Genomic DNA, 57,671 nt, shown 5'->3' with positions numbered 1-57,671 from the left:
TCACTTTCTGGATAGCTTTCAGGTGCATGTGCTTTAGTGCAGTTGTCGCATGCCCAAACAGGATTGGCTTGCCACAACACTTGATTATGTTCATCCAGCACTTTAGCAATAAAGTGAGGGTTTACTAAGTAGCCGCCGTTAGCAATAACTGACATACCACGAACCACTTCAAGCGGTGTATGAGAGCTAGACCCTAAGGATACGGTTTCGTCTAATGGAATATCGTCTGGATCAAAACCAAAGCGAGTCAGATAGTCTGCCGCTTTGCGAAGCCCAACTCCCCGCAATAGACGAACTGACACTACGTTCTTCGATTTACCCAATGCTTTACGCATACGAATAGGGCCATCGTACTCTGCCGGTGAGTTTTGAGGACGCCACGCCACACCGGTCGCCGCATTCCATTGATTGATAGGGGCATCATTAATAATTGAAGCAAGAGTATAGCCACTGTCTATCGCCGCAGAATAAATAAAGGGCTTAATATTAGAGCCTACTTGTCGTTTTGCTTGCGTGGCACGATTAAACTGGCTTTGATAAAAACTGTATCCGCCGACTACCGCTTCAACCGCACCATTTTTTGGGTTAAGCGCGATAAACGCCCCGCTCACTTCAGGCAATTGCGCTATACGCCATGCATCATCTTGCTCGCGAATATAAATAACTGCGCCAGGCTGGGTAACATCCGATGCCGTTTCAGGCTCGCTGCCTTGTCTAAAGTCAGTGATATAACGTCTTGCCCAGTCTAGGCCTTCCCACGTAATCGTGCGCTTGTCGCCGTTTACATCAAGCACATCAATCGATTGTTGGGCAACTGAAAGCACAACTGCAGGCACAAGAGGCTTTATGTACGCCACTTGTGACAGCGCAGAAAGCATCTCGCGCTCACTCCAATCACTGGCAAGCAACTTGTCACTGATATCGGTATTTAAAGATAGCTGAGGCACTGGCTCATCTTGGCTGTCAGGCGAAGGGGCGTCCCATAAATAGCCAAGTGGTCCTTTGTAACCATGGCGCTCATCATAATCGTGTAGATTTCTTACCACCGCGCGCTGAGCAGCAAGTTGCAAGTCAGAACCTGCGGTTGCATAAACTTGATATCCACCAGTTTCCGCTTCATCTTTACCGTAAATATCGACCATTTCGTTATAGATGATGTCGGCCAAATAAGGGGCATCTACTTCAATTTCAGCCCCATGTTTACGCGCAGTGATAGGCGCGTTTGCCGCATTATCAAAGTCCGCTTTAGATATGTATTCTTCATCAAGCATGCGCAGCAACACTACGCGGCGGCGTCCTGCTGATGCTTCAGGGTCAGTAATAGGATTTAGCGCTGAAGGCGCTTTAGGCAGGCCAGCAATTGTGGCAAGTTGTGCCAGCGTGAGTTCATTAAGCGATTTGCCGTAATACACCTGGGCAGCGGCACCAAAACCAAACGAACGATGGCCTAGCTCCACTTTATTTAAATAGAGTTCCAGGATCTCTTCTTTGCTAAGTTCCTGTTCCATGTGCCAAGCGATAAATATCTCTTTTACCTTACGAATATACGTTTTTTCTCGACTTAAAAAGAAGCCTCGGGCAAGCTGCATAGTTAATGTACTGGCGCCTTGCCTTTTTTCACCCGTTATAATTAAGCTTAAAGCAGCACGAGCGATTCCGATGGGGTCAATACCGTGATGTTCAAAGAATCGACTGTCTTCGGTTGCCAATATCGCGTGGATTAATTGTTCAGGTACTTCCTCAAGTTTTACGGGGATCCGCCGTTTAACGCCATATTGGGAAATTAATTTTCCATCATGGGTATATATCTGCATGGGCGTTTGAAGTCTAACATCCTTAAGTACAGTAACGCTTGGTAGGTTAGGTTTGATATAAAAGTAAATACCAACAAGCGCGACAAAACCAATAAGGCCTGAGATGACAAAGAATAATAATAACGGTTTAATGTACTTCACAATTTAAGGATACCAAGGCATTTTTGCGAAAATGACGTATATTTTCATACGTATGTGTTATCAATAGAACCATACGCACAATAAAAACTGAGTAATATTGTACTTTAGAGCAATTACCATTGAAACCGGACACTTGTAAATGAAATCGCTGTTCAAGAAAAAGATGCCTCCCATTGTGGGTTTAGACATAGGCACACGTCAAATAAAAGCGGTATGGCTAGAACATTCAGTCAATGGCTACATGCTTCAAGGCTATGCTTGTGAATCTATCAATAAAGTGGCTTTTTCAGAGCGCGATATTAAAGATTACGAGGCGGTAAGTTTAGCACTTAAAAAAGTGCGTAACAGCTTAAAAACTAAAATAAAGCAAGCTAATGTCGCGGTAGCGGGTACATCGGTAATCAGTAAAATCGTTTATATGGAGCCCGACCAAAATGATTATGAACTTGAAAGCCAGATAGAAATTGAAGCTGACAGTCTTATTCCTTTTCCCCTTGAAGAGGTTTACTTAGACTTTGAAGAGCTTGGCCCAAGTGAAACACACTCTGGTAAGGTCAATGTTCTGTTAACGGCTGCACACAAAGATTTAGTCGATAGCAGACTGCTATTGTCTAGAGAAGCGGATTTCGAACCTAAAATTGTTGATGTGGAAAATTACGCGATTGGGAATGCCATCGACTTTTTCTACAATGGAAAAGTAGAAGATGAAGCCATTTGTGCCATTAATGTTGGTGCCTCATTGCTTCAAGTTAGTGTGGTACGTAACAGCAACGTGGTCTACACAAAAGAACACGCTTTCGGGCTAAATAACTTAGTCAACGATATTAGCGCTACTCAAATGATTGAGCGTGAAGAAGCTGAACGTTTATTAATGGATGATTCATCATCTAACAGCTGGGTAGATGAAGTATTACCTATCTTTGCCGCTAATTTACAACAGAACATCAATCGTGCATTGCAAATGTACATGACAACATTTCATGTTGACCGCCCTGCAAAAATTTTACTTTGCGGCGGCGCGGCCACTATCCAACCTTTAGTAGACATATTACGCCAAGACTTAGGCCTACAAGTTGATGTATTCGACCCCTTTTTGGGCATGACCATGAACCCTAAGTTAGATTCTCAGCGGTTACGTCGTATCGCCCCACAGCTCACTATAGCTGCAGGCCTTGCTAGCCGGAGTTTCACATCATGGCACATGTAAACTTACTTCCTTGGCGAGAACAACAACGCCAACATCAAAAGCAGCAGTATCTAATGGCCCTAGTTGCCGTTGCCGCTATTATGGGGTTAATTTTTTGGTTTATCGGTCAAGCCATCGACCAACAAATTAATCACCAGAATTCAAGAAACCAGTTTCTTGAGCGAGAGATTGGCTTATTAGATGCGCAAATTGCAGATATAAAAAATATAAAAGAAAGCAAAAATGCGATTGAACAGCGCATGGCCCTTATTGAGCAATTACAGGCTAGCCGAAATGTCGCAGCCATAATATTTGATGAGCTTGCTAAAATCGTACCTGTGGGTGTGACCTTCCAATCCATGAAGCGTATAGGTAATAAATTACAAATTGAAGGTATCAGCGATTCAAATAACCGACTTTCTGATTTCATGCGCTCATTAGATAATTCAGATGTTTTTGTTGGAGCTGAATTGTCTTCTATAAAAGCAGACACCAATGCCTCTCGTGCAATTAGCACCTTCACGCTTACCTTCATGGTTAGCGACTCGGTATCACCGTTGAAGCAAGATGCTGAAGGGGAGACAAACTAATGAAATTTGATGTAGAAAAACTTAAAGAACTCAATGAACTAGATTTTGAACAAATTGCTATTTGGCCCAATGAAATACGTATAGTGGTAGCTGCCTTTGTGGCAATCGTAATTGGTGCACTTAGCTATTACCTGCTTATCAACCCAAAACTTCCTATTCTAGAAGCTGCAGAATTAAAAGAACAAGAGCTGAAACTGCAATATGAAGCCAAGTACCGCATTGCGGTAAATAAAGAAGCGTACCGAGAGCAGCTCGCACAGCTAGAAGATGACTTTTCTTCCATGCTGAAAAGCCTACCCACCAGCAATGAAACCCCTGGCTTGTTAGACGATATAACTTATGTGGGCACCTCATCAGGGCTTACCTTTAAGTTATTGAACTGGCAACAAGAGGTGCCTAAAGAGTTCTACACCGAACTGCCTATTGAAATTGAAGTCAGTGGAGGCTATCACCATTTTGGAGAGTTCGTTTCTAAAGTGGCTGGGCTTCCTCGTATTGTTACCTTGCATGACTTTGATATTTTACGGGAAAGCAATGGGCTTACCTTGCAATTGCAAGCAAAAACCTACCGCTCAGAAAACAGTACCAGCATAAGCGGGGGATCTAAGTAATGCGCTATTTTTTAGTTCTTGCTGCTGTTGTCTTGATAACCGCTTGCTCGCCAAAACTTGATGACTTGCAGGCGTACACGCAAAGTGTGAGCGAAAATGCGGTTCACAACATTGAACCCTACCCTGAGTTTGCTACACCTAAAACCTTTGAATATTCGGCGAGCGAATTGCCTAGCCCTTTTGATTCGCCTAAAGAAAACACGCCACCACTGACACAAACTCGACAACAAAACTGTTTTCAACCTGACTTTAAACGCACAAAGCAGAAATTGGAAAGGTATGGCTTAGACTCATTAGGGTTAACCGGAAACTTTAAAAGCCAAGGCGTTGAATGGGCGCTAGTAACCAGTAATGACGGTATTCTACATAAAGCCAAAATTGGCAGCCGCATCGGTTTATTTTACGGTAAAATCACTGGAATTAATCCAAACTCACTAACAATAGAACAGCTTATACCTGATGGCGCAGGTTGCTGGCAGAAAAAAGAGATAACGTTGAGCAAAACCTCAACGTCAGGAGAGAAAAAATAATGGCTGAGCGTTACTTATTTAACAAATCTTTAAATCGTAGAAGCTCTCGCTGGCCTTGGTTGCTGAGCTTTGCTGCTATTTGTACGGTATTGATGGTTTATGTTTCGCCTGCCAACGCGTTAGAACCCGTATTGTACGACCCAAATGACGATACCCCGTCAACGCGAATTACCGGCATAGACTTTACCCGAGAAGCCAATAATACCGGCGTTGCGTTAGTCACCTTTGAAGGTGCTTCGCCTACACCACAACTCGTTGAATCTCAGGGAAAGGTTACCATTACCCTCGCTGATAGCGTGTTGGATGAAAGTCAGCTCGTTGAATTAAATGTGACAGAGTTTTCCACGCCAGTATCAATCATTGAAACCTTTCAAGACGAAAAGAGTACGCGCATAGAAATTCTCTACAGCGATACCGTGACCGCTCGCCACGCGATAGACGATAACGTCATTCGTATCAAAATTGAGCCGATGAGCTTGTCGCAACAAGAAGAGTTAGAAAACAAGAAAACCTATACAGGCGACCCTATCTCGCTAGATTTTCAAGACGTTCCTGTACGTCAGGTATTACAAATAATCGCGCAAGTTAACGGCTTTAACTTAGTGACCACAGACACGGTGACCGGAAATGTCACCATCAGCCTATCTGGTGTACCTTGGGATCAAGCCCTTGATATGATTTTGCGCGTTAAAGGCTTAGATAAACGCTTAGAGGGCAATATTTTGTTGATTGCGCCAACCGAAGAGCTTACCGCCAGAGAAACCCAAGCACTGCAGTCGAAAAAGCAGGTATCTGATTTAGCCCCGCTTAGCACAGTAAATATCTCGGTAAATTATGCCAAGGCAGCTAACCTCGCAACTATCTTAAAATCTTCAGAGGGCGGCATTTTATCTGAGCGCGGGACAGTCACCGTAGATGAGCGCACCAACACGATGCTTATTCGAGATACGTTACCTTCCATTGATGAAGCGAGAAAAATGATTGATGCGTTGGACATTCCCGTCAAACAAGTATTAATCGAAAGCAGAATGGTGACCGTACTTGATAACGTGGATGAAGAGCTAGGCGTTCGCTGGGGCTTGAGCGATAGAGAAAGCGACAGTGGTGTTTCAGGGAGTATTGAAGGCGCCGAAACAATTGCAGGCGGCTCTATTCCGAGTATTGACGACAGACTAAACGTAAACCTTCCGGTTTCTAGTGCAGCCGGTACTATCGGCTTTCAAATCGCGAGCTTGGTTGATGGGACCATATTAGATTTAGAGCTGTCAGCACTTGAATCTGAAAACAAAGGTGAGATTATCGCCAGTCCACGTATTACCGTGGCGAACCAACAAGAAGCATATATTGAACAGGGAACCGAAATTCCTTATGTTCAAGCTACCTCAAGTGGTGCTACGTCGGTTGAATTCAAAAAAGCGGTGTTATCGCTTCGTGTAACACCGCAAATTACGCCAGATAACCGTATTATTTTGGATTTAGTGGTTACCCAAGATACCCGTGGTGAAACCGTGTCTACTTCAACCGGTGATGCGGTGGCCATTGATACCCAAGAAATCAAAACTCAGGTCTTGGTAGAAAACGGTGAAACCATCGTATTAGGCGGTATTTTCCAGCAAACGAGTACCGATAGCGTGTCAAAAGTGCCATTATTTGGTGACCTGCCGTTTTTAGGTGTGCTGTTTCGGAATACTTCGGAGTTTCAAGAGAAACGTGAGCTACTTATATTTGTAACACCGAAAATAATTACAGAAAAACCGTAACAACCTATAATTCAAGGTAAAATGCGGGCTGAGAGCTGTCCGCTTTTTGCGTTTTCTCGTACTGCAATGCCCCTGTATTTACATTATAGTGCTAATTGTTTTCAACAATACTTGCAAGGGCTTGTTAGAAACTGAGATAATCGCGGTCTCGAAATTTTAGCGAGGTTAAAGGAGTAGTGCTTATTGGACATTAAATAAGCACGAGTCAATGGGTAGGCTGGTAAGGCAACAGTGCATGCCCCTAACATGATAAAGTTGTGATATAAGCAAATATGGCTGAAAAACGTAATATCTTTTTGGTTGGCCCAATGGGTGCTGGCAAAAGCACCATCGGTAGACACCTGGCAGACGAACTTCACCTGGATTTTTATGACTCCGATCAGGAAATTGAGCGCCGTTCTGGTGCTGATATCGCCTGGATCTTCGACCTTGAAGGCGAAGATGGATTCCGTGCGCGTGAAGAAAACATCATCAATGATTTAACAGACAAGCAGGGTATCGTGCTTGCCACTGGTGGCGGTTCAATTGTAACCAAAGCAGTTCGTAATCGTTTGTCTGCACGAGGCATTGTTGTTTACTTGCAAACTACGATTGATAAGCAAGTTGCTCGAACACAGCGCGATAAGCGTCGCCCTTTGCTTCAAAACAACGATCCGGAGCAAGTACTTCGCGATCTTGCAGATTTGCGTAATCCTCTTTACGAAGAAGTTGCAGATTATGTAGTTGATACTGATGACCAATCTGCTCGCGCAGTGGCAAATCAGATCATTAGTAAAATCGGTTTATAAATAAAATAATTAGGAGGTGCTACGCCCATGTCAACCTTAACTGTGGAACTTGGCGAACGTAGCTATCCTATACATATTGAGGCCGGGTTGCTTAAGCAGCCTGGCCTTTTTGTGCCTTATATAAAAGGTCCGTTAGCGGTTATTGTTACCAACGAAACCGTTGCGCCTCTATACCTTGATACCGTGAAAGCGGCATGTGGTAGTAAGCAAATTGAAACCATTGTATTGCCTGACGGTGAACAATATAAAAACCTTGAGCAATTCGAGGTAGTCATGACCCGCTTACTTGAGCTCAACGCGGCTCGAGATACCACCCTAATAGCATTAGGTGGTGGGGTTATTGGCGACTTGTGTGGTTTCGTGGCTGCAACATATCAACGTGGCGTACCCTTTATTCAAGTGCCCACTACCCTACTTTCACAAGTAGATTCTTCTGTGGGTGGTAAAACTGCGGTTAATCATCCTCTAGGCAAAAACATGATTGGCGCATTTTATCAGCCAATTTTAGTCGCTATTGATACACAATCACTGTCTACGCTACCTCCCCGTGAATTCTCTGCTGGTATGGCGGAAGTCATAAAATACGGCATCATTTATGATGAAGCCTTTTTCTCTTGGCTTGAAGCGAATGAGCAAGCACTAAAGCAGCTAGATGAATCAACCCTTAATGTTGCCATTAAACGCTGCTGTGAAATTAAAGCAGAAGTGGTCGCTAAAGATGAACGTGAAGGCGGACTAAGAGCTATTTTGAACTTGGGTCACACGTTTGGTCACGCAATTGAAGCTGAACAAGGCTACGGCAACTGGTTACATGGCGAAGCAGTGTCAGCTGGTACTATAATTGCTTGTGTAGCTGCAGAGCAGTTAGGTTGGTTTACAGCGTCAGAAACTCGTCGCGTACGATCACTCTTTGAGGCATTTTCACTTCCAGTGGAAGGGCCTAGCACAATGAGTAAAGCAGATTATGTTAAGCATATGAAGCGCGACAAAAAAGTAGAAGCCGGTAATATTCGTTTTGTGCTTCCTAAGAATATGGGCAATGCTGTCGTCACTAAAGATGTGACTGACGATATGCTTACTGAAATTCTACGCTAGCCATTTACTGGCACACCTAACTAACACCAACATTCGTTTTCTTTGCTAGCCCTTTACACATGTATCGGGCTTTATGGGGTTATTGCGCATGCACAGTGAATTGCATGAACGTCTTGAGTATTTAGTTAATTATTCCTCTCAACTGGTTTTTGTCAGCGGCGACTCTATTGCAGAGCAACAGCAAACCCTTGAAGCCTTCGTCTACCAGCAGCATGACGATACTGAGATAGCGTATTTAACCGCTGAATCCAATATGGAAATTTCTGACTACCGTGGTCAGTTGTGCCGTCAGTTGTTAGGTCAAGTAGTCGGCAGTTTCGTACGCCCTCTTAACGAACTTTTATCCGCGCTAAATAACCATGAGGGTCCAGTCCTCATTGCTATCACGCAAGCCGAGCACATGCCCGACAAACTGCTTCAAGAATTATGGGATTTGGTGTTACAAAGCCGCTTTGCAGGTAACAAGCAGCATTTGAACGTATTACTATTTGCCACAACCAAGTGGGCTGAAAATGCTAAAAAATGGCTTCCAGCCAAAAATACCGATACGCCATTGCTTATTAGTAGCCAGTCCATTTCTTCAAACCTTCAAGGTTCAAAGCCCCAAGGCTCTGAATTAGATAGGATGATTTCCCAGCGCAGAGAAGCGTTTCAAGCTCATCTTGATAAACGAAACCTTCCTATGGAAACTGCCCCGTCTAATCCACTTACTTCTACGGGGTTTTATATTGCGATTGCCTTAGTATTCTTATTAACTTTTGGCGGGTTGGTTACCTGGCAGTATGGTGATTCAATATCGTCATTATTTTCACCTATTGAACAACAACCTAAGCCTTCTGAGGCTGAAATTGTGGTACCAGGCTCTGCTTTTAGCAAAGTCGCAGACAACCACGTTGAGCAGCCTAACGCGCCAACGTCAGATAATGAGAGCAATGTAGAACTGGTGACTGACTGGAAAGGGGCCGTTTCTTCGCTTAATGGCGATGTAACAAATAACACCTTGGCAGGCAGCACTGACACCGCTAATGGCTCTGTGACAGACCTCGCAGTTAAAAGTAGCCCTGTTGTGCCGGCATCGCCAGTAGTGGGTACAACAAAGCAAAGCAGCAACCAAGAGCCTCGACAATCAGTAGTCGCCCGTGAAGTGGCTAATAGCGCACCTTCGAACGCGACTGATAGCAGTGCATCTACGCCCGCAACAAATCAAGCCCCGCCGCAAGCCCCCTCGGTTCAACAAAGTAGCGCAACGGTGCAAGAGCAACCATTAAGCGATGATGGGACAACCCGTGAAGGTGTTACCGCCACTAGCGCAGAAATTTTACGCCCTGACATGGTTTTACCCAACGACTTTGTGATTCAAATGGTAGGCATTAAAGATAAAAGCGTGGTTCGCCAATTTATTGCTCAACATAACTTGTATGCCGTGACCCGACAGTATGTGACTACGCGGTATGGCGGTGATTGGCATGTAGTTGTTTTTCATCAACCATTTCGCTCATTAACAGAAGCTCGAGCAGCGCTGTCCGCGTTGCCCGATTACCCGACTAAGAACGAAGCGTTCATTAAACGTGGGCAGCAAATTCTAGACGAAATGGCACTGGTAGCTGGCGAATAATAGTACGTTGTGCCCATTGTACTGACTTCAAACAAAAGAAAAGCCGTCAGCTTTACGTTTCATGGTTGTTCCATCGTATGAGGAAAGATACAATCTATCTTTAGCGTGGTATTGCGAAGTAATTGCAACGCCACTCCCCAGAATTACGCCAAACTCGGCGAGTACCGGATTGACAACCGTCTATATTCCGTGCAGGTAGTAACGTTTACGCATGATGCAGAAGAAAAACCGGGCCTTTTTAAAATGGGCCGGTGGCAAGTACAGCCTAGTAGAGCATATTCAGGCAAGGTTACCTCAAGCAAACAAACTTATTGAACCGTTTGTAGGCGCGGGGTCAGTGTTTCTGAACACTCAGTATAAGCGGTATTTGCTGAACGACATCAACCCTGACCTTATAAACTTGTACAACTTCTTAAAAGTTCAGCCCGATGCCATCATCCACGACGCACGCAGTTTCTTTAACGGCGAGCGTAACGATGAGAAAATGTACTATGCATTGCGAGAAGAATTTAATGCAACCGAAGACGAGTACTACCGAGCTATTTTGTTTCTATACCTCAATAGGCATGGGTACAATGGATTATGTCGCTATAGTTTAGCGGGCAGGTTCAACGTCCCTTTTGGGCGCTATAAAAAGCCTTACTTTCCTGAGCATGAAATGTTTGTGTTTGCAGAAAAAGCGCAAAAAGCCACGTTCACTTGTTTACCCTTTGAAAAAGTATTTACTCGTGCTCGCCGTGGAAATGTCATTTATTGTGACCCACCCTACGCGCCTATCAGTAAAACAGCTGCGTTTACGAGTTATGCGGCACGCAGTTTTGGGCAAGACGCGCAAGAAAAGTTAGCTGAACTCGCGATGCGATCAGCAAAAAAGCGGGGGATCCCCGTATTGGTGTCTAATCACGACTTGCCACTTACCCGCTCCTTGTATAAGGGCGCAGACTTCAGCATGTTGTCGGTAAAGCGCTCCATTAGTCAAAATGGTGCTACTAGAAAGCCTGTAGATGAAATTTTGGCGTATTTCCCGCCTAGCACAGTAGTAAAAAAGCCAAAACGAAATCAACGCAAAAGTATGGTAGCGAAAAAATAATTAGTAACCGGTGAGCCACTTCACAAACATCATTAAAGAGACCACCATCATGGCAACTAAAATTATGCCAATGATCAGAAAACTAACAAAAGTTCCTTTCGTGAAATCACGCTCGTAGTTTTTATGGCTTTGTACACCGAACACACCCGCGACAACACTCATAAGCACTGACCAGAAGCCGGTACCCGGTTGTTGACTCATTACTGATAAGTCTTTTGTTGGGGAATTGTCATGCTACTTGCAGTCTTACTTACTGTCATCATCATGAAGTAGCTCAAGCAAGTCGAGAAAATGGAACTGAAATGAAGGCGATTTTCCCGCTATCCAAGACAGCCAACTGACTTCAGTAACGCCGTCTCTGTCTCTGGCACACTGATTTTGCACATGGCTAGCAGGTAACTTAGGGTTAAAACGAGAAGAAGGTTGAAACTCGCACACCGAGGCTTCCGAGCCCGAACGTGGATAGACCGCTACACTAACTAGCGCAACAATGCCGCATACTGCATAAAATGGAAGTACTTTCATCCTGAACACTCCTTACGCTATTTTGCTTTGAACTTCATTATAAATAAAACCTTATTAGTCACAAGATAATATTCAATAATGATGAATATTAATACTAACTTCATCAGTAAAAAAAGCCTGACACATAAGTATCAGGCTTTTAGATTCAGACATTCGAAACAACTAATCTATTGTTTTCGAGGTCATTTTAAACTTACAGTTCGAAGTCCATGCTGTAAGCAACAGTGAACTTAACTGCATCGTTATCTAACGAATCTGCATCACCACTGTCATCTAAATCAGTACCGGTTACTGCGAAGCTAAATCCATCTTTCGCAATAGACACACCCCAATCTGCGTAACCGCCAACTACACCGTTGAAATCTTCCGCAAAATCACCTTGGTGGTAACCAACGTGGAAACCTAGTTCCGAACCATTTAGTACTTCTAAACCATAATCAAGAGAAACATAAGTCGCTTCACCAAAACCGTAATCACGGTTATCAGCTTCATCCGCTTCGGTATGAGCAAGAACAGAAAGGGTCAGACTTAAACCACCCATACCAACAGAGCCGTATACTTCAGCGAAGTCAAAGTTTGCTGCAGCATCATAGTTGTAATAAAGGTAACCGAAGTCGTAGGAGATATCGTTAGACTCACCAGAGAATCCAAAATACATATCGTGTTCGTACGAGTAATTATCATCTGAACCGTATTTCACGTTTGATGCCCAAGTACCTGCGTAAAAGCCACTTTCGTGTGCGTAGTCAATTCCGCCCTGAACGGCAGCTTCATTCATTGTTTGCGTTAGACCACGCCAAATGTAGTTACTTGTCGCGCCAGCGTTAGCTGTAACTTCTGCGTAACTAGGTAGCGCAGTAAATAGGCATGCAGACGATACTGCAGCAGCAAGCAATGTGCTTTTAGTAGATAATTTCATGTGTGTGTTCTCCGTGAAGTTCCAAAACTTGTTTTAATTAATTTTTCTGTCTTGATTTTTCTTATATTAGAGTTGGATTACGCAAGAGTGATGCCCACTTATTGCACATATACCAGCACTTGCAAAAAACGCATAAGCACTTGATTTATATTAATTTAAAATAAAAACACTTAAACAAAAAGAATTTAACGGCTAAGATGAGTGCACAGAAATGCACCAAAAAAATGCAACCTCACCAATAGCGTGCAATTAATTTAATCTTTTACCCCCCTAATATTTACTTATCTGTAACACGTCATCGAATGCAATCAGCGCTGTTTTCAACTGCTAACTTTCGGTAAACTTCACCTTTTAGCACGTGCATTGCCTCGTAAATAGGGAAAACCGATGAAACCATTTTTGATTGCACCCTCAATTCTGTCTGCCGATTTTGCCCGGCTAGGAGAAGAGGTAGAGAACGTACTGAGCGCAGGTGCCGATGTGGTTCATTTTGATGTAATGGATAATCACTATGTGCCCAACCTCACATTTGGCCCTATGATCTGCGAGGCTTTAAGAAAATATGGCATTACTGCACCTATTGATGTGCATCTGATGGTGAAACCGGTTGATGACTTAATCGAAAAATTTGCCGATGCCGGTGCCACTTATATTAGTTTTCACCCTGAAGCATCAGAGCATATCGACCGCTCACTACAGCTTATTATTGATGCAGGGTGTAAACCTGGCTTAGTCTTTAACCCTGCCACGCCTTTGCATTATCTGGATCATGTCATGGACAAGTTACACCATATCCTTATTATGTCGGTCAATCCGGGCTTTGGTGGGCAAAAGTTTATTCCTAGCACTTTAGATAAAGTGCGCGCCGTTAAGCAACGAGTGTTACAAAGCGGTCACGATATAAGAATAGAAATTGACGGCGGCGTAAAAGTCGATAACATTCGCGCCATTGCGGAAGCTGGCGCTGATATGTTTGTAGCCGGTTCAGCTATTTTTTCCGAGCCAGATTATCGCGCAGTTATTGATGACATGCGCAGTGAATTATCTCGTCTTTCTAAGGCGTAACTAAACAACGTTAACGTACAGGTACACATTATGAGTAACAAGCCTATTGTATTAAGTGGCTGTCAGCCTTCTGGACAACTTACCCTTGGTAACTACATGGGTGCGCTTAAACAGTGGGTTTCCATGCAAGACGATCATGATTGCCTATATATGTTGGTAGATTTGCACGCCATTACGGTTAGGCAAGATCCTAAGCAATTGTTTGAGGCCTCGCTTGATGGACTAGCTCTATACCTTGCCTGCGGTATTGATCCAGAGAAAAGCACATTATTTTTGCAGTCTCACGTGCCTCAGCACGCCCAGCTTTCATGGGTGCTAAATTGTTACACCCAAATGGGTGAACTAAATCGCATGACACAATTTAAAGATAAGTCGGCAAAAAACGAGAATAATATTAATGTTGGCTTATACGGTTATCCGGTATTAATGGCCGCAGATATTTTAATGTACCAAGCAGACAAAGTACCTGTTGGTGATGACCAAAAACAACACCTTGAGCTTACCCGTGATATCGCAAATCGTGTGAATAACTTGTACGGCGAAATATTGCGCGTACCTGAGCCTCATATCCCTGAGTTCGGCGCTCGTATCATGAGCCTACAAGAGCCTGAAAAGAAGATGTCGAAGTCTGACGTTAACCCAAATAACTTTATTGGTTTGCTTGAAGATCCTAAAAAGATTACTAAGAAAATTAAACGCGCGGTAACCGATTCAGACGAGCAAGCTGACATTTACTTCAATCCACAGGAAAAGCCAGGGGTATCGAACCTACTTACTTTACTGTCGCTGTCGACAGGTAAGACGATAGATGAGCTGGTTCCCGCTTACGAAGATAAAATGTATGGTCACTTGAAGGGTGACGTAGCAGAAGCGGTAGTGGGACTACTAGAGCCAATTCAGCAACGCTATGCCGATATTCGTACGAATCGTGACTACTTAAACGATGTTATGCGAAATGGCGCTGAAAAAGCATCAGCCCGCGCAGAAGAAACCCTTAAAAAGGTGTATGAAGCCGTTGGTTTTATTCCAAAGCCTTAATTAGTGTTGCATTGAACAGGTTAGATTGCCGTGTTGCTGTTAATTGATAATTTCGATTCATTTACTCACAATCTAGCCCGTTACCTTACTGAATTAGGTGCTTGCGTTAAAGTGGTGAGAAATAACGCCCTAAGCATTGCCGATATAGAAGCCTTATCGCCAAGTCATTTAGTGATTTCACCCGGGCCCTGTACACCTAATGAGTCAGGAATTAGCGTAGAGGCGATTAAGCACTTCGCTGGGAAAATTCCTTTACTTGGTGTGTGCTTAGGCCATCAAGCCATCGGCCAGGTTTTTGGTGCTTCTGTTATCGGTGCAAAAGAAATTAAGCACGGCAAAACCTCTGCGCTCTTTCATAAAAACCGAGGCCTGTTTAATGGGTTTGAACAAGGTTACGCGGTAACTCGCTATCACTCATTGGTGCTTGATGAAAACCACTTCCCTAACGTTTTAAATATAGATGCGTGGTGCGTGACTGATGATGGGGAAAAAGAGATTATGGGAATCTCTCATAACGCACTCCCTATCTGGGGTGTACAATTTCACCCTGAATCCTTACTAACCGAGTATGGTCACGATATTTTAAATGCTTTTCTAAATGCTTAGGCCGTCAGTCTTATTTATTCTGCCAAGGGTTCAGAATAAACTTAAGCTATATGGCTTCCTGCCGATAAAAAAGTTCTGCAGTTATTCGCATTTGGCGTTGTTTTTGTTTACTTTTTATAGGTTAATCAACAAAGCGCCTTTGTAAGTAGTATATTTAGGAAGTAGGGCGACCCAATGCACGGCATCTATGAACAGACGCACGAACAGTTACTTAGCAGGAGCTACTTTGAGATGACGACCCCAGCATCGACCCCGCCGCCTATCGATGAGCGCTTTGAGAGCCTATTAATTTCTCCAGAGCTTGCGATGAAAATGCTGGGAAAGCGTGGTCCTGGTGAAATCAGCTTTGAACAATCTGAACAAGGTGACGCCCGCAGACAATTACTTCACGTAGAAAAAGTCGCTATTGAGAATAAGCGCCTAAAAGCGCAGTCTGATGCCTCATATACCGAAACAGTTAACCATTACTTACATGAAGTGTTATTAGGTGAGCTTACCGAGCAGTTATCGTTTACCTCAGACGTATTCAACAACACATTGAATTTAAGTGACGACACTGGTGCATTACTCGATGCGCTCTCGGTACGCGCCGCATCGGTATCAAAACTAGAACCTATTGCAGCTAACTTACCTTGGCTTTATGACGAGTTGATGCAAGTCGTGAACTCTCCGGCTTTTAGAAGACGAGACTCCAAAGGTAGGGTAATCGTGGTGGAAACTTTCAGAACGGCACTTAGCTTCTTAGGCATTGAGAATTTACGCCTGCTTATTCCTTCTCTTATTGTAAAACGTGCCATGCCTCAGGTAACCGACCCGTACCCTTGCATTAAACTTAAACTCACTCAGTTTGCGCACGGCACGGCGGTATCCGCTAGGCACCTCGCGCCGCACTATAAGCTTAACCCGGTTCAGGCTTATAGTTTTGGTATGCTCAGTCAATTAGGTCGCTGTGCCATCATCCGCTTGTACTTCAAGTTGTTTGATAAGGTGCAGCTTCACCTATTGACCGAAAGCCAAAAAGACAAAGAGCGCATGCGTCATGAAGCTTTATTAAAGCTGGCACCATCGGCGAATTACCTAATTGCATTACAAGATGAATATGCTGATGCATTATCCGCCGACCTTATTGAAAACATGATGTTGAAACGCTTATTTATTGGTGATGCGATGCGTCAATGTGTCAACAGAGAGCCCTGTGAAGTAGGCTCCATGTCTAAGCTTCTACATCAAGCTCGCACCTATTCGAAGGTAAGAATGCTGCATCAATCACGTATGGTTGAAGTGGCAGAGGTAAAACCAATGATTAAAGAACAAGAATATCCATCAGGTGCATTGGAAAAACTAAGATCTGTTGATATTTTCACCCTTCCTTTATCAAGGGAGGAAGAAAACAGCTAATTTTTTGTGGATATTCATGCAAATTAGCCAAATATCTCCTTTTACCCTCATTTGACCCACGCCAGATCAACGCGCTCTGGCTGTGAGATTACACACCTAATTCACCTTTTAATTACACTATTCCTAAACAATATGGCTTAGTAGTAAATAGTTATTCACTTTTCCTGCAAATTAAGCCAGAGTCCTTGTATATAAAGGGCTGCAGCCATTCACAAACAAGACAACTCCTTAAAAAAATGGCATACTCTCCGGTAATTTCGTTTATTTTTCCGCCTGCTCGAGGTCTATTGTACCGACACGGGCGCTTAAAACAGAGGTAACAAAAATGACAGTAACTCGCGCAACGTTTGATGAAGTGATGGTGCCTAACTACAATCCTGCGGGCATGGTACCCGTACGCGGAGAAGGTTCGCGTGTATGGGATCAAGATGGTGCTGAGTACATCGACTTCGCTGGCGGTATTGCCGTGAACGTACTAGGTCATTGTCACCCTGAACTCGTTAAGGCGCTTAACGAACAAGGCAGTAAGTTGTGGCACTTGAGTAACGTATTCACCAATGAGCCAGCCCTTCGCTTAGCCTCTAAACTGGTCAATGCCACGTTTGCAGAGAAAGTGTACTTTGCTAACTCAGGCGCAGAAGCCAATGAAGCCGCATTAAAATTAGCACGTCGTTTCGCATTAGATAACTACGGTGAAGATAAAAACCAAATTATTGCCTTCAACAAAGGGTTCCACGGCCGTACTTTCTTTACCGTAACCGTTGGCGGACAGGCCGCATATTCAGATGGTTTTGGTCCTAAGCCTGGTGCTGTTGAGCATTGCGACTATAACGATTTAGCCGCTTTCGAAGCATTAATCTCAGACAACACATGTGCCGTTATGATGGAACCCCTTCAAGGCGAAGGCGGAATCATCTCTCCTGATATTGAATTTATCAAAGGCGTGCGTGAGTTGTGTGATAAGCACAATGCCTTGCTCATTTTTGATGAAGTGCAATCGGGTGTTGGCCGTACTGGTCACCTGTATGCCTATATGGGCTTAGATGTGACACCTGACATTTTAACTACCGCAAAATCGTTAGGCGGTGGCTTCCCTATTGGCGCTATGCTAACCACTACTGACATTGCCGCGCATTTAAAAGCAGGTACGCATGGAAGTACCTACGGCGGTAATCCACTAGCCTGCGCTGTAGCTGAAAAAGCCTTTGATATTGTTAACCAGCCTGAAGTACTTGAAGGCGTGCTACACAAAGAAGCCTTGTATCGTGAGCTTTTAACAGCCATCAACGACAAGTACGAGGTATTTTCTGAAGTACGTGGGCAAGGTATGTTGCTTGGCTGCGCGTTAAACGAAAAATACCAAGGCCGCGCTCGCGACTTTATGATGGCCGCAACAAAAGAACACCTTATGTGTTTAATTGCTGGCGCTAACGTTATTCGTTTTGCTCCTTCTTTGGTTATTCCTGATGAAGATATTAAAGAAGGTCTAGCCCGCTTTGAACGTGCCGTTGCCGCTGTTGTGAACGCCGAATAAACGCCAATTTAGCGAGTAGCGAACATGAATATAATTCGCCCTATTACACAAGCTGATTACCAGGCTTTGTACGACATTGCAGTAGAATCAGGTATTGGGTTTACCTCGTTGCCGGTTAACGATGATCTGCTGCATAGAAAAGTCGACCGTGCGCAAGAAGCTTTCACCAAAGCTAACGTGACCCAACCCGGTGATGAGTCGTACCTGTTTGTTATGGAAGATACGACCACCGGCGAAGTAGTGGGCACTTCAGGTATTGAAGCCGCCGTAGGCATTGATGATGCGTTTTACCACTATCACTTGAGTAAAGTGGTACATGCCTCTCGAGAGTTAAACATTCACAATACGGTTGAAATTCTGACCTTTTGTAATGACTACACTGGGGTTACTGAGATTTGTACGCTGTTTTTAAGAGAACAAGCCCGAGGCGGAATAAACGGGCGTTTTCTCTCGAAAGTACGCTTCTTATTTATGATGGAGCACCGTGAACGCTTCTCTGAAACGATTATTGCCGAAATGCGTGGTGTAAGTGATGAAGAAGGCCGTTCGCCTTTTTGGGAATGGCTTGAAACCCACTTTTTCTCAATGGACTTTCCTACTGCCGACTACTTAACCGGTATTGGTAATAAGGTGTTTATTGCAGAACTGATGCCTAAATACCCTATTTACGTCAATCTATTAAGTAAAGAAGCACAAGCGGTTATTGGTCAGGTTCATGACAAAACCCGCCCTGCCCTGCAGCTACTTGAAGGTGAGGGATTTAGCTGTCGCGGTTACGTCGATATTTTTGATGCAGGTCCTACGGTAGAGGCCAATCTCAGTCATATCCGAACAGCACAGTCTAGCTTAAAAATGCCAATTGTTATTGATGACGCGGCGGCGGCACAAGGCCAAACCCACTACATCATTAACACCTCTGTTGCAGACTTTCGCGCGGTAGCCACCGAAATAGGGGTTAACGAAGAGCAAAATATTGCCGTGCTTTCGCGTCAGGCTGCAGCCGCTCTGAATGTGCAGGAGGGCGACCATGTTCGTCTTGCACCTGTAAAATTCAGAGACTAATTGAAGGACACTTTTTTATGTTACATACACACTTTATCGACGGTCAATGGGTGACCGGTGAAGGGCACAACCTAGCCTCAATCGACCCCGCTAAAAACCAAGTTATTTGGGAAGGTAAGTCAGCCTCTCCTAGTCAAATTGACTTAGCAGTGAAAGCCGCTCGTGCCGCTGCCCCTGCATGGGGAATGATGACGGTTGAAGAACGTTTAAGCATTATTAAGGTATACGGCGAAAAGCTAGGCGAAGCGAAAGCGCACCTAGCTAAAGTGATGGCAAAAGAAACCGGCAAACCTGAGTGGGAAACGGCCACAGAAGTGGGCGCCATGATGGGTAAAATTGCTATTTCTGAAAAAGCATATTTCGAACGTACCGGCAATGTGGAAAACCCTATGCCTGTAGGTAAAGCCTTCATTCGCCATAAAGCCCATGGTGTTGTAGCCGTATTCGGCCCGTATAATTTCCCTGGTCACTTACCCAATGGTCACATTGTACCTGCGCTTATTGCAGGTAATACCGTGGTATTTAAACCAAGCGACTTGACCCCTATGGTTGCCGAAGAAATGGTTAAACTATGGGAACAAGCAGGCTTACCAGCTGGCGTACTAAATTTAGTACAAGGTGAAGTTGAAACCGGTAAAGCGCTAGCGTCACACAATGGTATTGATGGGTTATTCTTTACCGGAAGTTCACGTACGGGCAAAATTTTACACGAACAGTTTGCGGGTCATCCAGGTAAAATTTTGGCCCTTGAAATGGGCGGAAATAATCCGTTAATAGTGAAAGACGTAGCCGATATTGATGGTGCGGTTCACGATATCGTGCAGTCGGCCTTTATTACGTCGGGACAACGCTGCACCTGTGCACGCCGTTTGTTTTTGCCTGCCAATGCACAAGGTGATGCCACATTAGCCCGTCTTCTTGAAGTCACTAAAAACATCAAAATTGATGACTATGACGCAGAAGATCAGCCTTTCATGGGCGCAATGATTTCAGCCAATGCTGCAGCATCTATGGTTAAAGCGCAGCAAGAACTTGAAGCTCTAGGCGGCAAGGTGTTGTTGCGATTAGAACAGCCTGATCCCCAAAAGGGTTTCGCCACCCCAGGTATTATTGATGTCACTGACATGCTATCTAAATTGCCTGATGAAGAGCACTTCGGCCCATTGCTTAAGGTTATTCGCTACACCGACTTTGATAGTGCAATTGAAGAGGCGAACAATACCAGCTTTGGCTTATCAGCAGGATTGCTAGCTGATAACGAAGAAGACTACCGTTACTTTTTTGCACGTATTCGTGCAGGCATTGTTAACTGGAATCGCCCTATTACGGGTGCAAGCAGTGCAGCACCGTTTGGTGGCATTGGTGAAAGTGGAAACCATCGCGCCAGTGCATTTTATGCCGCCGATTATTGCGCATTCCCTGTCGCCTCGGTAGAGCTTGAAAAAGTGACCTTGCCGGGCAAGTTAAGCCCTGGCCTAACACTTTAAATAAACCAATACAGACAAAGCCGCTATCAATAGCGGCTTTATTTATAGGACACACCCCATGCATAACAATATCGATACGCTCTTTGCCAATATGTGGGACGATTATGTTGCAATTACCCCTTCAGCTCACAAAATTCATGCCCTGCTTGCGGATGAAGAAAGCACAAATAACATTGTTAACGACCATGTTGCTTTTAGAACCTTTGCATTAGATAAAACTGCGCTTGAAAAATTGGCCGCTCACTTTCTTGCCCTCGGATATACCGAAATGGGTAATTATAATTTCGAAGCGAAGAAGCTAACCGCCAAGCATTTCGAACACCCTGATGACACAAAACCAAAAGTCTTCATCAGCGAGTTGAGAGTGAACGAACTGTCCGACAATACGCAGGCCATAATTCAAAAGCTTGTAGCGCAAATGGATGCCAATGTCGTGACTGCTGATAACTTCCTTTATTCAGGCCGTCACTGGGATATCAGCAAAGCCGATTACGATGCTCTGCTCAATGAATCAGAATATGCAGCGTGGTTAGCGGCATGGGGATTTCGCGCTAATCACTTCACAGTTAGCGTGAATCATTTAGGGCAAACTGATGAGCTTTCAGATGTAAACGCGCGCCTTAAAGAAGCCGGTTTTGTGCTAAACACCTCTGGCGGCGAAATAAAAGGCGGGCCTGAGGTCTTCTTAGCGCAGTCGTCTACTATGGCCGATCGGGCTCCTGTGAATTTTTCTGATGAGACCGCTGCCATTCCAAGTTGTTTCTACGAATTTGCTCAGCGCTATAACATGCCTAATGGCAAACGCTACCAAGGCTTTGTGGCAGCTTCCGCAGATAAGATATTTGAAAGCACTAACGCCAGTTAACGTTTTGATGCGTTGAATCGGCGCAGTCTGAACAAAAAAGAATTTAAATGCGATGAATAAAGGGGCGAAAGCCCTTTTATTTTCTGCTAGGGAACGTATCTGACACGTTTGTGTGCCTTGCAAGGAACTGATCATAAGGCATAGGTTTATCGAAATAAAAACCCTGCATGAGGTTCACGTCAGCATTTTCCATAAAGGGTAAGTAAGACTCCTGCTCTACCCCTTCCACCACAATTTCAATCTGCAACCTATTGAGCATGGCCACCAAACCACAGAAAAGCGCATTCGCTTTACTGTTGTTATGGATATCCTTAACCAAGCTCCTGTCCACTTTAACGACTTCAAAATGAAAGTTTCGAAGGTAACTTAAGGAAGAAAAGCCACTGCCAAAATCGTCAAGTGAAAGGCGGAAGCCAACTTCACGCAGACTATTTAGCGCGGCAAGCGCGGCTTTTTCATCACGGATAAAAATAGACTCGGTGAGTTCAAGTTCAATCATGTTGGTTCGCACCGAACTATCATTACAAATTTTCGTGGCTTGGGCGGGGAAATCGGTGTCTAGCATTTGGTTAACACTGATATTAATTGAAAGCGGAATGCTCTCCCCTTGCTGCGCTTCCATCATAGCAATGTAGTCACATGCAGCTTCCAGCGCTTGCACGCCAATCTGGCGGTCAAGGTCGTGCGCTTCAGCGATGGGGATAAATACCAGAGGAGGTACAACACCGTGCAAACCAGATATCCACCTGCAAAGCACTTCTCCGCCTTTCAAATTGCCCTGTAAGTCATACTTGCCTTGAATATAATAATCGAGCAAGTTATTTTCGATAGCTTTACGCAAGTCGTTAACCATACTGACCTGTTGCGACATTCTCTCATAAAGCCCATCCTCATAGACATTCACTTGGCCTTTACCAAGTTTTTTGGCGTGATACATTGCCGCATCTGCGCATTGTACAACGCCTTCAATACTGTCATTGTGTTCGGGAAATTTGGCAATACCGATACTTGCGGACAGTTTCAATTCGACCTTTTTAGTTACCACAACATCTTCTTCGATGAGCCGAATGAGCGCTTCGGATTTCTCCACCGCCCATTCAATATTTTGTCTTGAAAGTACCGCAATAAACTCATCGCCTCCCCACCGCGCCACATCACCAAACGGACCAAATGAAGCGGTTAGCAATGCGGCAACACGCTGAAGCTCAACATCGCCTTTCTCATGACCCGCGGTATCATTAATCGCCTTGAAACCATCAAGGTCGATGAACACGACTAAAAAGTCGCCGTGGCTGTCGAAAAGTTGTTGGAAAATATCACGCAGGGCGCTGCGATTATTTAACCCAGTTAATTCATCGTACAGGGCAAGTTGCTTTAACCGAGCTTCATTGCGTTTGCGTTCACTAATATCCCGCATAGTGGCAATAAGCGATGATGAGGCTTCTAGGTAATTGTCAAACACCGATACGGATATATCAACCGCGGTATTCTCCCCCACTCTGGGTACAATAACAGACTCAAACCTAAGCTGTTTTTTATGCTCCAAGCTATTGGTATTTACCTTTTCACCCTTCAACAAATCATTAAGATTAAGATTGATACAGGCCATTTTATCTGGCGCACCCACCAGCTTCACAAACGCCTCATTGCATTCGTTTATGCTTAAGCTAGGAGATAATACCAACATGGGTTCGCGAGAATTCGCAAAGGCTGATGCCATGAGTTGAAAGGATTGCTCTGCTTCCCTTTGCTGCGTTATATCTCTCGTGGTTCCCACTATTTGTAAGGCTTCACCACTACTACCACGCTTAAGTACACGCCCTCTTAGGCGCACCCACTGCAACTGGCCTTGTATGCTCATACGAAAGGAAAGTTCTATGCGTTCGCGCCCACCATGAAGCGCCATCGACCATTGAAACTGTAAGTTTTCCAAGTCACCTTCATGCACTAACGCCATTAAGTCGATTGGGGTTCCGGACCAGGTAGACTCACTTTCTGAATTAAGTGAAAACGCACGAATATCAATGATGTCGTGGCTCGCCTGCCAATCCCAAAACGACTCTTGCGATGCCCATAATGCGAGTTCTAACTTTTTCTGGGATTGCTGACTGAAAAGGAGTGAATTGTATAGCTCGTCAGCTTTTAGCAACAGCAAGGATTCTGCATTTTCTCTTGCTGTTTTTTCACGCTGAAGCCGCCTTTCTAAGCTTTTTAATTTTTCTTCTAGAGGATCTAGATCGGCGCCCACCGGCTACACAACCTGAATACTAAATTCGTAAGTATGAGGGAATGACATTTGATGAGTTTCGCGTTCTAGCGTGCAATCGAAGTACGCAGCTGCTGCATCCATCAACCCTTCAGCAAGGGGATACAATTCTCGTTCCGAGAAGTAGCGCAAGCGCATACTATTATCGGTTCTAGATATAACGGTAAACCTAGGCAAATCAGCATCTGGATAGAGTTTGCGCACTTGAACATGAATGTCACCATCAAGGTGTTCTAGCAACTGTAAAATGTCTTTCGTGTCTGCAAGTACATTGCCATGTACTGCCGCTAGCTTACCAAAAAGATAAACCCCAAAATCGTACAGCAGTTCATTAACCGACTTACCGGTTTTCGCGGTAAGGATAGTTAATATTTTCTGCATTTCTTCAAAAGGGTAATAGCCGACCGCAGTATAGGCTCCATCATTTGTTAACTCAGCTTCAACAATCACTTCGTCAGCAAATTCAGGCGATACCTTTTCTTCTAGCATGTCTATGAGCGAAGTAAATACAATCCCTAACATACGGTCTCCTTATACAGTTAATAATAGTGTAGTTCAGTCACACCCAACGACAACCATTGTTTAGGAAATATCATTCTCTTGGGCGTCTGAACTATCGTCACTTGAAGCGCTTTGATTTTGCACCACTTCAACACTATCCACCCGCTGTAAACCTCGAGGTAACTTGTTTCCTCTTCGTCCTCGCTCTCCATAATAGTGTTCTAAATCTGAAGCAGACAAGGTCATATTACGTTTACCCGCGGTCACTTTTAATGAAGCGCCATCAGGCACTACCGCCAATACAGTCACAAACTCTTCGCGGGATTGCGCTTTGGCACCAGGAATATTAATCAGCTTATTCCCTTTTCCTTTACCTAGGCTTGGCAAGTCTTTAAGTGGGAACAGCAACATACGCCCCTCGTTCGAGATGGTTAAACACCAATCTGACTCAGGGTTAGTGACAGGTTTAGGCTTCATTACCTTGGCGGCCTTTGGCAAAGAAAGATATGCTTTCCCCGCCTTATTTTTGCTCACCATATCTTTGAATGTGCCTACGAAGCCGTAGCCAGCATCGGAGCCAACCAAAAACTTAGCCTCGTCGGATGCCATAATAACGTGTTCAAACGACTCACCACCTACCAAGGCAAAACGCCCTGTCAGCGGTTCCCCCTGACTCCGCGCCGATGGCAATCCATGGGCATCACAGGAGAAAGTACGTCCCGAGGTATCCATGAATACCGCAGGTTGATTACTTTTCCCTTCTGCACTTGATAGATAGCCATCACCCGCTTTGTAGCTTAATCCCTCTGCATCAATGTCATGACCTTTGGCGCAACGTGCCCACCCTTTTTCTGATAACACCACGGTAACTGATTCAGCTGGCACGAGTTCTTTTTCAGACAATGCTTTCGCTTCGCCACGCTCAACAATGGGTGAACGTCTATCATCACCATACTTTTCAGCATCGGCGAGAATTTCTTTCTTGATCAGGGTTTTTAAGCGGCGATCTGAGCCTAGCAAGGTTTGCAGTTTGTCACGCTCTGCAGCCAACTCGTCTTGCTCGCCCTTAATTTTCATTTCTTCAAGCTTGGCTAAATGACGAAGCTTTAATTCTAGTATTGCTTCTGCCTGCTTATCGCTAAGCGAGAACCGCGAGATTAACTCTTGCTTGGGTTTTTCGTAGGTACGGATAATCTCGATAACTTCATCGATATTCAAAAAGGCAATGAGCAAGCCTTCTAAAATATGTAAACGAGCCAGCACTTTGTCTAATCGGTACTGAAGACGACGGGTAACGGTCTCTTTTCGGTAAACCAACCATTCAGATAGGATAGTTCGAAGATCTTTAACCTTAGGACGACCATCCAAACCAATCATGTTTAGGTTTACGCGATAGTTCTTTTCTAAATCGGTAGTCGCAAACAAATGCTGCATTAACTGGGCAGTATCGATACGGTTTGAACGCGGCGTAATAATTAATCGGGTAGGGTTTTCGTGATCTGACTCGTCGCGTAAATCGCTAACCATTGGCAGCTTTTTAGCCTGCATCTGCCCTGCGATTTGCTCTAAAATTTTACCACCTGATGCCTGGTGAGGCAGCGCAGTAACAACAATATCGCCATTTTCTTCGTGGAACACCGCACGCATTTTAATTGAGCCGCGGCCGGTTTCGTAAAGTTTACGAATATCAGCTTTAGGCGTAATAACTTCAGCTTCGGTAGGATAATCTGGCCCATTAACGTGCTCTAGCACATCGCTAAGCTCTGCTTTGCTGTTGTCGAGCAACATGGCACAGGCATAAGCCAATTCACGCACATTATGTGGTGGAATATCTGTTGCCATACCAACAGCAATACCGGTAACGCCATTAAGCAAGATATGCGGCAAACGAGCGGGTAGCACACAAGGCTCTTCTAATGTGCCATCGAAATTGGGGGTCCAATCGACGGTGCCTTGACCTAATTCATCCAATAAAACTTCTGAAAAACGAGAAAGTTTAGCCTCGGTATATCGCATGGCAGCGAAAGATTTAGGGTCGTCTGGCGCTCCCCAGTTTCCTTGCCCATCTACCAAGGGGTAGCGATAAGAAAAGGGCTGCGCCATCAATACCATGGCTTCATAACACGCGGAATCTCCATGAGGATGAAACTTACCTAATACATCCCCTACCGTTCTAGCTGATTTTTTGTACTTAGCATTAGCGCTCAGTCCCAAGTCAGACATGGCGTATATAATGCGTCGTTGTACGGGCTTTAGGCCGTCAGCAATATGAGGTAGGGCACGGTCCATGATGACGTACATGGAATAGTTTAAGTAAGCGTCTTCGGTAAAGCGCCTTAAAGGCAGTTGTTCTACACCGTCGCGGTTAATAATAATCTCGTCGCTCATGATAATTTTTTCGTTTTGTTATTTTCACAATACAGCGTTAATGCCAAGCATTTAGTTTATTTAAACAGGTAGCAGCGTTAACGAACGGCGTGTTTATGTGGAAGTGTTTACCCACAAAATAGGACTTTTTATTAAGCCTTCAATGTTTCTATTGTGGGGCAAACTAGGGGCTAGTGCAATAATCACTATTAGGTTAACTCAGTATAGCGATAGACGTAAATGCCTCAATCTTTTGTACAATTGTCCGCCAGAGTGGTTTAATAAGAATAGAAGAAGATTAAGAAGCTATTCAGGATGTATTTGTTTCGAATTTTTACACTGCTGTGCGCATTACTTTGGCTTATCGCCCCTCAATCAACACACGCTCAGCATATTGAGCAACTTTTCGATGAAGATGCTTCTTTAGACCTCTCCGACTCCCTGTACTATTTATACGAAACCAATCTGCCACTCACAATAAACGATGTGAGTAGACGGCGCAGCGACTTTCGAATGCATCCCTATAGTAATCCCAATTTTGGATTCAGAGATAAAGGAATGTGGTTATTAACGTCATTTTCCAACGTGTCAAACCAAGAGAACTGGGTATTTTCTATCAATTTTAGCCAACTCGACAAAGTCGATTTCTATTTGGTTAAAAATGGAGAAGTATTGCAGCAAAGCCATCAGGGGAAATCTCAAAAAGAGCAAATTTTTCGCATTCCTACATTACGGGTAAAGCTTGCCAACGCTGAACGGGTAGATTTATTCATACGTGTTGAAAGCCAATCATCAAGTCTTATTACGCCACTACGAGTGCAACCTGAGCCAGTTCATAGCAGTTCGTTCCAAATGGACAGCCTAATGTGGGGTTTGTTTTACGGGGGGTTGCTGATACTGGCGGTCTATAACCTTGTGCTGTATTTCGGGGTTCGCGAGCGCAGTCTTATTGCCTACGTGGGCTATATATGCGCCGTTATTCTTTGGCAATTTATTTGGGGCGGCCATATCCACCTGCTGTTTTCAGGGGGAATACCCTATTGGCTTGTTGGCCACACTGAACTGATATTTGTGATCATAGGTATCTCATCCGGTTTTTTTACCGTGAGCTTTCTTGAGACCAAAAAGAACGCCAAGGCTGCACATCCTGTCATTGTTTTGTTATTGGCAGTACAAATGGTTATTGGGGTAGTTTGTTTTCTGGGGGTGCTTCCTTCTATCTGGAAGAATAACTTGGTTTATGGTGTAGGTCTAATCGCAATTTGTAGTTATATATTTGCCGGTATTGAAGCCTTCATTAACCGCTTCCAACCTGCCCGATACTTTATATTTGCTTGGGGTATGCTGGCCTCTGGTGCCATTATTGGCATGCTAAGTTTAATTGGCGTACTCCCCTCAAACGACTTCACCACTTACTGTTTCCAAGTGGGTGTATTTTTAGAATCTGGGCTGTTTTCTTTCGCGCTAATGGAAAAAAGTAGAAGCCAACTTGAGCATGAGGTTGAGCAAGCCACCGATGATTTACGCAATAATATGGAGCTCATTGAAGAGCAAAACGCACGCTTAGATATTGCCCGTAAAGACGCAATTAAAGCCAGTAATGTGAAATCGCAATTTCTTGCCAATATGAGCCATGAAATACGTACGCCTCTTAACGGTATTCTAGGGTTTAGCCGAGAACTCACCCATGCCTCTTTGCCGTCTGATCAACAAGAGCAAGTGCGAATTATCAATACTGCCGCTGATAACTTGCTGACTATAGTGAACGATGTTTTAGACTTCTCTAAGATTGAAGCCGGTAAGCTGCAAATCAACAACCAACCATTTTCACCCAATACTTTATTGGAAGAAATGGTGACAATTATGGCGAAGTCTTCCCATTCTAAAAAGTTAGAATTTGTTTTCGACCTAGCGCCCTTGCCAGAAAAGTTAATAGGTGATGTGTTCAGAATAAAGCAAATTTTGAACAACCTGCTTGGCAACGCCTTAAAATTCACCCCTTCCGGTACGATTACCCTAGCAGTTAAAGGCCGCCCGCTTTTGCACGGAATTCATGAAATTGAAATCACCGTTGAAGATACGGGTATCGGTATAAACCGGCAGGACAGAAAGAAACTCTTTAATGCGTTTTCTCAAGTAGATGACTCGATAAACCGAAACTACCAAGGGACAGGATTAGGCTTGGTAATTAGTCGAGAGCTAGTTCGACTCATGCGAGGCGACTTAACCCTCAAAAGTACGCCAAGACAAGGTTCCACCTTCGTGGTTACCCTCAGAACCAATCACTTAAGCCAGAAATATGCATTGAGTGCTGATACCGAGTGGCATGGAAAACATGTGGTTATCTTCGACCCCATTCCGGCTACACGCCGTGCCAGCGCCTCTATGTTGAAGCAACTGGGTGCTAACGTTACCACGGTTGAATCCATTGATTACCTTTCCAGACTATCGCTACAGTCATCTTCCACTGATTTCTTTATGGCAACCGTGCCGGTATCAAAAATGGACAAGCGGGATGAGTTCTTAAGCCGCTTTGTACAGTTTAATGCCACTAAGCGCGTGCTTTGGTATTCAGGCCCAGAGCCTTTTACTCAATACCCAAGTTTATCTCAGCACTTTCATACTCAAATACGCATGCCAATGACGCTAAGTAAGCTCGATGGCTTAGTGAATAATAAGAAAGCGGTACCAAGAAATCCGCTTCAAGATAAGTTGAACTCCCTTCCACCGGCAAGAATTCTAGCCGTGGATGATATGGATATGAACCTCAAGTTACTGCATACCTGGCTTGATAACTCACCTATATCATTAGTGACCACAACCAGTGGCGAAGACGCGGTTAATCAGTGCCAAACCCAAGAGTTCGACTTGATATTAATGGATGTTCAAATGCCTATTATGGATGGGCTTCAAGCGTCTCGAGCGATAAGAAAAACGACGCTGAACATGGGCACACCTATTATTGCGGTAACCGCCCATGCCTTTAAAGAAGAGCAAGAAAGATTACTCGCTTCGGGCATGGATGACTATTTGCCCAAACCCATTGAGATAGGTTCTCTGGTAGACCTTATTCGTTCGTGGTGCCATGCAGCTGAGCCTGGGCACATATTACTTCCTTCCTTAGACTGGCAGCTTGCGCTAAAACGCGCACACCAGAACCATGAAGCAGCAAAAGAATTACTTGAAGACTTTATTACTATGGCGCCGGACATGCTGATGACCTTGAAGGCGCTGTGGAATAAAAAAGATTACGCAGAGCTTAAACTCGAAATTCATAAGTTACACGGAGCATGCTGTTATATAGGCGCCCCGCGATTGCAAAGCTTAGCAGATGAGCTCGAAAGCGCCCTTAAACTAGGGCAACATTTTCTAGTTGCTGAGAATCTGCCGCTGTTACTTGATGAAATTGAGCGAGTCTGCTCTGAAGGGCAGACGCGCACAGGCTAGCTTAACATGGGTTATTGAACCTTATTGGTTCTGCGGGCGGCTTGGCATTGAGAAATAAGCGCAGCAAATTCTTCTGGGGTTCTATCTATGTCAGAGGTAGCAATAAACACGTCATAGCCTAGGCGCTTGCGAAGCTCTGCCATACGGTTTGCCAACATGGCTTTTACCCCAGTGAGTACTGTGCCATTGTTTAAGGTGAAATGATTGTCATCGAACATAGACTCTTCGTAGCAACTTCCCGTTGCACACCCTTCATTGGTGTTATGCAGCAACAAAGGTCGCTGCTCCATAAGCAAATGGGTGGCTAAACGTGGCGATATACTGGTTAGAAACTCGGTATAGTCTTTTAATTTAAACCCCACGGTTTCAAGCCCTACATGCTCTAATCCTTGTCGTACTCTCGGGCAGTCTGCCCGCTGTAAGTTTTCCCAATGTATCCGCCAGCTGCCTAAACGGTGGCGATAGGTAATTACTTCTGTGGTCATTTCTAGGCTGAATTCAGGTTCTCGAATTTTAAAGTAGCCCACCAATAAAGTAACTAATGCGGCACTGGTGATCAAAATACCCGCAAGGAAAAGCCAATCAGGGAGCAATACAAACCAAAGCGCTGCAAACACTAGCCCTGCGCAACCAATAACGATACTGGTTATACCGTTACTTTTTGACGCGGCTCGAATAAGAATAGGTTCAGGGTTATTGCCAGACATACAGGTACACAACCAACATAATTAAGGCCCACAGCACATAAAGTCGAATACGCTGGCAGACGGCACAGTCTGTCTTCCACCAGCTAAAATGGCGTGTTGGCGCATTTTGTTTATTCTGATTTTTACGCATAAACAGGCAAACAGATTAATAATTAATACAGTTTACCTGTTTATAACGCGTGTTGTTAGGCCAGATGTCGATAGCGGTAGCGCTGAAATGCTGCTACCACGGTGGGGGTAAACACTAACGATAATATGACAGAGAAGCCCACGCCACCGGCCAGCACGACAGCAAGAGGCGGCCAGAAGCTTCCTTCACTGAAGAGCAATAACGGGATTAACCCACCCACCGTGGTAAAGGTGGTGGAAAGTATGTGTCGACTACACCCCATGGTTTCTTGCACGATTGCAGCGATATTTCCATGTTTAGCCTCTGCGTTTGCATTTATCGCCGCAATAACCACGATGGAGCCATTTATCGCAACCCCGATTAACCCAGCAGAGCCTAATAGGGGGTTAAAGCCAATCGGTAAGCCTGATAACCATAAACTAAACATGCCAAGCCCTACTGACAGTATCGCTACCAATACAATCACCCCCGCCATACGCAAGCTCGTAAAGGTTAGAATGAGAGTAGTCAGCATGAGTACAAGGAGCACCGGTGCATAAGTCCCTAGCTGCCCCATTGCCCGCTGCTGTTCATCTGCATCACCTGCAAGGTGAATACGATACCCTTCTGGCAACACTAAGCTGTCGTTTAGCTTCTGTCTTAACGTGTTACTGGCATCAACGGGGGGCACATTCGGCAAAAGGTAAGCCTGAATACGATTGACCCGCTCGCCATCTTGTCGAGTAATGCTGCTGATAGACGGTGCTAGTGTTAACGAAGCCACTGCACCTAACGACGACCAGTTTATAGCGCTATTTGCCGAATTGTCTCCTGCCACCGGAATAGGCATGGAGTTTATGCCCGCCACATCTTGTCGGAAACTATCTGATAATCTTACGCGCACAGGAATTTCTTCCGTGCTTTCCAAAACTGAACCACCAGCAAGCCCTGAAAAGTTAATTTGCATCTGACTCGCTAAATCGGAAAGGCTCAAGCCAAGGTAGGACAATGTATCGCTTGAGGCATCAACATTAAGTTCTGGCTCACCCATGGTGATACTGGCTGTAGATTGGGAAATACCGGGTACTGATGACATTAAAAATCGAACTTGCTGACCTAATTCATTCAATATGTCTAAATCGGGCCCGAAAATTTCTACTTCTACCGGCGCAGCAATAGGCGGACCTTGTCCAAATGCACGCACCACAATTTGAACTTCAGGGAAGGTATCATCAAGATGATGTTGCAAACGTCCAATTAATTTGGCCGCCTCTTCTACCGTATGCGTTGTTAAAACGGCATTGGAAAAGTTGGGTAAATTATCACGTGTCATGATTTGGTTGTAATACACTGAAGGAGCAGAACCTCCTACTAACCATGTCACTTGTTTAACCCCTTCGTTTTCGCGAATAACACTGTCGACTTTGTGGGTGTAAGCGAGTGTGTTGCCTATGCTACTGCCCTCTTTCGTCCACATATAAACTTCGAACTGGTCTCTATCAGCGCTGGGGAAAAATACGTTTGCCAACGTACCTGAAAGTACAAAACCCGAGATACAAAACACAAGCACTAAAGGTAAGACTAAAATCGGTCGTGCAATCCACGCGGCTAAATGTACGCGAAACGCTTGGCTTAATTTAGGGGCTTGTAACCCCACTTGCCACCAATGTTTATTCGCCATATTTTCAGCCTGTTCACCTTTAGGGAGAAAGCGAGCGGCTAATGCTGCAATTACTGTCAGCGATATAAACAACGAGCCGATTAGTGCCATCACCACGCTTATAGCAATAGGCCCAACAAAATCCCCAATGTTACCGTTTAGCAGAAAAATAGGCATGAAGCCCAATATGGTGGTAAGTGTAGAGGCCAGTAAGGGCGCAAAAAGGTGAGAGACACTTTTGGCCATTGCACCAACCCGAGTGGCTGATGGGTCTTGTAAATTGATCCTAATTTCATCGGTAATAACAATGGCGTTATCGATTAATAGTCCAATGGCGATGATCATGCCGAAGATGGACATTTGGTGAATTTGCTCGTTGTAAAAGTTAAGAGAGAACAACGCAAATGACGCACATAACGGAAGCGCTAACCCCACTATCCACGATGCTTTAAACCCCATAAAGAGTAATATAACTAACATGACTACCGCACAACCCATTAATAGGTTGCCTGATAGTTCGGCTAAGCGATTGCCGGTATATTTATTCTGCTCAAAAGCAATGTCGGCTGTTACCGTGCCTTTAAATTCCCGATTGAAACTATCAACCACGGTTAGCGCATCGTTGGTCCACACATCGGCACGTAGCGAGGTTTGCATACGGGCAGCAACGAAGATAACTTCCTCTCCATCAAGCACACCAATGTCAGAACGAGGGGTCACATACCCATGGGATACCGTTGCAACGTCTTCTACACGTAAATAACGACCATCTTGATTCGCCAGCGGGATAGCAGACACCATCGCCACCCCATCCAACCCTTTCGCGACTGTGAAGCGTAAATTTGTGCTTTCAGTGTCCAGCACACCTGCAGGAAGTTTAGGATCGGCGTTACTAATGATATTGCTGACTTGCCCAAGGTTTAGGCCGGTTGCCGCGAGTTTATCTGGGGAGATACTTACGCTAATTTCTTCTTCGGGGGCACCATAAATACGTACCAACTCGGTGCCGTGTACATTACGAAGTCTATCGGTGAGTTCTTCCGCTAACCGCCCCGTAAGGGTAAGTGATGTGGTATCAGGGTGCGACGCTTTTAATGCTAACAATAATGTAAATGCAGTGGCACCGCGCTTTTCATCGAATATAGGCGAACCTGCGCCTTCTGGAAAACCTGCTGATGCTTCGCCTATAGCGTCTCGTATTTCACTGAATAACTGTTCGTTACTGCTGCTATCAATCCAATCTTGGGTTTCAATATTAATGACTGAAATACCAGCTCTTGAGGTAGATTTAACTTCCTTTATTTCAAAGATTTCACGTAGCTTATCTTCTATTACATCACTGACAAGCGCTTCCACCCGCTCAGCCGAAGCCCCTGGGTAGGACGTGATCACAAGGGCATTTCGGGTATCAATTCTAGGGTCTTCTAAGCGCGGTAAATTACCTAGCGCAGACATGCCCGCAACGAGCAATATCACTAAGCTTAAAACGAGTAAGTGAGGTCGTCGATAGAATAAGGTATACCATGGGTACTTTTTATCGGTATCAAATAGCATAGGGTTCATCGCGTTACTCCATCAGCGCTATTCACATCACCCTCACTCAATTTAACCGCTTGCCCTGGCGACAGCTTATGCGTTCCACTTGTTACTAAGCGGTCGCCTTCACTTAATGCGCCGCGTACAAAGGCACGCTCACCGTCGGTATAAATAACTTCAACGGTTCTACTTTCAAGGTTAAGCGTCTCTTGTTCTGTCACTACGAACACGCGCCATAGCCCTCGTAAACCATTGCTAAGCGCACTAGCAGGTATCCAACTGCCGTTGCTATCGCCGTGACGTTGCCCTATCAAGGTGGCAAGATCGCCCGGTCGTAAGCCAGCATTACTCGATAAATTAACCAGAATATCAACAGTACGGGTTTGTCTGTTGCGTACAGGAGAAAGTTGGCTCACCGTTGCTTCAATATTTAACGCATCAACATTAAGGGCTACCTTTTCACCTACACGAAATAAAGAGATCATATCCGCTGGCACCGCAAAGCGGGCTTGTAAAGGGGCATCGCTGGTAAGACTAAGCAAAGCAGCCCCTGCAGCGACAACACTACCTTCATCAAAGTAACGCGCACTGATTGTGCCTGAAAAAGGCGCGAGCAATGCTGTTTTAGCTTGCTCTACATCTAGACTGTCAATGCTTGCTTCAATTTCTTTTACCTGTGCGCTCGCAGCAGCCGTATTGGCTTTCACTTCATCTAAACGTTGCGACGATTCTAGTTTTTTCTCCACCAGCACAGTCACCCGTTTTTCACTGAGCTCTGCTAACGTTAAATCTGCACGGGTACGTTCTAACGTTGCATTTAATTCCACAAGACGCGCAGACAACCTGTCATTGTCTAGCTTGGCGAGTACATCACCTTTTTGAACCGTATCGCCTTCATCAGCGAAAATTGCTATGACTTGACCACTGGTATCAAAAGACACATCCGCCGCTTTGGGAGATTCAATGAGTCCATAAATTTTCACCGGCATTTCAAAACCGTTTTGTACCGTAACGCGCTTAGTTGAAACCGCAGTAAGTGGATGCTCGGCAAGTTTTTGTGTCGCGCCATTTAGCCCGGCAGCAAACAGCAGAAGCGTTAAACCAACAACGAAGATAGCGATAGCAGCACACAGTGCTGTCGATGCCCCTTTTCCTTGTTCAGTAGACTCAATTGTCATTTCATTTTCCTTGCTTCTGCAGGCTTATTTGCCTAGGCATATTTGGTAAACTATTTTTACTATGCTAGATTATAAATACTAGACCGTCTAGTTTGATATTAAAATTTGAGTGAGATTCCATTGCCTGAACAAAAAAACAAACGACAAGGCCGCCCCAAAAGCGAAGAAAAACATAACCTTATTCTTCATTCAGCGTCGTGTTTATTTATCGAAAATGGTTTCGCTAATACCTCAATGGATAATATTGCTAAGGCGTCTGGGGTATCAAAACAAACGGTTTATTCTCACTTCGATAATAAAGATGCCTTGTTTAAGGCCGCTATTACGAAGAAATGCCAATCTTACCAACTAGATACCAATCAATTGATGCAAGGCACGAATGCTAACCTTCCGCTAAACCATTATTTAAAGCAGGTAGGTACGCAGTTCATCAGGTTGATACAAGATCCAGAGGCGGTTGCTGTTTTCCGATTGGTCATTGGTGAAGCGCAAAGCACACCTCATGTGGCAAAACTATTTTATGATGCTGGACCTGGTGCATCGATAGAGGCCTTCTCTGAAGTCTTCTTCTTTTATGGTAAAGGCGCGCTAACGAAAGCTAACAGTGTGCAGTTGGCCATAGACTTTTGCTCGTTGTTACAAAGCGACTTTCACAACAAATTGCTGTGCGGTGTTCAAGAGGCAATGCTTAATGAAGCAATTGGCGCTCATGTAGAAATTGCTGTCGAGAAAACCTTACTGCTATTTAATACTTATTGTACAAATAAAGACGAATAACTCAGCATCTAGACGGCGACGAAGGATTACTTATTTCCTCGTTTGTTATACACTAAAGCCGTTTTCGTTGATGATTGAGTGACACATGTCTGACTTTACCGGTAATCATATTCTTTCGGTTAATCAATTCGATCGTGAGGCTATTGAGAAAGTATTCTCAGTTGCTGATTCCATGCAGCCCTATGCGAAACGCCAAAAGCGCACTACTGTGCTTGAAGGCGCCATCCTTGGTAATTTATTTTTCGAACCTAGCACCCGGACTCGCGTCAGTTTCGGCACCGCGTTTAACCTTTTAGGTGGTGAAGTGCGTGAAACCACCGGCATGGCCAGTTCAGCCTTAGCGAAAGGCGAATCACTTTATGATACCGCCCGTGTACTGAGCGGTTACTCAGATATTATTGCCATGCGTCACCCTGCTGCGGGATCGGTAGCCGAGTTTGCAGAAGGCAGTCGTGTTCCAGTGATTAACGGTGGTGACGGTGCTAATGAACACCCCACTCAAGCCTTACTCGATTTATTTACCATTAAACGTGAATTGGAATACCATGGCCATGGTATTGATGGTTTACATATCGCAATGATTGGCGACCTTCGTTACGGTAGAACCGTACACTCGTTGTCTCGCCTTTTATGCTTATTCAAAAATGTGCGCTTCACGCTAATATCGCCTAAAGAATTAGCCATGCCACAACCAATTATCGATGCGATTGAAAATGCGGGGCACCAGCTTAATATAACCGAAACATTTGAAGGCAGTTTAGATGCCGACATTTGTTACCAAACCCGTATTCAGGAAGAGCGTTTTCCTTCTCAAGAAGAAGCCAATAAATACCGTGGGAAGTTCCGTTTAAACCACTCTATTTATACTCGCCATTTTCAGTCCAAAACTGTCATTATGCATCCACTTCCTCGGGATTCTCGTATAGAGGCTAACGAGCTAGATAACGACCTAAATTTAAATCCAAACCTTGCCATATTCAGACAAACCGACAACGGCGTTCTCGTACGCATGGCGTTATTTGCGCTTACGTTAGGCGTTGAAGAGTTATTGACCAAATATGAACGTGAAGTGGTATGGTTCAGCAACAAGAGCAATGAATTACATGCAAAAATCTGAAGTCCTTTTTACCCGCGCCCAAAAAACCATTCCTGGCGGTGTTAATTCTCCCGTTCGCGCTTTTAAAGCCGTTGGCGGAACACCTCGTTTTATTACCAAGGCTGATGGCCCTTACATGTGGGACGCCGATGGTAAACAGTATATCGATTACGTGCAATCGTGGGGCCCCATGGTATTGGGTCATAATAATCCACAAATTCGACAAGCGGTCATCGATGCCTCTGAATTCGGCCTTTCATTCGGTGCACCTACCGAAGCTGAAATTATTATGGCTGAAACGGTAAGTAAATTGGTGCCGTCAATGGAAATGGTACGCATGGTAAATTCAGGCACTGAAGCCACCATGTCAGCTATTCGTTTATCTCGCGGCTACACGGGTCGCAATAAAATCGTTAAATTTGAAGGCTGTTACCACGGTCATGCAGACTCGTTGCTAGTAAAAGCGGGGTCAGGGGCATTGACCATGGGTGTGCCGAGTTCTCCTGGTGTACCTGCTAACGTGGCCGAGCACACCTTAACGGTTGAATATAACAATATAGAAAGTGTAAAGAATGTGTTTAAGGCACACGGAAACGACATTGCCTGTATAATTGTTGAGCCAGTTGCTGGTAATATGAACTGTATTCCACCTGTTGAAGGCTTTTTAGAAGGTCTTCGTGATGTGTGTGACGAATACGGTAGCCTTCTGATTTTTGATGAAGTGATGACAGGTTTTCGGGTATCACGCGGCGGAGCTCAAGAACGTTACGGCATAAAACCAGACCTAACTTGCTTAGGTAAAGTGATTGGCGGCGGAATGCCAGTTGGCTGCTTTGGTGGTAGAAGAGACATTCTTACTCATATTGCTCCTACAGGCCCTGTTTACCAAGCTGGTACACTTTCTGGCAACCCCGTGGCGATGGCAGCAGGTTTAGCCGCCATGGAGCAAATTCAAGAAGAAGGCCTTTACGAAGGCATCTTTGAAAATACCCAAGCACTTGCTGATGGCATGCAAGCCCTTGCCAATAAGCACGGCATTAAACTAAGTACTAATGTTGCCGGCAGTATGTTTGGGATATTCTTTACGGACATTGAGCGCGTGACTAATTATCAGCAGGCCATTAACTGCAATACAGAGCAGTTCAACAAATTTTATCACGGTATGTTGGAGCAAGGTGTTTACTTGGCACCTGCCTCATACGAAGCTGGATTTGTATCGAAAGCGCATGATAAGGACATCATTGCGAAAACTTTAGAAGCAGCTGACAAGGTGTTTGCAATGCTTAAATAATAACAATGGATAGGTATTTTGACGGCGACGGATTGGTTACTACTAAGTGTATTATTTTTAGTTTTTGCTTACAGTGTTGTCGTTACCGCTGTGCTGGTGAAGTATCGCCAGCACAGACTTAATCGACTTATCTACCGACAGCGACGTAAAGCAAACTTAAAATCAGATCCCTCAGCCGAACAGCATAATCAACACGTTGCTGATGAAGCGTTAAGGTTATCTCAAGCCTTTCAAAAATTTGTTCCTCAACAGTTTATCGATCATATCACTAAGACCGGCTCAGGCCATATTGAGCTTGGCTATGCCGATGAGCAGGATGTCGCTATCCTTTTCTGCGACATTCGCGGTTTTACCGGCTTATCAGAAAAAATGCGCCCACAGGAGCTTATGGGGTTTCTCAACTCGTATTTCTTGCGTATGAATAAACCAATTCACGAGAACGGCGGGTTTATTGATAAATTTATCGGCGATGCCATGATGGCATTGTTTGATCATCCAGGTGGTACCCCGCAAGATAAAGCTATTGACGCAATTAACGCTGCGATGGAATTACGCAAAACCCTCGATTTTTACAATATTCGTCGTAAGCGTAAGGGCTTTGTTCCCATTAATGTGGGTGTGGGAATACACTATGGCCCTGTGGTAATGGGAACGGTAGGTTCTGATGACAGAATGGATACCACTGTTATTGGCGACAGCGTTAATATTGCTTGTCGTTTAGAAGCACTAGCGCCAAAGTACGGTGCTGATATTATTGTCAGTGCACAAGTACTTGAAGGAATGGGGGACAAGTTCCCTGTTAAAACGCGGCTTCTTGACTGGGTTCGGGTAAAAGGGCGCAAAGCCCCAATCCAAATTTATGAGGTGCTTAGCCATTTACCACATCAACAGCAGGAAGAACGGTTTTCGGTGCAATCTAAAATTGCCGCTGGCCTAGCCTGTAGAATAGATAAAGAGTGGGATTTGGCTATAGCGCACTTTGAAGCGGCGTTGGCTATTTTTCCTCAAGACTCCTTGGCGAAGCACCATATTGATGTGTGTCGTATATATCAAAACATGCTGCTGCCAGATGATTGGGATGGCGCCTTAACTATTCAGTAAAGCGTCACCGACCCTATTCAGATTCTATATTTTTCGCCTGTTCACGAATAAAGGTAACGGATGGCGCAAAAAAGGCAGCGCCAGTTTCTGCGTTAGTGAAATCTAACCAGCGATCATAATCTCCATCACCATTGCCATATATTTGGCTATGCAGCATGGCCTTAAAAGGCCTAGCACTGGCCGAACAACTCACAAATAGTAGCCCTTGCGACACCATATCACCATACGGCATGCCTTGTTTGATCAGCCCCGCCTTACCACTCTCAGTGGTAATAATGTTGGCGCGAACACTATGAGAAGATTCAGACTGTTCTGCACTTACCAAGTTATGCTGCTGAGTGGTCCCCATTACCTGTTCTTGCTGCCGTGATGAAAGACTATGCCAACGGCGTAAGTCATGCTTGTAGCGCTGCACGTGTAGATAACTTCCACCACTAAAATCAGGATCGTTTTCATTTACGATGGCAACCTCTCTGCGCTTCATTCCACGAGGGTTATCTGCGGCATACAAGTACCCGGTAAGATCCCGTCCATCAAGGTAACGAAAACCACGAATTTGCTCTACCATTTCTACGTGTAATCGGAGTAAATCCATGACCTCGATGCCGATAGCATGGCAGATATCTAAACGGTCAGCCCTAATTTGAATAAACAAATCACAGGGCATAGTAGGCGCACTTCTATCTTCACATTGCATATCAGGGAAAGGCATCAATTCTACTGGAATTAAGCCTGGGTACACTTCAGTCCAATAGCCAGTTCCAATAGCCACAACACCGGTCACCATAGCTTCGTAATGCTCAGACTCAAAGTGTTCGAATATATCTAACACGCGGGCAAGCTTCGCCCTTACCGCCTCACTATCGTCATCAATAACGTTAAGCAGTAAATATTGCGCATGTAAATTAGGTTCTGCGCAAATCCCTTTTTGTGGTTGTGTCATGGGCACTCTTATTGTTATTTAACCATGGCGAACAATGATACGAGTGTGTATTAGTAACCCGCAGCTTGTCCATCTTTTCGGCTTTCAGAAGCCCCAAAGTAAACGTTGCGCTTATCATCCCACATAATTGCCTGATAGCCCCCAAAAGCACCAACAACGCGACGCAATGTGTGACCTCGCTCCATTAACTCTCGCTGTACTGTCTCATCAAATCCTGATTCTAGACTGATATAACCGCCATCAAGCATTAACTTACCTGTAGGCGAACTAGAGCCGCTGTGCAAAATACGCGGAGCATCACCCGCTTCTTGTAAATTCATACCAAAATCGAGCATGTTCACAATAATTTGCGCATGCATTTGAGGCTGAGTACCTCCGCCCATTACACCGAAGCTTAAAAATGGTGCACCATTACGAGTAACAAATGCAGGGATAATGGTGTGAAATGGACGCTTTTCAGGCTTAAGTTCGTTGAAATGACCTTCTTCTAAGGTAAACATTTCACCACGATTTTGTAGTACAAAACCAAGCCCTGGGGGTGTCATTCCTGACCCCATACCGCGATAGTTACTTTGAATTAGCGATACCATATTACCGTCTTTATCGGCTACCGTTAAATAAACTGTATCGCCATCGTAAATACCTGCGTCTACACGTTCTGCGGCTTTAGCGCCGTTAATAAGCTGCTGACGTTCAGTGGCGTAATCTTTGGAAATTAACCACTCAACTGGAATGTCGTTAAATGCGGGATCAGCATAGAACTTTGCGCGATCTTCAAATGCTAACTTTTTCGCTTCCACAAAGGTATGAATATACTCGGCAGAATTAAAGCCCATGCCTTCAATGTCATAGCGCTCTAATATATTGAGTATTTGTAATGCCGCAATACCCTGCCCATTAGGGGGAAGCTCCCATACATCGTAGCCGCGATAATTTGCTGATACCGGCTCTACCCATTCTGACGTATGCGACGCTAAATCAGCATAAGAAAGGTAGCCACCTTGCGACTTCATGTAAGCGTCAATATTTTGCGCAATGTCACCCTTATAAAAAGCATCTCGCCCGCCGGTGGCAATTTTTTCGTAGGTTACCGCGAGACCAGGGTTCTTAAAAACATCCCCTTTTTTGGGGACTTTCCCATTAATAAGAAACGTTTCTGCAAACCCATCGTAATGACCTATTCTTTCGTTGTTCATTGCTAAATAATAAGCAACCAGTTCAGAAACAGGAAAGCCATTTTTGGCATATTCAATGGCCGGCGTGAGCAACGCTGTCATAGGTAACTTGCCAAACTTTTCATGTAGCATAAACCAGCCATCTACGGCCCCAGGCACAGACACAGGCAGTGGCCCAAATTTAGGTATTTGCGCTAAACCTCTATCGTTAAACACTTGTTTGGTCAGCAGCTTAGGAGAGCGACCCGATGCGTTTAACCCAACTAACTTATTTTCTTTAGCATCCCATACTATTGCGAATAGATCGCCGCCTACACCTGCCCCTGTAGTTTCAACAAGCCCCAACATCGCGTTTGCAGCAATGGCGGCATCTACAGCACTACCGCCGCGTTTAAGAACATCGAGAGCCACTTGGGTAGCAAGAGGCTGGCTTGTCGCAGCCATACCATGTTGAGCAATAACTTCTGAACGACTCGCAAACGGCGCGCCGGTAACCCTATCGTACCCATAAGCCATTTGACTGACACACAGTAGTAACAAACATCGCAACAGCATGATTTACTTTCCTAATAAAAGAACAAACCTAATGTAGCATTATTGCTAACTAAGTAAATTATCAATAGTTTAGCGTTATTTTTAACTTTATGAAAAACGAAAAAAGCCCCGTAGATGCGGGGCTTAAGATTGGTGATACAGGCATTATCGTTATTATAAGTAATTTTGCCTGTTCAGACTTCCTTACGTACGGCCGTTGGTGAAGTCAGGATAAGCTTCCAGACCACATTCACTCATATCAACACCGTCGAATTCTTCTTCTTCAGTTACACGAACACCAATAACGGCTTTAATCGCTAACCAAACAACTAGGCTTACTACAAACACCCAAACAAAGATGGTAGCAGCACCAATTAACTGACCCACAATGCTTGAACCGTCGTTAGTGAATGGAACAAGGATAAGACCAAGTAAACCAACCACACCGTGAACAGAGATAGCACCTACTGGATCATCAATTTTAAGTTTATCTAACGCTACAATGCTTAGTACTACTAAGATACCACCAAGGCCACCGAATAAGGTTGCTTGTAGTGGCGTAGGCGTTGAAGGCTCAGCGGTAATTGCAACCAAACCAGCTAGTGCACCGTTAAGGGCCATAGTTAGGTCAGCTTTGCCGAACATAATGCGTGCTAAGATAAGCGCTGCAATACAACCACCAGCTGCTGCGGCGTTAGTGTTCATAAATACAATCGCAACCGCGTTTGCACTTTCAACTGTAGCAGTAGCAAGTACTGAACCACCGTTAAAGCCAAACCAACCCATCCATAAAATGAATGTACCTAGCGTAGCAAGTGGAAGGTTAGCACCTGGAATAGCGTTAACTTTACCGTCAGCAGTATATTTGCCTTTACGAGCACCTAGTACTAATACACCAGCTAATGCTGCAGCAGCACCTGCCATGTGAACAATACCAGAACCTGCAAAGTCAGAGAAACCAAGGTCACCAAGGGTGTACATGCCAAATACAGCTTCACCGCCCCACGTCCAAGCACCTTCCATCGGATAGATGAAACCAGTCATCACAACAGCGAATGCTAAGAAAGCCCAAAGCTTCATACGCTCAGCCACTGCACCAGAAACAATAGACATTGCCGTTGCAACGAATACTACTTGGAAGAAGAAATCAGCAGAAGGTGCATACGTTGCCGCATCTTCAGCAACACCTGTTGCGCCGTCACCCATAATTCCACCAAGGAACGGGCTCCACTCGCCGCCACCATACATGATGCCGTAACCGCAAATCATATACATGGTGCTAGCAATGGCAAATAACGCGATATTTTTAGTTAGAATTTCTGTCGTGTTTTTAGCGCGTACCAAACCAGCTTCTAGCATGGCGAAACCTGCCGCCATCCACATAACTAGTGCACCGCAGATTAAGAAGTAAAAGGTATCTAGTGCATACCCGAGTTCAAATGTAATTTCCATTATGCTTTTCTCCGCAAATTAATCGTTGTGGCTTACAACGCGTCTGTGTCTGACTCGCCAGTTCGAATACGTACGGCTTGTTCAAGGTCGTAAACAAATACCTTACCGTCACCAATCTTGCCAGTCTTGGCTGCGCCAACGATGGCTTCTACCAAGCGATCTACCTGGTCGTCCTGAACGGCAATTTCCAGTTTGACTTTAGGTAAGAAATCCACTTGATATTCCGCGCCGCGGTAAAGTTCAGTGTGGCCTTTTTGACGTCCGAAACCTTTCACTTCGGTAACGGTTAGACCGTCAATTCCGATTTCTGAAATGGCTTCACGAACATCATCTAGCTTGAACGGCTTGATGATAGCTGTGACTAGTTTCATGAGTTGCTCCAGTTTTTTTAATGGTTGTTTTGCACATTTCGTGTCTTGTACAGGGAAGTAAACCAAGAGATGTGCCACAAATAATTAACGAATAAAAACAATAAGTTAACTAAAACGTGATGCATTTTGTTTACATTTATCGCACCAGACTGGTGCATAGCGCCATCAATGCCCAACTTTAGAGCGCAGTGAGTTAAATTAACTGAAAATAGCGATGAAATTAGGATGGAACTAATTAGTAATGATGCGGGTCAGTTACTAGGTATGACAATTATCACACCTATTATAGAGCCTGAGTATGTGCCTGAACGTGCGCAGGTTTTTCATGCGAGCAAGAAGGGTAAACTCGCAAAAGGCCTACTTATCTCAACCCTTTTACACCTAATTGGGTTAGTAATAGTGATTTTCTTTACTACGTTTGAAAGCGGTGTAAAACCAGCACACAAGCCTGCCCCCATTAGTGCAACCTTGTATTACCCCCACGTTAGCGTAGAAAAAACCATTACAGAGGCACCTGAACCGGTAGAAGTTATCCCTCCCGTTGTTGAGCCTAACGTACCAGAAAGCCCCAAAGCAAAAGTGACTGACACTGCCGAGCAAATAAAAGCGGTAGAGACTAAGCCAGTAGAAGCTAAACCCGCAGAAGCAAAACCCACAGAAGCAAAACAAGACAAGACTGCACCAAATACAGAAAGCACAATTACAGAAAATAACTCAACTGAAACCCCCTTGCCTGAAGCACCCGCGCCTACGATTTCCAATACCCAAGCTACTATCAACGCCTCGACAAGAAACCAGAAAGCTGGCAGTTTAAACTTGTCTCCACGGACCAGTGCCTCGCAATTTTTTAATCGAAGAGAGCAAGAAGAAATTGCTGAGGAAGGCTTAAGAGCGGCTGAAGCACATAGGCGGAAAATAGAAAGCCCAGATATTGTTGATACTCGAAAAGGTGAAGAGGACACGTCATATGAAGAACGACCAGTGAAAAAAGTAAATTGCTCCGGCACGACCAACAAAGCGCTTACCGTTTTAAGTGGTTGGACTGGCGGTACGCTTGAATGTAGCAAGGGCAGCGACTACGACCGCTTTATTGAAGCCCGCGTCGCTAAAGAGCCAGTGAAAGACTAGCCGCTTAGACTCTAAGACCCTTTGAGTCCTTCTGATTAATTAGGCATTTGCCGCTTGGCGTAGACGACGCTTCATGATGAGCGCTGGCACAGCATTGCTAATTAGCGCGCCTACCATAATAAGTACAATTGCTATTGAAATGGCGGTGGACAGTGTACTTATTCCAAATAAAAATAGCGCAATACTGGAGATAACAGGTGTAGCAAAGCTTAGGCTCGCCAACAACTGGCGATTACCAAATTTAAGCCCAATATCCCACAAGTAAAACGCGCCACCTACAGGCCCAAGTCCTAGTAATATTGCACTTGCCCAAGCGTTAAATGAAAGGTCCCAATAGCTCGACTCTAGAGCTAGGTGGGAGCCCAGCGCTAGCACTGCTACTGCAATAGATATCCAGCCAATGTCTTCAACATCGCTTTTTGTGCCAGCCATAAACCACGAATAACCCGACCAAATTAAGGCGCAAATAAATGCCAACCCGTAACCCAGTGTAAATTCGCTATTAAACTGAATGCTTTCCCCCCTGTAACTAAAATTCCGCAACCAATAAAACCTAGTGCACCTCCAATTACAGCAAACAACCGTTGGTGCGCGTTAGCCACTGCAATACCCAGCAGTAACGGCCATAGATAGGCAATAAGACTTGCTTCAATAGGCGGTGCATAACGAAGGGCTAGAAAATAGCAAAAGTGAAATCCGAAGAGACCGCTGGTAGCCACTATCCATTGGGTAAGTGTTAGTTTAGGTAATGTAAATAACGGCTCTCGCTTAATTAATCGCTTTAAAAAAAGCAATAGCGCAGAAACTGAAAAACAAATAAAAAGCAGCTGAAAAGGCGGCACTGACGATGCGTAAACACCCAACACAGCTAATACGCCCCACGAAATGATGGCCACAAGCCCTATAAACGTTGCCATTACTTGCCTATTTTTAAAATTCAAGAAGCCTAAGCATAACTGTAATTGTATATTCTATCTGTGCAGAAAAGGCGGTGTGGTTGATTTAAAAGCCTGATTTTCAGTTAAACTTTGCTGCGTTAATGAATACTGCGCTTTCACATATTTTGCGGGCCATTATTTTTCGGGCAAATACTACGGGAATAAATACTTAGCTTATGAAAGGAACTGATCATAGTTACCTTCCTGGCTATCGACGCTTAAAGTGCGTGGGTGGCATACCCACATGGTGTTTAAACCGACGGGTAAACGCAGACACATCGTCATACCCCACGTTTACCGCCACGGCAATAACAGGCATATCTGTATTGCTCAGTAAGGCCCGTGCTTTCTCCATACGCACATTAATGAGGTATTCCCTTAGCCCCATCCCAGTAGCGGCTATAAAGCGCTTTTTAAATTGTGTTGCGCCCACACAGGCAATTTTAGCAAGGGACGTGATAGTGTGTGGGTAGGCGACATCTTGGTGAATGCAAGAAAGCACTGGGATTATACGCTTATCAGTGGCGACACCGCGTTGCTGCTGGGCTAAAAGTGCCGAGAACAAACTTAACATGGCGTCATTCTCATCATCAGTGATGTGATGCGTTAATTGCACTTCCACATACGCTAAAAACGCCTGCATGGGTGTGCTTATTTGAAAAATGGGAGCGCCTTTAGCGGGGTCAGAGGCATTAGCGGATAAGGAGCCTTTAACGGATAAGGAGCCTTCAGCGGGTAAAGAGCCTTCTTCAAATAAATTGCCGCCAGCAATATTGTCCGGCACCGATTGCAAGTCCGCTACAATGAACTTCGCCTGCTCATCAGCAGTAAAGCCATGAATGGCACCAGGTGCTATACAAATCCCCTCTCCTACTCCAACGCACCCACTGAAAGTATTAAGCGATATATCGATATGCCCGTTAAGTGGCAATACTAACTGGTAATAGTCATGAGCGTGCATACACATAGTGCGAGTATAAGAACGAATAGATAATGACGGCTTCACGATACCTCACAGTCATACATAGTGCTTTAAGCTTACGTGCCTCTTATAAAAGTCATTAGGGCGCAAAAACTCAATACGTTAAAAATTAGCTATTACTTTTTATACCTTAACATTGCCAACCTATGACAGTGCAACGTATGCTGCATTTTTGGTTTTTGAAAGGAATGTGACGTGGCCGCTGCGAACTTATTAGCCCTTCTCGATGATATCGCAACATTAATGGATGACATTGCTGTTATGTCGAAGGTGGCAGCAAAGAAAACTGCTGGTGTTTTGGGGGATGATTTGGCGCTTAACGCTAACCAAGTACAGGGCGTGAAAGCTGACAGGGAATTACCCGTTGTGTGGGCCGTAGCAAAAGGCTCATTGCTAAATAAAGTTATATTGGTTCCTGCCGCCCTTCTTATTAGCGCTTTTGTGCCCTCGTTAATCACCGTACTTCTTGTACTAGGCGGACTCTATTTGTGCTTTGAAGGGGCTGAAAAGCTGCTTCATAAATATTTACCTCATGATGATGAGTCAGCAGAACGTGAAGCCAGAATAAACGCCCTTGCTGATGAAAAAGTGGATATGGTCGCGTTTGAAAAAGAGAAAATTAAAGGCGCTATTCGTACCGACTTTATTCTTTCAGCGGAAATCATTGTGATTGCACTAGGGAGTGTAACGGATGCCACTTTTACCACTCAAGTAGGTGTATTGGTGGCGCTTAGCATTGCTATCACATTAGGGGTATACGGGCTGGTTGCTGGTATTGTCAAAATGGATGATGTAGGGCTGTATTTACTGCGTAAATCACTCACGGGTACCATGAACACCCTCCAACGCTTCTTTGGCCGTGCACTGTTAATAGCCGCGCCCATTTTGATGAAAACCCTTGCAATAGTTGGCACCATTGCCATGTTTTTGGTGGGCGGCGGCATTCTTACTCACAACATTGGTTTTCTGCATCACGCCGCAGTGTGGTTCAGCGAACTCGCGCCATCAATAACGACCGTAATGGCGATTGCTGCCGATGGTCTTGCAGGTCTAGTCGCTGGCGCCGTTTTAGCCATCATCTTCACCCTAGCTTCTCGCTTACGCAAAAACTAAATGGTGTGTTTAAGGGGTAGAATCACTGCCCCTTACGTTTATTTAGCCAAATATGTATCTACTTACCTTATCCATATTCTCTGCTTTGCTGTGTCCCGCTTTAATTTTCATTTCCCACAATGATCAGCGTTAGTTATTTTGACCAAAACACATCCACAAACTAACTAAATATTAGTTAATTCGTTAATTTCGAAAACCTACCTTAAAAACAATAAAAATAAAAAATTATAATAATCATTAACTTAACTAATTATAAAAAGATGGCACATCCCTCGCTATAAACTAATTGTTAATTGATAACGACTTAATAAATAACTGCCAAGCAGTCCGATTTAGTGCAGTGACTTACTTTTACTCATAGGAGATGAACCATGTTTACCAACAAAAAATTACTTACTGCGCTGATTCTAAGTACTGCATTTACAGCCACCACTGCAATGGCGGATGAACCAACAAGTAACCTACTGTCGCAAACCGATTATTTAGTGGCTAGTGCAATGACTGATGTAAAACAAGATATGACGATAGGCATCACGTATGACGTATTAACGGCCAGTCATACTTTTGAACCGGATGCGGCAGAAGCCAGCACTTTAATTGCAGATATTACGATTACGCCAATGAAAAGTGATGAGTTTCAAAACGATAACGACGCGTAAGGAGGCAGGTATGCTAACCGCTAGCGCATTATTTATGTTGGTCTTGGCACCCGTAGCAGCATTTGCACTTAGCGCTGTAGTGTTTTCAACAGCGCGATATATGTTAGACCAGTTTTAGTACTAATTTTAAAGTTTAGCCTACTCCCTGGGGCTTTTTCAGGAGGCAATAAAAAGCATATTGAGTTGGATGCTTTTTACTGCCTACCTGTTTTTTTATCCAAATATTCTTTCCCACCAGCTTTTCTTTTCGCCTTCTTTTTCTCCATCAGGCTTCACTGCTTTACCAGAACAATCTTGTTGCGCAGGCGGTAACGCATCTAGAATAGCAGGTACACTCATGCTTCCGGCACAACCGGCAATCACTACCGCGCCGGTCTTCGCGTCAAAGTGCGCAATACCCAAACCATCTGGAAAGCGGCGAGATAAAGACTTAGGTGACTGAGACTTCATATAATTAATAAACACCGGTAAGGCACCACTGGCACCGGTTAAATTTACTGGCAAGTTATCATCATTGCCGACCCACACAGTCACCACGTTGTTACGGTCAAAGCCGCTGAACCAACTATCACGATAATCGTCAGTAGTACCGGTTTTACCCGCCATATTCACGTTACCAAAGTTGGCACCTATTTGTTTTGCGGTTCCATCTATCGTGACTTTGTAAAGTGCATAGTTCAGTAAGTAAGTAGCAGCTTCATCGGTTCGCTGCGCATAAAATTCGGCCTTTTTCCATAACAGTGCATTGTCAGCGGTTACGACTGAGCTCACTGTATGAAGGGGAACATAGCGCCCGCCGTTCGATAATGTTTGGTACATTTGGTTGGTAACAAACGGCGTTAACTCTACCGCCCCTAACGTAAGAGAAGGCACTAAATTGACCTGAGAGGTAACGCCTAGTCGTGCAATCGTGTCAGCAATAACATCCAGCCCCACTTGCATGCCTAAATTAACGGTAGGCACATTCAAAGATTCAACCAATCCTTGAATAAGCGGCACTTGCCCTCTGAATTCTTTATCGTAATTTAACGGTGACCATTGCTGCCCATTACGGCTTTCTAGCGTAATAGGCTCATCTTCAAGTGGCGTGGCTAAATTAAACTGGGTTGGATCTTCAAGGGCTGATAAATACACCGCAGGTTTAATTAATGAACCGATTGGACGCTTCGCTCCTAACGCTCGGTTAAACCCTTTAAATGAGTAGTCTTTACCGCCAACAATGGCGCGCACTTCGCCTTTGGCACTGTCGGTCACAACCATCGCGCCTTGAAGGGGATTTTTCCTGTTCGTTTGTAAACTGGCAATCGTACCAGAGAGGGCTTTTTCTGCCCGGCGCTGAGCCACGATATCTAACGTGGTAAACACTTTTACGCCCGAGTCACGCAAGCTTGAATCGGCTAGAATATCTGCAAGCTCTCGTCTTACCTGCTCCATAAAAGCAGGATGTTTGCCGCTGGCCAAACTAGCGCCACTGGCCAAACCTAACGGCATATTAATCGCCCGCTCATATTGACTGCGGTCAATTTCATTTTCGTCAAATAACATACGCAACACTAAGTCTCGGCGCTCTTTAACGCGCTCAGGGTGTTTACGTGGATTATAATAAGAAGGGCCTTTGATAATAGCCACAAGCGTTGCTATTTCAGTTGTGCTCAGTTCATTCGCTGGGCGGTCAAAGTAGAAGTAACTAGCCAGCCCGAAACCGTGCACCGCCATGTCTCCATTTTGCCCTAAGAAGACTTCATTTAAATAGGCTTGAATGATTTCCGACTTGGAATACCTGGCGTCTATGATCACCGCCATAATGGCTTCTTTCGCTTTACGCACAATCGAGCGCTCACGGGTTAGAAACATATTTTTGACTAATTGCTGGGTAAGCGTGCTACCACCTTGTACGGTTCTGCCCGCCGCAATATTTGCTAATAGCGCCCGTAGTATTGATAACGGAGCCACCCCGTGGTGATTATAAAAATTGCGATCTTCAACAAGGGTTAGCGCTTTTGGAAGCATGTCGGGGATAGTATCTAATGTAACCAACATTCTATCTTCCTGACTACCACTGACCATGCGCGTAACTAACCATGGCTCAAGTTTTATGGTGCCAAAAGGGCGAGTTTGAGTTCTGTCTTGAATTAGGCTAATCCGACTGCCTTGCCAGGTTATCTCTAAATGGCGAAGCCCTTCTGCCCCTTCAGGGAAATGAAACGCACGGCGCTGAATATTTAAAATGCCATTTCGATAACTGTACTCGCCGCTACCATCTGCCTCATTAACTTTGCGATATCCCAATAAGGTTAATTCATCAATCACTTCGGTGGGAGTAATTTCCTGCCCCTTAGTGAGTTCTAAGGGGCGGGCAAATATCTGCGCAGGAACTTCCCACTTATTGCCTGAAAATTCATGTTTAATTTGCGCATCTAAGTAAAAAGCATAGGCGCCAAGTACCACAACGCCTATCAGAAATAAGCGCAAGAAAAGCTTCATTATTGAAAAAGATTTAGGTTTGGATGCCGCTTTTGATTGTTTTTTTGCCACTTTTTTTACCACTGAGAATGCCATGATATGAAGCTGAAAAAATTGTGCAGCTTTCTGAACACAATTTCCAGCGAATGCTGAAGAATTTTGTAGCAGCATATAAACAACTGTGTGCTGCACACTCTGAAGTTAGCGAACACTACCACTGCTCCCCCTCGGCAACAACTACAAAAATAGCGCCACGCTAAAATCAATCGTTTCAATGTTACCAACCGTAGTAATGCTGAATGGTTACACTTAAGGAGAAATTATGACATCTGAAAATAAGGCGAGCTCTATTGCCAATATGGAAGGGTTACAATCGGCTATCGTAGCGGGAGAAAAGGCCAGAGTGAAAGAGCTGTTAGAGGGTCGTTCGTTAGATGAACTTCAAAAAGGGTATTTAATCGAGCTTGCTGAATTAAACAACGATGGCGACATTGTTGGTATTTTAAAACAAGCGCCTACAGCTTAACGCCACAAGGTAGGTTTACATATTGTTACGTATCATGTGCCATAAACCTTAGCGCATCATTGAATTATACTCGCGTTTTACAGTCACATTGAGATAGCATGTGTGCTCGCAATACAGGAATTGAATTATGGGTTTAAAGGGTAAAGGGAAGCAGTGGGTTACTGCAGTATCAATGATGTCAGCACTGCTATCAGGGCTTTGCAGCACGACTGCAATGGCCGATGAGGCGTTTTCCATGTGTACCTCTCAACTTGCCAACAAAGCACTTGAGCAAGGTGTCAGTCAAGAGACTGTCGATACCATTTTCCCCTCATTAGTATACCAAGCTCGTGTAATAGAGCTTGATAGAAGCCAACCAGAATTCGTGCAAACCTTTCCGGGCTACTTTAGTAAACGTGTAACCGATTGGCGCACGAGTAAGGGCAAGGAAATGTATGAAAAGCACAAGGACTTGTTGCACAAATTAAGTGACAAGTACGGTGTTCCGCCGCACTATTTGCTTGCCTTCTGGGGGCTTGAAACTAACTTTGGTAATTACAAAGGCAAAATGCCTGTTCTTGATTCGTTAGCCACCCTTGCTTGCGATCCCCGAAGAAGCAAATACTTTACCCAAGAGCTTTTGGTAGCAGTGAAGTTATTTGAGCGTGAGTCACTCACCCGTGAGGAAATGGTAGGTTCTTGGGCTGGCGCTATGGGTCATACCCAATTTATGCCGTCGGCTTATACCCATTACGCGGTAGATGGCGACAATGACGGTCAAATCAACTTATGGAATAGTGAAGAAGATGCGCTAACCTCTGCGGCCAACTTTCTTGCGAGTTTAGGCTGGCAACGAGGCTTTCGTTGGGGCCGGGAAGTGCAGCTTCCTGAAGGTTTCGATTATCAACTTTCTGGTTATAAGAACCGCCGTACATTGAGCCAGTGGAGCGAACTAGGCGTGAAACAAGCCGATGCTAGCCCATTAGGCGACGACGATACCAAAGCATATGTGGTGGTTCCTGCTGGTCATGCAGGCCCAGCGTTTGTGGGTTACCAAAACTTTCGCGTGATCATGCGTTGGAATAATTCAGAGTTTTACGCCATTGCGGTAGGCGTATTAGCCGATAGAATTTCAGGCGCATCAGGTATTATTGCTCCCCTTCCGGATTTACCCGCTTACAGCCGAAACGATATTATTGGCCTACAGAAAAAGTTGAACGACCGTGGCTTCGATGTAGGCCCCCCCGATGGAATAATTGGCCCTGCTACCCGCGAAGGTATTCGCAACTATCAAATAGCAAACGACATGATTGCTGATGGTTTTCCAGGTTTAAACGTGATGCAGTCTTTGAACTTAGTTGATAAGAGTGCTTAGTTGTTTCTAAAAGGCTTTACTTGCCCCGTTAGCCCATCGCCTTCTTTGTTTTGGCGGTGGGTTTAGCGGTAGCTGGTTCATCTGGCCAAAAGTGCTTGGGGTAGCGCCCTTTCATTTCTTTTTGAATCGCTAAATAACTGCCTGTCCAAAACCCCGCTAAATCTTTAGTGGTTTGAAGCGGTCGTCCTGCTGGCGACAATAGCTCATACACAATATTGGTTCTGCCACCCGCCACCGTCAGTGGAACAGTTTGGCTATACATCTCTTGCATCCTAACGGCTAACACCACATCACCGTTATCGCGATACTCAAGTGCAGCATCACGCCCTGTGGGTATCGGTAAATGAGTTGGTAATAGTGAAGCAAGGGCGTCTTGCTGCGGCCAACTAAGCGCATTATTGAGCGTATTTTTCCATGGCAACTTTTGCAGTTTCGCCAAAGACTCGCATCGGCTTAATGGCTCAACTAATGCCTCTTTTGCGCTGTGCATTAATGCCGGTAAAGACTGGGGCCAAGGGTCTGGTTTGTCGAACGCCTGCGGCTGAGGTAAATTCAACGATGCGGCAAGTTTAAGTCTGTTCCACCATTGCCAATCACCTTCCGTTAGTGGCCACTCACTTACTGGAATATTCTCTAAATATTCAAACCAAGCATGAGCGGTCTGTTTTTTCCAAAAACGATTATCTTGTTGCTTTTCCTGCCCTGATACAGGCTCACTCGCTAAGTCGATGGCATGAAAACCGGTAATCACCCGTGCTTCCATAGCCTTTTTTGCCACGTTGTAACGTACTTGCTTTTTGCTAGTAAACTCATTTGGGAACACGGCACGAAGCAGGGCTTCATTAATCGGCTGGACTAACCTGAACTTCACCGTATTTCCGGTTTGCTGACCATGTAAAACGGCCAACCACTGTTCAGGGGAATGCTGCTCTAATTCGCCCCCCTTGCCACTGGCGAGCTTATATCCACTTTGCTGAGGCTTTCCTTGCATATTTCCTTGCAGGGTCCCTCGTATAGCACCTTGTGTAGCCCCTTGTCCGCTTTGCTTTCCATTTACTTTTCCGTTGGCCTTATCAGGTGCTTGCCCCCGATAAAACGCCACCCGCTGAGGAAAGGCAATGGCAATACAAAGCGCCAATGCTTCTTCGTCTATACCGTTAATGTCCAAATCGTTCGCCGTAAGACCAACATATCTTGCATATTTAGATGCTTGCTGATGAAGCTGTTTGCGCGCTTGACCATCAAGATTCAACAGCGCATCAATGACATAGGTTTGTGTAAACTGTCCAGCTAGGTTTTCGGCCAATGCCACCACAAAAGGCGCAGCACATTTAAGTTTCCTTTGCAGTGCAGGCTCTACCCCTTCAACACCTTGCTCGCAGCGTATTAACAAATTCGCCAAATTCGGATGGCAGGGTATGTCGGACAGTTTACGCCCATAGGAGGTAATTATTGGGTTGTCATCAAGATCTCTAAGAGCATCTATGGCGGTTAAGTTATTACTAGCCACCTTCAGCTGTGCATTAGTTGGCTGGGTTAACATCGCCAACGATGAGGGCGTAGCGCCCCATTGCAAGGCATCGAGCAATAAGGACGAAACATCTTCTCGTAATACTTGCGGAGCATTATGCTGCGCCATACGTTCAAAACTACTTTGGCTACATAGACGGTAGCAATCGCCCGCGCTAACGCGTCCCGCTCGCCCAGCCCGTTGAATAGCCGATGCTCGGGATATACGCTGTTGCATTAACTGGGTAAAACCACTGGAAGGGTTATATTGCGCTTGATTCTCCCACATACTGTCTACCACCACCTTAACCCCTTCTATGGTTAAGCTTGTTTCGGCAATATTGGTGGCAAGAATAATTTTACGTCGTCCTTGTGGATCAGGGTTGATAGCGGATTGTTGGGCTTCTTTGCTCATCGCCCCAAAAAGTGTGTGCAATGCCACATCATATTTATCTTCCAGCGTAGAAAGTCGTTGTGCCACCCCTCGAATGGCTCCGCTTCCTGGCAAGAAGACCAGTACATCACCTTGGTGTTGAGAAAACGCTCGGGTAGTCATTTCTGCGGTGGCGCTAACCACCTCATGGGCGAGCACATCTTTGCTGTAATGCATAGTAACGGGGAAAGTTCGCCCTTCTGCATCGAGGTTGATTGCGGGCACAGCCCCGTGATTATTCATTAATGCAGTAAGCGGCTCTACATCAAGGGTGGCCGACATCACCACTAGGCGGAGATCTTCTCGCAAGCCAGCTTGTACGTCGAGGGCTAGCGCTAAACCGAAGTCGCTATGAATGCTGCGCTCATGAAATTCATCAAATATAATGGCCGATACCCCAGCAAGTTCAGGGTCAGACTGAATCATTCTGGCGAGTATACCTTCGGTAATGAGTTCAAGGCGGGTGTTCTTTCCTACCTTACTTTCACCTTTAATACGGTAACCTACTGTGTCGCCCACTTTTTCATTAAGTATGCCTGCCAGATAATTCGCCAAATTCCTTACGACTACGCGGCGAGGCTGCATCAACAACACTTTGCCCTGTGGTATCGCGCTTAACAGAGAAAGTGGTAGCACCGTAGACTTACCTGCACCCGGCGGTGCACCTATGATAAGGTTGTTTTCACTAATCGCCTTATTAACGGGTTCAATAAGCTGGGCGGCGGGTAAATGTAATAACGGCTGTAACATAAAGGTTTGCAATACCTAGATAAACTTCTCACACTATTGTACTTGAATTTACCTGTAGCAGAAGTTTTGCATTGCGTTAAAACAAGCACTGCTAGACTAAGCACAGCTAAATAGAGACACCTGACGATATGTCCATTTGGGTTTAAACAATTTTCTATTAACTAGGGCGTGTTGACTTCATTACACGTAGATAGAGGAGTGGGTATGCGTTGTTTCATTGGTTTAGATTTACATTCAACAGAAAAGTTAGCCCTTGATAGTTGGCGGCAACAAGCCCTCCCAGAGGTGACAGCCCGCAACATGTTCAATCTTTCTGAGGGCCGAGCCCACAATGAAGTTAGAGGGAGCGAAAGCAGGCGAAGCAAGGGTAAAGAGAGCAAAGGTAAAAGGCGTGACTCAGGCGCATCCCAACCTTATGCGGTTAACGCAGCCAATTACCATATGACCTTAAGTTTTCTCGGTCACATTACTCACCGACAACATGAGGCGTTAGTCGCCGAACTAGATACGCTAGTTCATGCACCTTTTTCACTAACGTTAGACACTACAGGTATTTGGAACGGCCCTAAGATTCTCTTTGCCGCACCACAATCACCGCCAGCAGAGCTCATGGCCTTAGCAAAATCTACCCGCAAGGCCGCCAGATCAGCAGCTATAGAGGTTGATGGTAAAGCTTTTTCGCCCCATGTTACTGTTATTCGAAAAGCCACGGCAGCGCTTCCTGTGCCTTTGTATACACCTCATATAGAGATGCACGCCTCGGCGTTTCACCTTTTTGAATCCGTCTCTACACCGCAAGGGGTTACATACCCCGTTAGGCAAAGTTGGAATTTAAAGCACAATATGTCAGTGCGTGAGAAGCTACGCCGAGGGATTAATGATGAGTAGTTAGTTAACGATCATTCATCGGGTGATATTATTTATAGCTAAATAGCCTATTTCAGTTAGGTTTTTTCACCCCAAAAACCTTTACTTCACTGGCGTAGCTGGGTAAAAAGGGGGTCTTATTTAGTGAGACCTCAATTCCATGCAACAAACGTTTCGATTAGTAATAGATTGCCCTGACCAAATTGGCTTAGTTGCCAGTGTTTCTCAGTTTTTAGCTAGCCATGGTGCCACCATCGTTGAAGCTAACCATCACACCGATTTACAAACCGGTAGATTCTTTATGCGCCATGAAATTGGTGCCGATTCTATTGGGTTAGATTACGACAGCTTTTTAGCAGAATTTGCGCCTTTGGCGAACGAATTTCAAATGAATTGGAAACTCTCTGATTCGGGTAAGAAGCAGCGCGTTGCCTTACTGGGTAGCGTGGAATCTCACTGTATGGTTGATTTACTGCATCGCTGGCACACCGGTGAGCTTGATTGCGATATACCGTGCATTATTGGCAATCATCCACAAATGAAGCAATTTGCCGATTGGTATAAAGTGCCGTTTCATTGGGTAGACTTTAAAGCGCTGGGTAAAGAAGCGGCTTTTGCGCAAATCTCAACCTTATTGGAAGAGTGTGATTACCAAGGGATTGTGTCGGTCTAATTACCGAGCGATTTTGTCGTAAATAGCATATCAGCCAGTTGCTAAA

Annotated in this window: 47 protein-coding genes and 1 pseudogene (1 of these 48 running past the window's edge); 29 read left to right on the top strand and 19 right to left on the bottom strand. The window is 44.8% G+C overall.

The window, feature by feature from the left end; all coding sequences use genetic code 11:
- A protein-coding gene (locus J5X92_RS13470; RefSeq protein WP_208805942.1) for a penicillin-binding protein 1A crosses the window boundary here: on the bottom strand, positions 1 to 1,955 show its 5' portion. It extends 724 nt beyond the left edge of the window; 1,955 of the gene's 2,679 nt are visible here — the first part of the coding sequence; the start codon lies at positions 1,953 to 1,955; the stop codon falls past the left edge of the window.
- Between the two features lie 139 nt (positions 1,956 to 2,094).
- On the opposite strand from J5X92_RS13470, the gene pilM reads away from it, so the two are divergent.
- The 9 genes from pilM (at position 2,095) to J5X92_RS13425 (ending at position 11,220) form a co-directional block, all read left to right on the top strand.
- Positions 2,095 to 3,162, top strand: a complete 1,068-nt coding sequence (gene pilM, locus J5X92_RS13465; RefSeq protein WP_208805941.1) for a type IV pilus assembly protein PilM — start codon at positions 2,095 to 2,097, stop codon at positions 3,160 to 3,162.
- Entirely contained in the window at positions 3,150 to 3,731 is a 582-nt protein-coding gene (locus J5X92_RS13460; protein WP_057794362.1) for a PilN domain-containing protein, read from the top strand. Before pilM ends, J5X92_RS13460 begins: the two co-directional genes overlap by 13 nt.
- Complete coding sequence (locus J5X92_RS13455) at positions 3,731 to 4,342, top strand: type 4a pilus biogenesis protein PilO (RefSeq protein WP_208805940.1); 612 nt, start codon at positions 3,731 to 3,733, stop codon at positions 4,340 to 4,342. Before J5X92_RS13460 ends, J5X92_RS13455 begins: the two co-directional genes overlap by 1 nt.
- Positions 4,342 to 4,872, top strand: a complete 531-nt coding sequence (locus tag J5X92_RS13450) for a pilus assembly protein PilP (RefSeq protein ID WP_061996905.1) — start codon at positions 4,342 to 4,344, stop codon at positions 4,870 to 4,872. The genes J5X92_RS13455 and J5X92_RS13450 overlap by 1 nt, the downstream gene beginning before the upstream one ends.
- Positions 4,872 to 6,632, top strand: coding sequence for a type IV pilus secretin PilQ family protein (locus J5X92_RS13445; protein WP_013785663.1), 1,761 nt, complete (start codon positions 4,872 to 4,874; stop codon positions 6,630 to 6,632). Before J5X92_RS13450 ends, J5X92_RS13445 begins: the two co-directional genes overlap by 1 nt.
- Positions 6,633 to 6,904: 272 nt before the next feature.
- The gene (aroK, locus tag J5X92_RS13440; protein WP_013785664.1) at positions 6,905 to 7,420 is read left to right on the top strand and encodes a shikimate kinase AroK; all 516 of its coding nucleotides are present in this window, start codon (positions 6,905 to 6,907) and stop codon (positions 7,418 to 7,420) included.
- A gap of 27 nt (positions 7,421 to 7,447) precedes the next feature.
- Positions 7,448 to 8,515, top strand: coding sequence for a 3-dehydroquinate synthase (gene aroB / locus J5X92_RS13435; RefSeq protein ID WP_208805939.1), 1,068 nt, complete (start codon positions 7,448 to 7,450; stop codon positions 8,513 to 8,515).
- Positions 8,516 to 8,603: 88 nt separating this feature from the next.
- Positions 8,604 to 10,130, top strand: a complete 1,527-nt coding sequence (locus J5X92_RS13430; RefSeq protein WP_208805938.1) for an SPOR domain-containing protein — start codon at positions 8,604 to 8,606, stop codon at positions 10,128 to 10,130.
- 211 nt (positions 10,131 to 10,341) lie between these two features.
- The gene (locus J5X92_RS13425; RefSeq protein ID WP_126872946.1) at positions 10,342 to 11,220 is read left to right on the top strand and encodes a Dam family site-specific DNA-(adenine-N6)-methyltransferase; all 879 of its coding nucleotides are present in this window, start codon (positions 10,342 to 10,344) and stop codon (positions 11,218 to 11,220) included.
- On the opposite strand, the gene J5X92_RS13420 is transcribed toward J5X92_RS13425, so the two are convergent.
- The 3 genes from J5X92_RS13420 to J5X92_RS13410 form a co-directional block, all read right to left on the bottom strand.
- The gene (locus J5X92_RS13420; protein WP_013785669.1) at positions 11,221 to 11,421 is read right to left on the bottom strand and encodes a DUF2970 domain-containing protein; all 201 of its coding nucleotides are present in this window, start codon (positions 11,419 to 11,421) and stop codon (positions 11,221 to 11,223) included.
- Between the two features lie 45 nt (positions 11,422 to 11,466).
- Complete coding sequence (locus J5X92_RS13415) at positions 11,467 to 11,745, bottom strand: hypothetical protein (protein ID WP_126872947.1); 279 nt, start codon at positions 11,743 to 11,745, stop codon at positions 11,467 to 11,469.
- A 193-nt stretch (positions 11,746 to 11,938) separates the two neighbouring features.
- A complete protein-coding gene (locus tag J5X92_RS13410) occupies positions 11,939 to 12,664 on the bottom strand; it encodes a TorF family putative porin (protein ID WP_208805937.1) in 726 nt (241 codons plus the stop codon).
- A gap of 387 nt (positions 12,665 to 13,051) precedes the next feature.
- Between J5X92_RS13410 and rpe the strand changes: the two genes are divergently transcribed.
- From rpe to J5X92_RS13370, 8 genes are all read left to right on the top strand, one after another.
- Positions 13,052 to 13,729, top strand: coding sequence for a ribulose-phosphate 3-epimerase (rpe, locus tag J5X92_RS13405; protein WP_126872949.1), 678 nt, complete (start codon positions 13,052 to 13,054; stop codon positions 13,727 to 13,729).
- Positions 13,730 to 13,759: 30 nt separating this feature from the next.
- Complete coding sequence (gene trpS / locus J5X92_RS13400) at positions 13,760 to 14,767, top strand: tryptophan--tRNA ligase (RefSeq protein ID WP_126872950.1); 1,008 nt, start codon at positions 13,760 to 13,762, stop codon at positions 14,765 to 14,767.
- Positions 14,768 to 14,797: 30 nt separating this feature from the next.
- Entirely contained in the window at positions 14,798 to 15,373 is a 576-nt protein-coding gene (locus J5X92_RS13395; protein WP_013785675.1) for an aminodeoxychorismate/anthranilate synthase component II, read from the top strand.
- Between the two features lie 231 nt (positions 15,374 to 15,604).
- Complete coding sequence (locus J5X92_RS13390; RefSeq protein WP_126872951.1) at positions 15,605 to 16,771, top strand: HDOD domain-containing protein; 1,167 nt, start codon at positions 15,605 to 15,607, stop codon at positions 16,769 to 16,771.
- Between the two features lie 325 nt (positions 16,772 to 17,096).
- Positions 17,097 to 18,305, top strand: coding sequence for an aspartate aminotransferase family protein (locus tag J5X92_RS13385; protein ID WP_126872952.1), 1,209 nt, complete (start codon positions 17,097 to 17,099; stop codon positions 18,303 to 18,305).
- 24 nt (positions 18,306 to 18,329) lie between these two features.
- Positions 18,330 to 19,367, top strand: coding sequence for an arginine N-succinyltransferase (gene astA, locus J5X92_RS13380; protein WP_126872953.1), 1,038 nt, complete (start codon positions 18,330 to 18,332; stop codon positions 19,365 to 19,367).
- A 17-nt stretch (positions 19,368 to 19,384) separates the two neighbouring features.
- Positions 19,385 to 20,854 (top strand): succinylglutamate-semialdehyde dehydrogenase, encoded by a 1,470-nt coding sequence (gene astD / locus J5X92_RS13375; protein ID WP_126872954.1) that lies wholly within the window; start codon positions 19,385 to 19,387, stop codon positions 20,852 to 20,854.
- Between the two features lie 58 nt (positions 20,855 to 20,912).
- Positions 20,913 to 21,719 (top strand): DUF1338 domain-containing protein, encoded by an 807-nt coding sequence (locus tag J5X92_RS13370; RefSeq protein ID WP_126872955.1) that lies wholly within the window; start codon positions 20,913 to 20,915, stop codon positions 21,717 to 21,719.
- Positions 21,720 to 21,795: 76 nt separating this feature from the next.
- On the opposite strand, the gene J5X92_RS21445 is transcribed toward J5X92_RS13370, so the two are convergent.
- From J5X92_RS21445 to parC, 3 genes are read right to left on the bottom strand one after another with little or no spacing between them, the layout of a single operon-like run.
- Entirely contained in the window at positions 21,796 to 23,967 is a 2,172-nt protein-coding gene (locus J5X92_RS21445; protein WP_126872956.1) for a bifunctional diguanylate cyclase/phosphodiesterase, read from the bottom strand.
- Between the two features lie 3 nt (positions 23,968 to 23,970).
- On the bottom strand, positions 23,971 to 24,507 hold the full coding sequence (locus J5X92_RS13360; protein ID WP_126872957.1) for a heme NO-binding domain-containing protein: 537 nt from the start codon (positions 24,505 to 24,507) through the stop codon (positions 23,971 to 23,973).
- A gap of 60 nt (positions 24,508 to 24,567) precedes the next feature.
- Entirely contained in the window at positions 24,568 to 26,874 is a 2,307-nt protein-coding gene (parC, locus tag J5X92_RS13355) for a DNA topoisomerase IV subunit A (RefSeq protein ID WP_126872958.1), read from the bottom strand.
- Positions 26,875 to 27,168: 294 nt separating this feature from the next.
- Between parC and J5X92_RS13350 the strand changes: the two genes are divergently transcribed.
- A complete protein-coding gene (locus J5X92_RS13350; RefSeq protein ID WP_208805936.1) occupies positions 27,169 to 30,300 on the top strand; it encodes a hybrid sensor histidine kinase/response regulator in 3,132 nt (1,043 codons plus the stop codon).
- A gap of 11 nt (positions 30,301 to 30,311) precedes the next feature.
- On the opposite strand, the gene J5X92_RS13345 is transcribed toward J5X92_RS13350, so the two are convergent.
- The 3 genes from J5X92_RS13345 to J5X92_RS13335 form a co-directional block, all read right to left on the bottom strand.
- Entirely contained in the window at positions 30,312 to 31,007 is a 696-nt protein-coding gene (locus tag J5X92_RS13345; protein WP_013785685.1) for a DUF2982 domain-containing protein, read from the bottom strand.
- 185 nt (positions 31,008 to 31,192) lie between these two features.
- On the bottom strand, positions 31,193 to 34,339 hold the full coding sequence (locus J5X92_RS13340) for an efflux RND transporter permease subunit (protein WP_208805935.1): 3,147 nt from the start codon (positions 34,337 to 34,339) through the stop codon (positions 31,193 to 31,195).
- Positions 34,336 to 35,490 (bottom strand): efflux RND transporter periplasmic adaptor subunit, encoded by a 1,155-nt coding sequence (locus tag J5X92_RS13335; RefSeq protein WP_208805934.1) that lies wholly within the window; start codon positions 35,488 to 35,490, stop codon positions 34,336 to 34,338. The genes J5X92_RS13340 and J5X92_RS13335 overlap by 4 nt, the downstream gene beginning before the upstream one ends.
- 120 nt (positions 35,491 to 35,610) lie before the next feature.
- Between J5X92_RS13335 and J5X92_RS13330 the strand changes: the two genes are divergently transcribed.
- The 4 genes from J5X92_RS13330 (at position 35,611) to J5X92_RS13315 (ending at position 39,755) form a co-directional block, all read left to right on the top strand.
- Positions 35,611 to 36,267: a TetR/AcrR family transcriptional regulator gene (locus tag J5X92_RS13330; RefSeq protein WP_208805933.1), complete on the top strand. Its 657-nt coding sequence runs from the start codon at positions 35,611 to 35,613 to the stop codon at positions 36,265 to 36,267.
- Between the two features lie 85 nt (positions 36,268 to 36,352).
- Complete coding sequence (locus J5X92_RS13325; RefSeq protein WP_013785689.1) at positions 36,353 to 37,384, top strand: aspartate carbamoyltransferase; 1,032 nt, start codon at positions 36,353 to 36,355, stop codon at positions 37,382 to 37,384.
- A complete protein-coding gene (hemL, locus tag J5X92_RS13320; protein WP_126873001.1) occupies positions 37,371 to 38,654 on the top strand; it encodes a glutamate-1-semialdehyde 2,1-aminomutase in 1,284 nt (427 codons plus the stop codon). Before J5X92_RS13325 ends, hemL begins: the two co-directional genes overlap by 14 nt.
- Positions 38,655 to 38,672: 18 nt before the next feature.
- Entirely contained in the window at positions 38,673 to 39,755 is a 1,083-nt protein-coding gene (locus tag J5X92_RS13315; RefSeq protein ID WP_129735983.1) for an adenylate/guanylate cyclase domain-containing protein, read from the top strand.
- 13 nt (positions 39,756 to 39,768) lie between these two features.
- Here J5X92_RS13315 and J5X92_RS13310 read toward each other — a convergent pair whose 3' ends face one another.
- From J5X92_RS13310 to glnK, 4 genes are all read right to left on the bottom strand, one after another.
- The gene (locus tag J5X92_RS13310; protein WP_129735981.1) at positions 39,769 to 40,698 is read right to left on the bottom strand and encodes a Dyp-type peroxidase; all 930 of its coding nucleotides are present in this window, start codon (positions 40,696 to 40,698) and stop codon (positions 39,769 to 39,771) included.
- Between the two features lie 50 nt (positions 40,699 to 40,748).
- Positions 40,749 to 42,428 (bottom strand): gamma-glutamyltransferase, encoded by a 1,680-nt coding sequence (ggt, locus tag J5X92_RS13305; RefSeq protein ID WP_208805932.1) that lies wholly within the window; start codon positions 42,426 to 42,428, stop codon positions 40,749 to 40,751.
- Between the two features lie 183 nt (positions 42,429 to 42,611).
- On the bottom strand, positions 42,612 to 43,859 hold the full coding sequence (locus J5X92_RS13300) for an ammonium transporter (RefSeq protein ID WP_013785694.1): 1,248 nt from the start codon (positions 43,857 to 43,859) through the stop codon (positions 42,612 to 42,614).
- A 32-nt stretch (positions 43,860 to 43,891) separates the two neighbouring features.
- A complete protein-coding gene (gene glnK / locus J5X92_RS13295) occupies positions 43,892 to 44,230 on the bottom strand; it encodes a P-II family nitrogen regulator (protein WP_013785695.1) in 339 nt (112 codons plus the stop codon).
- Positions 44,231 to 44,455: 225 nt separating this feature from the next.
- Here glnK and J5X92_RS13290 point away from each other — a divergent pair, with 225 nt between their 5' ends.
- The gene (locus J5X92_RS13290; RefSeq protein ID WP_013785696.1) at positions 44,456 to 45,358 is read left to right on the top strand and encodes a hypothetical protein; all 903 of its coding nucleotides are present in this window, start codon (positions 44,456 to 44,458) and stop codon (positions 45,356 to 45,358) included.
- 39 nt (positions 45,359 to 45,397) lie between these two features.
- Here J5X92_RS13290 and J5X92_RS21440 read toward each other — a convergent pair whose 3' ends face one another.
- The 3 genes from J5X92_RS21440 to J5X92_RS13280 all read right to left on the bottom strand — a co-directional run bounded on the left by J5X92_RS21440 (position 45,398) and on the right by J5X92_RS13280 (position 47,302).
- Positions 45,398 to 45,790: an EamA family transporter gene (locus J5X92_RS21440; protein ID WP_348272401.1), complete on the bottom strand. Its 393-nt coding sequence runs from the start codon at positions 45,788 to 45,790 to the stop codon at positions 45,398 to 45,400.
- A 23-nt stretch (positions 45,791 to 45,813) separates the two neighbouring features.
- Complete coding sequence (locus J5X92_RS21435) at positions 45,814 to 46,275, bottom strand: EamA family transporter (RefSeq protein WP_348272400.1); 462 nt, start codon at positions 46,273 to 46,275, stop codon at positions 45,814 to 45,816.
- 229 nt (positions 46,276 to 46,504) lie between these two features.
- The gene (locus J5X92_RS13280; protein WP_126872968.1) at positions 46,505 to 47,302 is read right to left on the bottom strand and encodes an AraC family transcriptional regulator; all 798 of its coding nucleotides are present in this window, start codon (positions 47,300 to 47,302) and stop codon (positions 46,505 to 46,507) included.
- Positions 47,303 to 47,473: 171 nt separating this feature from the next.
- Between J5X92_RS13280 and J5X92_RS13275 the strand changes: the two genes are divergently transcribed.
- Complete coding sequence (locus J5X92_RS13275) at positions 47,474 to 48,391, top strand: DUF808 domain-containing protein (RefSeq protein WP_013785699.1); 918 nt, start codon at positions 47,474 to 47,476, stop codon at positions 48,389 to 48,391.
- A gap of 371 nt (positions 48,392 to 48,762) precedes the next feature.
- Complete coding sequence (locus J5X92_RS13270; protein ID WP_208805931.1) at positions 48,763 to 49,050, top strand: hypothetical protein; 288 nt, start codon at positions 48,763 to 48,765, stop codon at positions 49,048 to 49,050.
- Between the two features lie 213 nt (positions 49,051 to 49,263).
- On the opposite strand, the gene mrcB is transcribed toward J5X92_RS13270, so the two are convergent.
- Positions 49,264 to 51,534, bottom strand: a complete 2,271-nt coding sequence (mrcB, locus tag J5X92_RS13265) for a penicillin-binding protein 1B (RefSeq protein WP_244360779.1) — start codon at positions 51,532 to 51,534, stop codon at positions 49,264 to 49,266.
- A 301-nt stretch (positions 51,535 to 51,835) separates the two neighbouring features.
- Here mrcB and J5X92_RS13260 point away from each other — a divergent pair, with 301 nt between their 5' ends.
- Both J5X92_RS13260 and J5X92_RS13255 read left to right on the top strand, forming a co-directional pair.
- Positions 51,836 to 52,039, top strand: coding sequence for a hypothetical protein (locus J5X92_RS13260; RefSeq protein WP_013785703.1), 204 nt, complete (start codon positions 51,836 to 51,838; stop codon positions 52,037 to 52,039).
- A gap of 127 nt (positions 52,040 to 52,166) precedes the next feature.
- Positions 52,167 to 53,393: a lytic murein transglycosylase gene (locus tag J5X92_RS13255; protein WP_208805929.1), complete on the top strand. Its 1,227-nt coding sequence runs from the start codon at positions 52,167 to 52,169 to the stop codon at positions 53,391 to 53,393.
- Positions 53,394 to 53,421: 28 nt separating this feature from the next.
- On the opposite strand, the gene J5X92_RS13250 is transcribed toward J5X92_RS13255, so the two are convergent.
- On the bottom strand, positions 53,422 to 56,085 hold the full coding sequence (locus J5X92_RS13250) for an ATP-dependent helicase C-terminal domain-containing protein (protein ID WP_208805928.1): 2,664 nt from the start codon (positions 56,083 to 56,085) through the stop codon (positions 53,422 to 53,424).
- A gap of 204 nt (positions 56,086 to 56,289) precedes the next feature.
- Between J5X92_RS13250 and thpR the strand changes: the two genes are divergently transcribed.
- Positions 56,290 to 56,973 (top strand): RNA 2',3'-cyclic phosphodiesterase, encoded by a 684-nt coding sequence (thpR, locus tag J5X92_RS13245; protein ID WP_126872972.1) that lies wholly within the window; start codon positions 56,290 to 56,292, stop codon positions 56,971 to 56,973.
- A gap of 139 nt (positions 56,974 to 57,112) precedes the next feature.
- Positions 57,113 to 57,622, top strand: a pseudogene (locus J5X92_RS13240) (ACT domain-containing protein); the annotation flags it as partial.
- Positions 57,623 to 57,671: the final 49 nt, after the last annotated feature.

The organism is Alteromonas sp. K632G (genome assembly GCF_017653625.1).
In the GTDB taxonomy this organism is placed as follows: Bacteria; Pseudomonadota; Gammaproteobacteria; order Enterobacterales; family Alteromonadaceae; genus Alteromonas; species Alteromonas naphthalenivorans.
The sequence above is the reverse complement of the archived record's forward strand: the minus strand, read 5'-3'. Positions and strand labels throughout refer to the sequence as shown.

What these genes read in the sequence shown, in the direction of transcription:
- astA (WP_126872953.1), top strand. Translation starts at nt 18,330, where the DNA reads ATGAATATAATTCGCCCTATTACACAAGCTGATTACCAGGCTTTGTAC.
- J5X92_RS13345 (WP_013785685.1), bottom strand. Translation starts at nt 31,007, where the DNA reads ATGTCTGGCAATAACCCTGAACCTATTCTTATTCGAGCCGCGTCAAAA.
- hemL (WP_126873001.1), top strand. Translation starts at nt 37,371, where the DNA reads ATGCAAAAATCTGAAGTCCTTTTTACCCGCGCCCAAAAAACCATTCCT.
- J5X92_RS13460 (WP_057794362.1), top strand. Translation starts at nt 3,150, where the DNA reads ATGGCACATGTAAACTTACTTCCTTGGCGAGAACAACAACGCCAACAT.
- aroB (WP_208805939.1), top strand. Translation starts at nt 7,448, where the DNA reads ATGTCAACCTTAACTGTGGAACTTGGCGAACGTAGCTATCCTATACAT.
- J5X92_RS13450 (WP_061996905.1), top strand. Translation starts at nt 4,342, where the DNA reads ATGCGCTATTTTTTAGTTCTTGCTGCTGTTGTCTTGATAACCGCTTGC.
- J5X92_RS13325 (WP_013785689.1), top strand. Translation starts at nt 36,353, where the DNA reads ATGTCTGACTTTACCGGTAATCATATTCTTTCGGTTAATCAATTCGAT.
- J5X92_RS13310 (WP_129735981.1), bottom strand. Translation starts at nt 40,698, where the DNA reads ATGACACAACCACAAAAAGGGATTTGCGCAGAACCTAATTTACATGCG.
- J5X92_RS13260 (WP_013785703.1), top strand. Translation starts at nt 51,836, where the DNA reads ATGACATCTGAAAATAAGGCGAGCTCTATTGCCAATATGGAAGGGTTA.
- J5X92_RS13430 (WP_208805938.1), top strand. Translation starts at nt 8,604, where the DNA reads ATGCACAGTGAATTGCATGAACGTCTTGAGTATTTAGTTAATTATTCC.
- astD (WP_126872954.1), top strand. Translation starts at nt 19,385, where the DNA reads ATGTTACATACACACTTTATCGACGGTCAATGGGTGACCGGTGAAGGG.
- J5X92_RS13370 (WP_126872955.1), top strand. Translation starts at nt 20,913, where the DNA reads ATGCATAACAATATCGATACGCTCTTTGCCAATATGTGGGACGATTAT.
- J5X92_RS13390 (WP_126872951.1), top strand. Translation starts at nt 15,605, where the DNA reads ATGACGACCCCAGCATCGACCCCGCCGCCTATCGATGAGCGCTTTGAG.
- ggt (WP_208805932.1), bottom strand. Translation starts at nt 42,428, where the DNA reads ATGCTGTTGCGATGTTTGTTACTACTGTGTGTCAGTCAAATGGCTTAT.
- J5X92_RS13270 (WP_208805931.1), top strand. Translation starts at nt 48,763, where the DNA reads ATGTTTACCAACAAAAAATTACTTACTGCGCTGATTCTAAGTACTGCA.
- trpS (WP_126872950.1), top strand. Translation starts at nt 13,760, where the DNA reads ATGAGTAACAAGCCTATTGTATTAAGTGGCTGTCAGCCTTCTGGACAA.
- J5X92_RS13410 (WP_208805937.1), bottom strand. Translation starts at nt 12,664, where the DNA reads ATGAAATTATCTACTAAAAGCACATTGCTTGCTGCTGCAGTATCGTCT.
- J5X92_RS13255 (WP_208805929.1), top strand. Translation starts at nt 52,167, where the DNA reads ATGGGTTTAAAGGGTAAAGGGAAGCAGTGGGTTACTGCAGTATCAATG.
- J5X92_RS21440 (WP_348272401.1), bottom strand. Translation starts at nt 45,790, where the DNA reads ATGGCTGGCACAAAAAGCGATGTTGAAGACATTGGCTGGATATCTATT.
- aroK (WP_013785664.1), top strand. Translation starts at nt 6,905, where the DNA reads ATGGCTGAAAAACGTAATATCTTTTTGGTTGGCCCAATGGGTGCTGGC.
- J5X92_RS13340 (WP_208805935.1), bottom strand. Translation starts at nt 34,339, where the DNA reads ATGAACCCTATGCTATTTGATACCGATAAAAAGTACCCATGGTATACC.
- J5X92_RS13360 (WP_126872957.1), bottom strand. Translation starts at nt 24,507, where the DNA reads ATGTTAGGGATTGTATTTACTTCGCTCATAGACATGCTAGAAGAAAAG.
- J5X92_RS13385 (WP_126872952.1), top strand. Translation starts at nt 17,097, where the DNA reads ATGACAGTAACTCGCGCAACGTTTGATGAAGTGATGGTGCCTAACTAC.
- J5X92_RS13455 (WP_208805940.1), top strand. Translation starts at nt 3,731, where the DNA reads ATGAAATTTGATGTAGAAAAACTTAAAGAACTCAATGAACTAGATTTT.
- J5X92_RS13350 (WP_208805936.1), top strand. Translation starts at nt 27,169, where the DNA reads ATGTATTTGTTTCGAATTTTTACACTGCTGTGCGCATTACTTTGGCTT.
- pilM (WP_208805941.1), top strand. Translation starts at nt 2,095, where the DNA reads ATGAAATCGCTGTTCAAGAAAAAGATGCCTCCCATTGTGGGTTTAGAC.
- rpe (WP_126872949.1), top strand. Translation starts at nt 13,052, where the DNA reads ATGAAACCATTTTTGATTGCACCCTCAATTCTGTCTGCCGATTTTGCC.
- J5X92_RS13415 (WP_126872947.1), bottom strand. Translation starts at nt 11,745, where the DNA reads ATGAAAGTACTTCCATTTTATGCAGTATGCGGCATTGTTGCGCTAGTT.
- mrcB (WP_244360779.1), bottom strand. Translation starts at nt 51,534, where the DNA reads ATGAAGCTTTTCTTGCGCTTATTTCTGATAGGCGTTGTGGTACTTGGC.
- J5X92_RS13420 (WP_013785669.1), bottom strand. Translation starts at nt 11,421, where the DNA reads ATGAGTCAACAACCGGGTACCGGCTTCTGGTCAGTGCTTATGAGTGTT.
- J5X92_RS13335 (WP_208805934.1), bottom strand. Translation starts at nt 35,490, where the DNA reads ATGACAATTGAGTCTACTGAACAAGGAAAAGGGGCATCGACAGCACTG.
- parC (WP_126872958.1), bottom strand. Translation starts at nt 26,874, where the DNA reads ATGAGCGACGAGATTATTATTAACCGCGACGGTGTAGAACAACTGCCT.
- J5X92_RS13300 (WP_013785694.1), bottom strand. Translation starts at nt 43,859, where the DNA reads ATGGAAATTACATTTGAACTCGGGTATGCACTAGATACCTTTTACTTC.
- glnK (WP_013785695.1), bottom strand. Translation starts at nt 44,230, where the DNA reads ATGAAACTAGTCACAGCTATCATCAAGCCGTTCAAGCTAGATGATGTT.
- J5X92_RS13290 (WP_013785696.1), top strand. Translation starts at nt 44,456, where the DNA reads ATGGAACTAATTAGTAATGATGCGGGTCAGTTACTAGGTATGACAATT.
- J5X92_RS13425 (WP_126872946.1), top strand. Translation starts at nt 10,342, where the DNA reads ATGATGCAGAAGAAAAACCGGGCCTTTTTAAAATGGGCCGGTGGCAAG.
- J5X92_RS21435 (WP_348272400.1), bottom strand. Translation starts at nt 46,275, where the DNA reads ATGGCAACGTTTATAGGGCTTGTGGCCATCATTTCGTGGGGCGTATTA.
- thpR (WP_126872972.1), top strand. Translation starts at nt 56,290, where the DNA reads ATGCGTTGTTTCATTGGTTTAGATTTACATTCAACAGAAAAGTTAGCC.
- J5X92_RS13445 (WP_013785663.1), top strand. Translation starts at nt 4,872, where the DNA reads ATGGCTGAGCGTTACTTATTTAACAAATCTTTAAATCGTAGAAGCTCT.
- J5X92_RS13250 (WP_208805928.1), bottom strand. Translation starts at nt 56,085, where the DNA reads ATGTTACAGCCGTTATTACATTTACCCGCCGCCCAGCTTATTGAACCC.